We start from the raw sequence: 42,663 nt of genomic DNA, 5'->3' as shown, positions 1-42,663 counted from the left end.
CCCCAGTTGACTGAACTACCAGATGGCCGGGTCAAGGTCACCGGCGGTTTTGACTGCTCGGGTCTGACTCGTGCTGCCTATGCGGCAGCCGGGGTCAACTTGCCCCGAACCGCCCAGCAACAGTACGAAGCGGGACCGCTGGTTCCCGCAAGCTCGGTCCTGCAGCCGGGGGACCTGCTGTTCTTCGGGACCGGGCCTGGTGATGTCACGCACGTCGGGATTGCAATCTCGTCAACTCAAATGATTAATGCTCCTCATCGGGGTGCCGTCGTCCGCATCGACTCGATCTGGCGCAATCTTGTAGGGGTAACACGGCCTGCGGATCGGGGATGAAGGTGACCACGGTGTGGCTGGATAGGAATAGTGATTTTCGCTGTGTGTCCGTCCACCGTCGTAACCGAAGGGCATGGCGACAATCAGACCACTGGATCGCGTGGAGGTTCCGGCGTGGTGAGCGCCCGTTCTCTGCGTCTGTCCGCTGGAGTAGGGCGATGATCGATACTGAGAATGAGTCGCGAGACTTGGCCGCGCTGGTAGTGCCTTGTGTCGGATGCCTGCGAGACACGGGCGAGCTGTTCGAGCCGTACCGTCTGCTGGACGGAACTGGGCGTGTTGTGGAGCCGGTCACGGTCTATTTGAAGGATCTGCAGGCAGCAGGCCGGTCGGCGGCAACGCAACGCTCCTATGGGCTGGACCTTCTTCGCTGGTTCCGTTTCCTGTGGGCGGTTGATGTGTCCTGGGATGCGGCGGGCAGAGTCGAAGCGCGTGACTTCTCCAGCTGGCTGAGAACTATCGACAAGCCGGCGCGGAGCCAGCGAACGAGGAAAGTATCGGGGGCGGGGCGCCCGAACCCAGTCACGGGAAGGCCGGCCCCGGGGGTGAAGTATGCGGCCCGTACAGTCGCGCATAGCGAAACCGTCCTGCGCGCCTTCTATGATTGCCACCGGCGCTGGGGTAGTGGGCCTGTCATAAATCCGTTTCCGCTGGTCCGGCAGCGGGAGGACCAGGGACGGCCCCATGCACACCATAATCCGCTGGAGCCGTTTCGCAACACGAGGGTCGGCTTGTATCGTCCGGGCATCCCGAAGCGGGTACCTCGCGCGATCCCGGACGAGCGCTTCAACGAGTTGTTCGCGGCGTTGCTGAGCCACCGCGACCGTGCACTGGTTGCGTTTTACGTGTCAACCGGTGCTCGCGCGTCCGAGCTGTTGGGGGCTACCCAGGTTGATGCTGACCCAGGCCAGCAATTGATCAGCGTTGTGAGGAAAGGTTCCCGGACAATCCAGCGGCTGCCGGCGTCTCCGGATGCCTTCGTATGGCTTCGTCTGTATCAGCAGGAGGTTCATGATCTGGCGCCGTCCGGACCGGACTGCCCCCTCTGGTGGACATTGCGGCGGCCGGCTCGCCCCTTGACTTATCATGCCGCCAGGGCGGCCCTCAACCGGGCGCAGGCCATGTTGGGGAGTAACTGGACCTTGCATGATTTTCGTCATACGGCCGCCTACCGTATGGCACGGGATCCCCAGGTGGCATTGACCGACGTGCAATGGGTCCTCGGGCACGCCAGCCTGACGACGACGCAGATCTACACGACACCGTTCGAAGACGAGGTCCTCGCCGGAATGCGCGCTCACCATGCCCGCCAGGCCGCGGGCCTTGTCGCGCCACCGCCTCCGCCGGCCGTGGGATACCGGCCTGACAGCCTGCAGGTCCTTTTCCCCGGGAGAACGCCGTGACCGAGGTCTTGGATCGGCCGGATCCATCCATCGGGTCACATTCCATTGTCAGGAAACCCGGGACGATGCGCGGCACCGCTGGCGCTGCCGCGCGTCTGCGGATACAGTTCCCGCCGCGGGCAGTTCCGGGGTCGTGGCCGGAAACCTTCCTTGGCAGTCGTGACATCGTTGAGCTCCTTGTTCCCCCGCCCTACGGGTCTGACAAGCAGGCCGTGCAATGGAAACGACGCAGCGGCATCACCGGCGTCCTGCGGTGGCTGCAGGGCCATTCAGGCGCTACCTGGCAGCAGCGATGGCTCGCCACAGGAGTGCAGGAGATCGACGGGAAGCACTGGCGGGAAATAGCCGTGCAATGGCTGCGGGGAGTCGGCGACGACACCAACGAGCCCTGTCTCTCGACTGGCCTGCTCGCCTTGATCTGCGGGGATGTGATCCGGCCCGGGGTGCGGTGGATGATGACCCGTCATTCCCCGCGTTTCCAAGCGGCCATGGAACGTTCCCGTGACCCCGACGGTTTCGCCCGGCTGCGGGCCTGCGCGCGGGAGAACCCTGCCGCGGCGCCGCTGATGGTCCGTCTCGCTCTCTACCGCACCGCCACGATCATGGCTTGCAAAGGCGGACTCATCGCCGATATCGTCCCCGGCGATTGCGTGGAGTTGCTGGACGTCCAAAGCTCGGTGCAGGCCAAAGGTGGAACCTGCAAGACCTATTTTTACCAGCTCCTGCACGACGCCGGGATCTTCTCTCCCGATGCGCCACCCACGATACGGGCCTTCCGCGGCGCAACCGGACAGCTCACCGTCGAGGCGCTCGTGGATCGGTTCGCTCTACGCTGCCGGCCGGTGCGGAATCTCCTCGTCGAGTATCTGCGTTACCGGCAGCCAGCAGTGGACTACGTCAGCTTGAAGGAACTCGCGGAAAAGCTCGCGGGCCTGTTCTGGGGAGACCTGGAGCGCCACCATCCCGGAATCTACTCCCTCCACCTTCCCGACGAGGTCGCCACGGCTTGGAAGCAACGCATCCAAGTGAGAACTACGAAGGCGGCCGACACTGACGGGGGTTTCGTCGACGTGGAGACCCCGCGGGCGAACGCCAAGAGCTGCATGTTCGCAGTCCGTGCCTTCTATCTTGACATTGCGCAGTGGGCGTTGGAAGACCCAGCCCGTTGGGGCCCTTGGGCCGCGCCCTGCCCCGTCACGCCTGCCGACGTCAATCGGTGGAAAGAGCGGATGCGCCGCAAGGCGCGGATGGACCAGCGCACCCGCGAGCGCCTGCCGCACCTGCCCGCCCTTGTCCGCATTGTCGAGAAGCGTCGCCATGACACCGCGGAGCGTCTCGCCGTCGCTCGCCGCACCGACCCCGGTGAGACCTTCACCATCGCGGACCGCACATTTCTACGGCCACTCATGCCGACCGCTGGCGGCACGAAGGTCTGGGCCGACGACCAGAACAGCGGCGTTCGCCACGACCTGACCTTTGAAGAACACGAAGCGTTCTGGGCATGGGCAACGGTGGAAATCCTGCGACACACCGGAATCCGGGCAGAGGAACTCCTCGAACTCACCCACCACAGCTTCATCCAATACCAGCTTCCCGCCACCGGCGAGCTGGTTCCCCTCCTACAGATAGCGCCGTCAAAAACTGACACCGAACGCCTTCTGCTGATCAGCCCGGAACTCGCCGACGTCCTCAGCGCCGTGGTCTGCCGCGTCCGCGACGCCACTGGAACCGTGCCTCTCGTCCCCTCCTACGACATCCACGAATGCGTCTGGCTTCCGCCGATGCCTCTGCTGTTCCAACGACGCTGGGGCGCCGAAAACCGAGCGATACCACGCCGGTCCATCGAGAAGGCGCTCAGCAACGCCCTCGCACACTCCGGACTGACTGGACCGGACCAAAAGCCCCTCGACTTCACCCCGCACGACTTCCGCCGCATCTTCGTCACCGACGCTGTCATGAGCGGACTCCCACCCCACATCGCCCAGGCCATCTGCGGGCACCGCGACATCAACACCACGATGGGCTACAAGGCGACCTACCCCGAGGAAACGATCGAAGCGCACCGCGCATGGATCTCCCGACGCCGTTCCGTGCGCCCCAGCGAAGAATACCGGACACCGACGGAACAAGAATGGGAAGACTTCTTCGGCCACTTTCAACGGCGCAAAGTATCCCTCGGCACCTGCGGGCGCGCCTACAACACTCCGTGCATCCATGAACATGCCTGCATTCGATGCCCGATGCTGCGGCCTGACCCGGCCCAGCGGCCACGACTCGTCGAGGTTCATGACAACCTGCAAGCACGCATCAGCGAAGCCGAACAGCAAGGATGGCTCGGCGAAATCGAGGGCCTCACCATCAGCCTCGCCGCCGCCGAAGCAAAACTCACCGATCTCGACCGCCTCACCAACCGGCAGACCACCGTCCACCTCGGCATGCCCAGTGTCCATCACCTCGTCGCACGCACCATCACCACCAATGCGCCCGAGAACCGGTCACCCGAGTAGGGCCATCCTCTCACACCCGTCCAGCCAACGACTCAACCGAGACAAATATGATCTGTCCGACTTGCGCAAGTTCAGAGAACCCGATTACGGCGAGAATGGATTCGACTGCAGCGGTCTCACCCGGGCCGCGTACGCCGCCGCCGGGATCACCATTCCCCGGGTCGCGCAGGACCAGTTCGACGCCGGACCGCGTCTCTCTCCAGGAACGCCCCTGGAAATCGGAGACCTCGTGTTCTACGGAACATCCGAATTTGACATCACCCACGTCGGAATTTACATTGGCAGCGGGAACATGGTGAACGCGCCCCGGCGCGGGGCGCCGGTACGGACCGAAACGTATGTCCGGTCCAGCTACCGCGGCGCCACCCGACCCGCCGCCTGACCACACACCCCCGCCCTTTCCGCGGTATGCCTGCCGCAGCCCCGGGTGGGCCGCGGCGAGCATCCCGAACCGGCGGCTCGAAGAGGCAGGGGCCGGCCGGCACCCCCGCCCTCCGTTACGGGCTCCGTTTCTTCGTCCGTTTCTGGTTCCGTTTCGTCGTCCGCTCAAGGCCGGAGGGGGACCCCGCCGGCAAAGACGCAGGTCAGCGGCCTGCGACCCCCTCCGAGGGTGGGCCAGGCTACGCCGCCCGGAGGCTGGAAAACACGTGCGGCGGCCCGGCGCCCGCCCCAGGGGCGGACCCCGGACCACCACCCGGTTTTCCGCCTCCGGGCGGCTATCGGCCCCCTGGGCCCGGCGTCCCGCCGGCCCCAGGGCCCCGCCTCGCCGCCTCGCGCGAGGCCGCGCACGCGCGCGGGCGGAGGCGGCGGAGCGCCGCCGGTCGCGTCCGCGTGCACATCCCCACCACCCCTTCCGTCGTGCGCCGATTCCGTTGCCGCCATTCTATCTCGACCCGCGCGCATTCACACCCGCATTTCCATGACTCTTTTCGTCATTACCTATCCGCGCGCACGCGGATAGCTCGCCATTTCGAAACAGGCAAGCGGTTTTCCATGACTCTTTTCGGAAAACATTCCTAAAGAGTCATGGAAAACCCCTTCCCATTGCCGAATGGACGAGGTTAATGTTGTCCCACACCGAAAACGCACCGCCCGAACGGGAAACACGAAACACGAATCCCGACCGGGAAACCGGTACCGCGACACGCGACCGGGACGCGCATCGGACCCGCCCACATGAAAGGAGGTGACCCGTCATGCCCGCACCACGCATCGCGGTGTTCCCGCACCCGGAAGGCGTCTACTACGCCCACCTGGTCGACCCGATCCTCGGGATCAACGCGGTGGGCCCGACACCCCACAACGTCGAGGACATGAGCGTCGAGGAGGTCGCGTTCCGGCTAAGGAAGCTCCCGGGCAACGAGTACACCGCCGTCCGGCCCTTCCGCACCACCCAGAAGTGGATCACCTACGCCGAGCACGAGGGACACCTCGAGGCGATCACCGAGGCCCTCGGCCGCACCCGCGAAGGAGTCGATCACGATGCCGCGCGATGACACGGCCTTGGCCTACCTCACCGTCGGGAACCTAACGACCTGGGTCTACCAGGAACCCGACGGCGCCATGTCGGTGGAGATCTTCTCCCTAGCGGACTACCGCACCGCGCCGTTCGCCCTGGAGATCGTCTTCGACGGCAAGACGATCCTCAACTGGGCCCCGGAGGTCGACCCGGACGCGGTCGGCCTGGTGCGCACCCTCAACCCGCCCACCGCCGAGCAGACGTCGTGCCCGCACGGGTGCCTGACGACCGTCCGCCGCACCCGAGGCCTGCGCCGCCTCCTGCGCCGCCACCGGTAACACCACCCACCCCCACGCGGGAAAGCCAGCACGCCCCCCTGCGATCGATCCACCACTCGGACGGAGTCCCCATGCGACCCATGCGCACCGCACGCCGGGCCCTCACCAAGGTCACCTCCAGGCGCGGTACCCAGACCTCCTTCGACTCGGTCGAGAGGTTCGACGAGGTGAAGGTGCCCGCACCCATCGGAGGCCGCGTGACGCGATCGTCCTACCGGCCCGGCACCCACTCGCAGCGGTGGACACCGGGGATACCGGGAGCGCCGGTCACCGTCAGCCTCGTCAACGACCACCTCGGGACCTGGGTCCATATCGACGTCGTCGGAGACCTCCCCCCGGGCGACCCGTGGAACCCGGCGAACTTCGACATCGTCGTGGGCACCCAGCAGTTCCGGCCGGCCCCCCGGCGCCGCCGCCCGCTCCGACGCCGCCTGCGCCGCCGGTAGCGCCCCCAGCCTCCGGGGTGGCGTGCGCCCCGCACGCCACCCCGGAGCCACCCCTCGCCCTTTCCTTCACCTGCCTGGAGATCAGGATGACCAGCCCTGCCCCGACCCCCGCCCCCGAGACGCCCCGGCTGTCCCCGTACGCCCTGCATCGCCTTGTCGCCGAGTTCCTCCTCGACAACACGGGCTCCCACAGCCCCACGGCGATCGCGAAAGCCCTCGGAGGGCGTAGCTCGGGTGCGGTCGGCAACGCTCTGGATCGCCTGACCGAGGCGGGGCAGGCCGCCCTGACCAGCCCGGCGCCACGCCGGTACGCCGCCACCCCCACCACCGGGGACGCACTCGCCATCAAGGCCGGGACCCTCCCGCCGAAGGCCCCACCGGCACCTCCCGTCCCCGCTGCGGTCCCGCCGAAGCCGGCGCCCCCGGCGGTACCGGCGACGACGCCGGACGGGGGGATCATCCGCCCCTCCGGGCAGGTCTACCGGCCGAGGAAACTGGCCGATCTGCCCGACGTCGAGGTGTTGCGCAAACTGCGCGCCGCCGAGGTACCGGTCCTGCTCTACGGACCGCCCGGCACCGGCAAGACGAGCGTGATCGAGGCGGCGTTCGGGGAGGATCTGATCACCATCGCGGGTGATGGGGACACCCAGGTCGGGGACCTGATCGGGGAGTACACCCAGACACCGACGGGCCGGTACGAGTTCGTCTACGGGCCGCTCATCTGCGCCATGCAGGAGGGAAAGGTCCTGCTCGTCGACGACGCCACCCTGATCAGCCCGGCGGTCCTCGCGGCCATGTACCCGGCGATGGACGGCCGGAAAAGGATCGTGGTCAAGGCCCACAAAGGCGAAACGATCGAAGCCAAGCCTGGCTTCTACATCATCGCGGGCCACAACCCGGGGGTCCATGGCGCGATCCTCACCGAGGCCCTCTCCAGCAGGTTCAGCGTGCAGATCGAGGTGTCCACCGACTTCGACCTGGCCACCAAACTCGACATCGACAGGCGGGCGGTCACCGTCGCCCGGAACCTGCACCGTCGCCGCGAGTCCGGTGACATCGGCTGGTCACCCCAGCTCCGCGAGTTGATCGCCTTCCAGAAGATCGTCGACGTGTTGGGTGTCCCGGCGGCGGCGGCGAACCTGATCGGGGTCGCCCCGACCGAGGACCGGCCCACGGTCGCGGAGACGGTCGAGAAGGCGTTCGGAGCGAAGCTCACGCCCCTCGCCCTCGGCAAGCAGATCTAGCCTCCGCCCCTTCGCCCTGCCTCACCCGTCCCACGACACGCGGCGGGTGGGCGCCAGCCTGCCCACCCGCCCCGGCCGAGGAGTCCCGGATGCCCGCCGAGCACATCCACACCGACCCGACCATCCCCGCGCCCGCCCCCGAAGGCGAGTGGCTGCGGATCTCCGCCGCGATGACCGCCGAGATCGCCACCATCTCCGGATGTAAGGACCTGGTCGTCACCTGCGCCCCCGGCGCCGGCCGAGGTGCCCCCGGGGTGCACATCCCCTCCCTCGCCGCGATCGAGATCGACGCCGCCATCCTCCCCGCAGGCATGGACCCCACCACCGTGGAAGGCACCGCCACGGACGCACGGCGCTACCCCGCCCTGTGGGGAGTACTCACCCACGAAGGCGCCCACGCCGCCCACACCCACTGGGACTCTCCGACCACCATGAGCAGCCGCGCGGGACGGGCCGCGATGCTCCTCGAGGAGGCGAGGATCGAGGCCGCGCACACCGGCCGGCGCCCCACCCACCGCCGCTGGCTGCGCGCCAGCGCCAAGACCCTCATCCTCCCGACATTCCTGCCCGACCCCGACGACGAGGCGGCGGGGGGAGCACTCCCACCCGTACCGGCACCGCCCGCCAGTACCCCGGTCCCACCCGCGCCCACCCCGGCGCCACCGGTCCCGATGACCCGCGCCGCCGCCGCCCGCGCCGCCGCCCTCCTCCTCGCCCGCGCCGACGCCGGGATCCTCGGCCCCACCGAGACAGCCCCCGTCGAGACGGTGTGCGCGGCGATCCTCGGCGCGGATGACCTCGCCGCACTGCGCCGTATCTGGCAGGCCGCCACCGCCACCGCCGACGACGACACCGCCACGATGCTGCGTCTCGGCGAGCAGTGGGCCGACCTCGTCGGCGACGACGAGGAAGAGACCGACCGCGTGCTCGCCGGCGCCGGCACCGGGACCGGTCCGGCCCTTGACGGCGCGACACCCCTCGGGGAAGCGATCGCCGAGGCGCTCGACGCGATCACCGCCGACACGCACGGGCACTCCCTCGACGGGGAGACCCGCACCGCCGGCACCCGCCCGGCGACCCGCGTCGAACGCACCGCAGCGGGCACCCTGGCCCGTGCCCTGCGCCGCGCCGCCGTCCCCGAACGCGTCCCGGTCACCGTCACCTCCGCGACCCCACCGGGCCGGCTGAGGATGCGCGGCGCGCTCGCCGCCGACGCCCAACGCGCCGCAGGCGCCCTCCCGACCGCAAGGCCGTTCACCCGCACCCGCCACAAGAAGATCCCGAACCCTCCGCTACGGCTGGGTATCGCGGTCGATGTCTCCGGGTCCATGCGCACGTTCGCGAAACCGGCCGCCTCGACCGCGTGGATCACCGCGACGGCCGCCGCCGCCGTGCCCGGCACCCACACCCAGACGGTGATCTTCGGACGGCATGTCCGGGCCCTGAGCCATCCCGGGGCCGCCCCGCAGAAAGTCACCAAGTTCGAGGCGAACGACGGCACCGAGGTCTTCACCGAAGCGGTCGACCTGCTCACCGCCAGCCTCGGCCTCGACCGCCCCGGCGGTGCCATCCGGCTGCTCGTCGTCATCTCCGACGGGAAGTTCCTCACCACCGAGAAGGAGCAGGGCGAGGCCAGGCTGCGCCGGCTCGCCTCCAGCGGCTGCCACCTGCTGTGGATCACCCCCAGCAAGACGAACAGCCCGATCCCACCCGCGCCCGGGATCACCCTCGACACCCCCACGACCACCGCCACCGCGATCGCCGACGCCGCGCTGCGCGCCCTGCGCCCGTCCTGACCCGCCTCCGGGCGCGGCCCCACCCCCCAGGGCCGCGCCCACCCCACCCCATCCCGCGTGTCTCTTCCCCGGAGGTCTCCATGGACCTGATCAGCGGTTTCGTGCGTATCCGCCCCCACGCCCGGCCCGGCGACCCCGCCCCGGTGGCCGACCATGTCGTGCCGTTCCTCCGCGGAGGCTGCCCGGAGGTCTTCCCCGGCTGGCCGGCCTCCGAAGGGGTCTACGACGGTCCCCACTCCGCCACCGTCTGCCCGGCCTGTCTCCCGCAGCGACGCCTCACCGCGGACATCGAGGAGCCGTACCTCTACACCCACCCCCACACTCGCACCCACGCCCCCTACGAACCGCTGACCTACCTGGTCGGCTCCACCCCCGCCCACGGAGTGGACCTCGACCTGGTCACCGTCCTGGACGAGGCGGGTTTCACCCGGGCCGGCTGGCTGCCCCTGCCCGGTCTGGAGGACACCTACGTGTGGGACCACCCGGTTGACCACACGCGGGTGATCCTGCACGCCACCGGCCTGGAGTTCCACCTGCACCACCGGCACACCGGCCAGCGGTTCCACACCCGGCTCGGACCCCGCTTCGGCCCCATGCAGCTCCGTGAGGTGCTCGCCGAAGGCGGCTACCAGACCGGTGAGAAGGACCCCGACAGCACACCAGGCGCCACCGGCACCGGGCCACACCCCGCGCTGCCAGCCGGCGGACGACTCCTGACTCCCACCGAAGCCGCCCATCTGATCACGACCGGCGACCACCCCGGCGCGGCCCAGGGATCCCTCGCCTTCAACGCGGCGCTCATCGAGGCCCTGCACACCGGACGGATCGTCGCCGCGTGCATGCCTGACGGCACCCTCACCTTCACCCACGGCCACCTCGGCTGACTGCCAGCGCCCCGGCCCGGGGCCCGCCGGCATCCGCGCCCCGGGCCACCCACCACCCCCGAGGACGGCAATCCGGTTCCCGCCCAGGCCGTCACCCTCACCAACCCGAGCGACACCGCCACGCCATCGCCAAGGCCGCGCTGCGCGCCCTCACCCCCAGCCACCCCGCCGGGTGCGGCCCCCACCGTGCGGGGCCGCGCCACCCCACCTACCCGCCACCGATCCGTGAGGTGACCAGCCATGACCCACCCGAGCGCCCCCCACGACCCGACCCCGACCGGCCGCCTGAAGGCCTACACAGTGATCGGCCTCATCGACAACGAGGACGACAGCAGGACGTTGTACGTCGCGGCGATCCTCACCGGCGCTCACACACCGGCCGGCACCATCAGCCCCGACAACGACTACACCCGTTGGATCAGCGTGGTCGAGGCCACCGACCCCGACCACGCCAAGGAACTCGCGGCCGCGGCCTGGCGCGTGAAGGCCGAGGAAGAGCTCCAGGCCGAGAGGGAGGCATTCGCCGCCTCCGGGTTCGGCGGTGCCGACGACTGACCAGCACCCCCCACCCACCCACCTGCCGGGCCCGGCCCGGCAGGCACCCCCCGCCCGTCGCAGGACCCGCCTCACCCGCCACCTGCGGGAGACCGGCCCTCACCGCCACGCCAAGCCCTGCGGCCCTTTCCCCACCCAGCCCCACACCAACGCCGCAGGACCCGCACCTCACCCCCGAAGAAGCCGCCCACCTGATCGACCACGGAGCCCACCCGACGCCATACGGGGATCCCTGCTCCTGGACGCGGCCTTCTACCAGGCCCTCTGTGACAGGTGGTCACCGTCCGTCGCAGCCCCGACGGCGGCCTCCTCCTCGCGCTCCACACCCACCTCTGACCAACCCGTCCCCGCCCCGCGCCACCCCTCCACCACGACCCACGCCTTTCAGGGAGCACCGATGAACCAGCCCCCCGCGCACCCCCGCACCGACGACGCGACACCCACCGCCGCGCACACGCCGGCGCCCCCGCAGTCCCCGGACGGCCGGGACCAGCTCGGTCCCGTCGAGGCCATCGCCCTCCACTCCGGTGACCTCTACCGCGACACCGACCCCGACCGGCGAGCCCGTGACCACGCCCGACACGGCACCGACCTGTGGGTCGTCCTGGATCCCCTCGACCTCACCGCCCTCGACCGCGACGAGGAACCCCTCCTGCACGTCCGCGCGGCCGGCGGCCCCCACCGCGCCTCATGGCAGTTCTTCGGCCCCGAGGACACGGTGGACCGCGTCGGCGTCCTCCAACACGAGTCCTCCGGGCGCGTCGGGCGCGGTTACGAACTGACCTGGGTCTACCGGATGCCCCAGCACACGGTCCGGGTCCGGGTCTTCCGGGTCCACGACCGCTACGAGGACCACCAGCACACCTCGTCCGCCACCGCGCAGATCCTCACTCCCACCGGCTGGGCCGAGCTTCTGACCCATCCGGCGGACCACTGGCCACCCGGGGGCGGTTATGTCCTCGACGAGGCCTCCCTCCTCCCGCTGGCCGGACGGCTGATCGCTGACACCCATCGTGTCCTCACCCCCCTCACACCGCCGGCGCCCCGCGACCCGGTGGGCGACGTGGGCCCGGTGTCCGCGTCCGGCGGTGATCGCGCCGAGCGCCGGTCCGGCGCACGTGCCGCCCGTGGCCTGCGCCGGATCCCGCGAGCGCGCTGACCCCCCGCAGGTGACCGGCGTGCGGCGCCTTCCCCGACCGCGCCCGTCGGCCGGCCGCCGGTCACCCCGGAGGGAGCCCGCTGCTCACCGGCCCGGCCGGGCAGTGGGCACCGACCGGGACCCGCCAGCCCCACCGACATTCGTTCCTCGCCCTTGCCAGGAGGCAGACCGTGAGACCGCGACGCAGGCCGCACAGGCACCCCACCACCCGCACGGCCCACCCGGACCCGGCCACGTCGGATACCCCGGAGCCGCGTGAACGCGCACGCGAGGTGTTCCTCGACGCCCGGGACGCGCTACGCGCCGTCCTGGAAGACGAGATCGAGGCCGGGACACGCGCCACCTGCCCCGCCGCGACACACCTCGACGTCGAGACCTACCACGACGAACTCGACGAACCCCGCGGACGCCTTCTCCGCGTCCACACGGACACCGGGCCCGCGGACGACCACCTCGGCACCCTCGCCGAGACCCTCGCCGACCTGCTCGACGAGTGGGCGACCGTCGCCAACGCCGACAGCGAGATCGTGTTCCGTCCGCTCGACGGCCCCCGCTCTCCGTCCTCCTGACAACACCAGACCCGCACCGGCCCGCGAGAATCCACCGGCCATCTTTCCCCCGCCACACCCCCTCGTGCGCGCACCCTTCCTCACCTCCGGCCCATCGGCACCTGCCCGGGCGGCGACCACCGGCCCGCCGTTCTTGACCCCTCCGGTGCACAGAAAACCTGCCGGCTCACAGCCGGAACATCCCAGGGTTTCTCTTTTCGGTCGCGCCACACCCCGAGTTTCCCGTTCCCAGCCGGCGCGACGGCGGAAGCCCCCGACGCGTTCTCCCCTCCTTTCCCTTTTCCCACCTGGGATCACCGTCCCGTTGTGGAGGAGATATCCATGCACACAGCCCGCGCGGAAGACCCGGAGACCGAGACCCTCGTTCTCGGCGGGGTCGCGCTGACCATCGACCGGTCCACGGCCCGCCCGCGCACGAGCGGGGCTTCGAGGTCCTCGCGGACCTCACCACCGCCGACGGCCGCGACGCCGGCACCCTTTTCCGGATCCACCCCGGACGCATACCGGCGCGGCTCGGCGCGGACCTTCGACTGCACCGGCTGTCACCCACCGACCGGGAGCAGGTCCACCTGTTGTTCCCGCTGTCCCGGTTCCGTGTCGAGGTGGAAAGCCTCGGCGCCTACCGGATCCGGGACCACGGCACACCCACCCGGGACCGGGCCTGGACGGACTGCTCCCTCTACACCGGCGACCCGCCGAAGTCCTGGGCAGCGGCCTGGGCCGACTGCGCCCGCCTCAACACCGGCGACCTCGCCGCGGACCCGGACTGGTACCAGCCCGACACCGGCGCACCCTCGGGGCGCCCCACGGAGGAAGAGCACTAAGCACGGCCCTCGCCCCCGGCCGGGACGCGGCTCCCGCGACGCCGTCCGGCCCGCCTGCCACACACCCCGCACCCCGACCACCCGGCACCCCCGCACCGGCCCCGGTTCGGCCGCCGGCTCCGGCTTCGACGCACGGGTGACGCCGGCCGTCACACCGGGGCGCGGGGGCCGCCGTCACCCGCGCCCCCGGCCACACCGGCCACACCGGTTCCGCACGGACGGGCTGCCCCGACACCGGCGGCACGAGCCACCCACCCGCTCCCACACCACGGAGGAAGCCCCATGTACCCGCCCGATCTGCTGGCAGAAGTCCACGGCGACGAAGACCTGGCCGCCGCCGTGGTCGACTACGCCGACGTACGGCAGAACCTGCTGGACCTGGTAAGCACCCGCGCGATCCCCGCGCTGAACACCTGCCTGCAGGGTATCCACGACGACGGCGACAGCTACGTGGACTCCGACGACCTTGCCGTGCTCCTGGGCGAGGTGACGGATCTCCTCCGCCGGCGCGAACAGCTCCTCGACCATCTCCGCACCGAGGGCATCACCATCGCCGACGCCCGGGAAGCCGTGACGGATAACGGCCACCTGCCCGCCCAACGGCTTCCACCAGCGGCCCCCTCGACCGGTGAAGATCGGCGGCCACGCCGCGCGGTACCGGCGGGGACCTGAACCAGCGCCCCTCCGATACATCCTCGACCCGCCTCACGCAGGCGAAGAAAAAGCCGCCGCGGGCAAGGTTAAAGAATCCTCGAACGTGAGCTTTCCCCATTCCCGACGTGTGATGCGGAATTGTTTACCGCGCCGGGATGGCGAGCTACGATTCCACCGCACGCCACGATCCCCGTTTCAATCCGACGAGCGTGGCGCACATCCACCAATGATTCCCGGCGCACGCCGGGCCGGAAAACCCCACCGTGAAACGGAGTTCCCCATGCATGTTTCCGATGTCACCGACCGTGTCCTGACCCACCTACGCGAGGCCGGTGACTACCCGACCAACCCGAACCTGAACGCGGCCTGTGTCGTTGCGTTCTTCCCCGGCGGATGCCCGGACAGCGCCCCCGAGGGCTGGCCGCACGACACCGTCGACTACGAAGACCCCCACGCGACGACGATCTGCCCCGGCTGCCTCGACTCGTGGCGTGAGGACCACCTCGTGTCCGCACCGGTCACGGTGCCCGCCGGCACGCCGCTGACCCTGCGGTTCCCGTGGGTCGCAGCCCAGCTGGCACCCACCACGCCCGGGGACGGATCCCCGGCCGACACCGACCCGGTGCCGGCCGACACGTCCGCCTGACCGCCCCTACCCCCGCCCGATCCGCATCGTCCTGAAAGGCGTTGGAATGCCTGTCCCGCCCGAGGAGCGCCGCGCCCGCGCCGCGCTGACCCTGTTCCCCCTCGACAAGGCCCGTGACGCCGCTGTGCACACCGGCGGCGCCGAGGCCGTATGGGCGTCCCTGTCCGCCGGGTCGGACCTCGACCCCGACGGGCTGATCGCCACCCACACCGCCCGGGGATGGCGGCTGCTGTGCCCTGGGGACGACGAATGGCCGCCGACCCTCACCCCGGCACGGGGTATGCCGATCGGCCTGTGGGCGCGCGGTGACGGCCACCTCGCCGACCTCATGGCCCGATCCGTCGCGGTCGCCGGTACCCGCAGGCCGAGCCCGCACCGAGCCCACCTCACCGGCCAGCTCGCGCAGGGGCTCGTCACGGCCACCCCCACGGTCACCGTGATCGCGACCGTGGGGGTGGGTGTCGGGGTGCAGGCCCTGACCGCCGCCGTGACCCACGGGCCGACCGTGGCCGTCCTGACGGCGACGTCGCTTTCCCGCCATCCCGAGCTGTTGGAGATGGTCACGGTCCACGGCGTCCAGCTGAGCGACGCCCCGCCGTTGGGGCCCTCCGTGCGCGACGCACCGAGCCGTCGCACTGCTCTGCGCACGGCGCTCCTCGCGGCGCTGTCGTCGGCGTTGCTGGTCGTCGAGACGGAAACGTCAGGCCCGCTGATGGAAACCGCGCGGGCCGCCCGCCGTCGGGGCCGCACGGTGCTGGCGGTGCCCCCCGAGACCGACGCCGAGCCCGTCGGCGGCTGTCACCAGCTCCTCCGCGGCGCCGTCGCCGTGCCGGTCATGACGGTCGCCGATATCACCGGCCATCTGCCCGCGGTCTGACGCGGTCGCGTCCGCGCCCGGGGCCGGGGCCGGTGGTCGAGAACCTTGTCGTAGGTCAGCCGCCAGGTCTCTCCTTCCAGGTCCCAGTGGGGGATGGTCAGGGAGCGGGTGTTGACGCGTAGGACCCGGTGCCATCCGCCGAACGCCGCCTTCACCTCATCCCCAGGGTGGAAGTCCTCCGGCCGCCACACCTTCACCTCGGCCGCCTCCTGCTCGGCGACATACCGGGTCCAGTAGTCGATCCGCGCGGCCCGTTGGGTCATGTTCGCCTCGAGACGGGCCTTCCAGCCGGGATGTGGCGCCGGCCCTCCGCCGGCGGCCCGGTTCTCGGCGGCCCGCAGGGCGCGGGTGTCCGCGCGCTGTTCGGCTTCGAGGGTGGTCAGGCGGCGCAGGGCGGCGGGGACGTCGAGGCGGCTGCGCGCGTGGCGGGTCGCGGCGGCGGCCTTGCCGGCGTGGTAGCCGGCGATCGCGGTGGCCTGCGTGGCGGCATCGTCGTGCCGGTCGGCGCGGGCCAGATCACGGCGATGCCCGGGTGCGGAGCGGTGACCGGGCAGGACCGGCCGCCCCAGCGGGATCGCGCCGCGCAGGGCGTCGGCGGCGTCGCGGCGGGCGTCCGCGCGGCCCGCCGCCCGGCCGGCGGCATCGGTGTGGTGGGCGGCACGGTCCAGCGCCCGCCCGATCCGGGCCGCCGCGAGCGCGGCGATCGATCCGGTCCCGGACGGTGATTCATGTCACTGGTGATGGTTGGCGGATTCGGCTGGCCGGGTTCCGTCGGATCGAGGTACAGCTGATTGCGTACCCGGAAAACCGCATCCGCAACAGGGGCGGTGGAAACGCTCGGCGGGAAAAGGTTAGCTACCGATCCGCCGAGCTTGATATGTCCGGCCCCTGGAATGCGGCTATCGATGGCCGCGTCGACGTGATGCGTTTTCCGAAGCCTGCCGTAAATAGCGAGTTCCCCGGGGGCGAAACCTCGCCCTTGGCCTGCGATGGAAGGATTGCTATGGCTATGTTGCCGAAACCGGCTCCTGTCACCGTGCCGGAGGTGCTGCGTCGAGCGACGGGGCCGATGGATCTCGGTGAGTTGGCGTGGTGGACCGGGCTGCGTTCCCCGGAGCTCGTCGAGAGCTTGCTCGCCTACCTGGAGGCCGGTGAGGTGATCGGGGCGGGCGACGGTCCCGAGCCGCGGTGGACCGTGCCGGACCATCCTGCCGCAGTAGCAGGCGGGTCGGTTGTCGTCGCCCATCCCGGATGGGGTACCCCGCCCACGCCCCTGGCAACGGTCCTGTCCGATCGTGGCACGGTCGGCGTGCGACCGGGACCCGACTATGACGGCGCGGCCACGGTGATCCTGACGGTCAACGCGCCGTGGATGGGTGGTCTTGCTTGTCTACGCCTCACGGATGAGGAGGCGCGGCGGTTGGTGAGGATGCTCACCGAGGCCGCGACGCCCGTGGATGGATCCCGCCCGGCCGGTACCGACCCCGTGCCGGCCGACACGTCCGCCTGACCCTGCCCGACCGGCGGTGAGCCCCCCCGGGGATCACCGCCCCCCGGGGGGGGCTCACCTGTTCGGCCCCGCGCCTCGCGGTGAAGATCGGTAGCCACACCGCCCGGTTTCGGAAGGGGACCTGAAGCAGTTCATCTTCCGGAATCGTCCTCGCGCACCTTCACGCAGGTGAAGAAAAAGCTGCCGCAGGCAAGGTTGAAGAACCCTCGAATGCGGACTTTCCATAATTGTCGGCGTGTGATGCGGAATTGTTTACCGCGCCGGGACGGCGAGCTACGATTCCACCGCGCGCCGCGACACCACATTCGTTCGATACACGCGGCCCGCATTCCGATGATTCCGCCTCCGGCGTTCGCCCGGGGCGCCGGAACCCGCCATCACCGTGAAACGGAGTTCCCGATGCATGGTTCCGAGGCCACCGACCGTGTCCTCGTCGTGTTGCGTGAGGCCGCCGAGCATCCCGACAACGAGGCCCTCGATGCCGATCTGATCCCGTACTTCCCCGGCGGCTGCCCGGACACCGCGCCCGACGGCTGGCCGCACGGCACCGTCGACTACGGGGCGCCTCACGCGATCACTGTCTGCCCCCGCTGCGTCGAGTCATGGCGTGTCGACCACCGCGTCTCCCAGCCGTTCCCGGTCCCGGCCGGCACGCCACTGATCCTGCTGTTCCCGTGGGCAGCGGCCCAGCCGGTGGCCGCCACCTCCGACGGCGGATCCCGCCCCGCCAACCCCGGCCCGGCACCGGTCGATACCTCCGCCTGACCGCCTTCACCCGCCCGAGGTGCCCGGTGACACACCGCGCGCCCCTGGGGCGGGCACCGGCCCCGCCCGATCCGCGTTCTCGTGAAAGGTCCCGTGCATGCCTGTCCCGACCGGGGAGCGCCGCGCCCGCGCCGCGCTGACCCAGCTTCCCCCCGACCCCGACCGCACCTCCGCCGTCCACACCGACGGCGCCGAGGCCGTGTGGGCGTCCCTGCACGCCGACGTGGACCTCGACCCCGACGGGCTGCTCGCCACCCACACCGTCCGGGGATGGCGACTGCTGTGTCCCGGGGACGACGAATGGCCGACCACCCTGACGCCGACGGACCGGACACCGATCGGCATGTGGGTGCACGGTGAGGGCCACCTCGGCGACCTGACGGCCCGGTCGGTCACCCTTACCGGCACCCGGAGCCCCAGCCCCCACGGCGCGGACCACGCCGAGCGTCTCGCCGTCGGGCTCGTCACCGCCGCACCGCCGGTCACCGTGACCGGTGTCGTGTCGATGGGGATCGGGCTGCGCGCGGTGACGAGCGCCGCGCCCCACGGTCCCACCATCGCCCTGCTCGCCTCGCCGACACCGGCGGCCCTCACCCGCTACCGCGGCCTGTTCACCACGGTCGCCGCCCGAGGTGTCGTCCTCGCCACCGCCCCGCCGCTCGCCGCCGCCGACCCCGACGCCGGGGGCTACTACCGCCGGTGCGAGGCACGGACGGCCCTGCTGGCGACGATGACCCCGGCGTTGTTCGTCGTCGAGTCCGAGACGGCCGGGCAGGCGATGACGCTGGCCCGGACCGCCCACGACTGGGGCCGGCTCGTCATGGCCCTCCCGCCCGCCCAACGGCTGACCGTCCACGGCCACGGGGGATGCCACCAGCTTCTGCGCGGGGGCCTCGCCGTTCCCGCCGTCACCGTGGACGACATCACCGCCCGGCTCCCCACCGGATAGCCCGGGTCCTGCCCGCCTCCGCGCCACGCGCGATGGCCCGCCACCCCCGAACGCGGGGGGTGTCGGGCCATCGCGCGTCAGGGTGTCAGCGCCGGGGCCGGTGGTCGAGGACCTTGTCGTAGGTCAGCCGCCAGGTCTCGCCTTCCAGGTCCCAGTGGGGGATGGTCAGGGAGCGGGTGTTGACGCGCAGGACCCGGTGCCACCCGCCGAACGCCGCCTTCACCTCGTCCCCGGCCTGGAAGTCAGCGGGCCGCCAGATCTTCACTCCGGCGGCTTCCTGTTCGGCGACGTACCGGGTCCAGTAGTCGATCTCGGCTGCCCGCTGGGTCATGTTCGCCTCGAGACGGGCCTTCCAGCCGGGATGTGGCGCCGGCCCTCCGCCGGCGGCCCGGTTCTCGGCGGCCCGCAGGGCGCGGGTGTCCGCGCGCTGTTCGGCTTCGAGGGTGGTCAGGCGGCGCAGGGCGGCGGGGACGTCGTGGCGGCTGTGCGCGTGGCGGGTCGCGGCGGCGGCCTTGTCGGTGTGGTAGCCGGCGCTGGAGGTGGCCTGCGCGGCGGCGTCGTCGTGGCGGTCGGCGCGGGCCAGGTCACGGCGATGCCCGGGTGCGGAGTGGTGGCCGGGCAGGACCGGCTGGCCCAGCGGGATCGCGCCGCGCAGGGCGTCGGCGGCGTCGCGGCGGGCGTCCGCGCGGCGGGTCGCCCGGCCGGCGGCGTCGGTGTGGTGGGCGGCGCGGTCTTCGGCTCGCTCGATCCGGGCCGTCTCGAGCGCGGCGATGTCGGTGAGGGGGCTGTCGTCGATGCTGATCGTGACGGGGTAGCCGACGGAGCGGAGCGCGTCGGCGAGTTCGTCGATGCGGAAGGTGTCCGCGGCCCGGCCTCGGCTGTGACGCCGGTACCAGGAGCCGTCCTCCCCGATGAGGCCGGACCAGCGGACCCGATGCCGGGTGAAGATCGGCGCGAGGATCGCCCGGTCCGCCCGTGAGGTGCCTTCGATCAAGGTGCCGGTGTCGCGGCTGTGGCGGATCGTGAGCGCCGCGTGGTGGGTGCTCTCCGAGGAAACGGGTGTGGATTGCGTGCTCGGCCTCCGGGTCGTTGCCTGGTGGGTCAGGGACGCGCACGCACGGTCCGCGTGCTGGGATGGGGCGGGCCTGTGCCTGACCCGCGTGGGGGCCGCCGGGACGCGGTGCCCCCACGCGGGTCGGGCATGTTGGTGGCGGTCGTGGCGGGGTGGGCGAGGCCGCCGCGCGGCAGGTCCTGGGCGCTGGTGACGTTCCCGGGGCGCACGGGGTCGGGGAGGGCGACGGCGAGGCGGCCGAGAGTGCCGGCGGCCCGTCGCGGCGGCGCCGCCGGCTGCGCCGGGGGCGGATGCGCACTGACAGCGGGGCCGGCGGAAGGCCGGCCCTGTGGTCAGGTGCGGTCGAGGTGGGCGCGGATGTCGTCGGGGCCGGTCACCATCCGCGCGGTGCCTTCGGCCAGCAAGCGGTGCGGGCCTTCGGAGAGCGCGGCGGTGATCGGGCCGGGTACCGCCATCACCCGGCGCCTGTACCGCCACGCGGTACAGGCGGTCTCCCACGCCCCGCCGTGCGCAGGGGACTCGACCAGGACCGTGCCCCGGGTCAGGACCGCGAGAGTCCGCGCGCGGGCGAGAGCGTGCAGGCCGTGCCGTGCGGTGCCGGGCGCGGTCACGCAGACCACCAGCCCGCCCCGGGTGGTGATCTCCTCGAACAGGTCCTCGTTCTACCCGGTGAGTTCGCTGGTGGTGGCGAGCACGGCGATCGCGGTACCGGTCGCGGCGGCGGCGCGCAACGCGGCGGCATCGGCCCCGTCGCCCGTCCCGGCGGCGGCGATGGTGACCGGCCGGTCCACCCACCGGGGCGCCAGCGCGGCGGCGAGGTCGGCGGCGACCTGGGTCCCGTACCCGGTGCTCGTCCGGTTGCCGGTGATCGTGACGGATCGGTCCGCGAGTACGGAGAGGTCCCCGAAGCCGCGGACCCACAACCCGACCGGTCCCGGTCGCAGATCGCGGGTCAGGGCGGCGGGCCACTGCGGATCGCCGGGAAGGAGGAACCACCAGCCGTCGGTGGCGGCGTCCTCGAGCAGCCGCCGAGGGTCGACTCGCGGATAGGTCGGTGCGAGATCCGCCCACAGATCCACGGGATGTCTCCAGCGCAGGTCCTCGGCCCACAGGTCGACGGGCACAGCGGTGAGCGCGGCGGCGGCGTCCCGGCGTGCGTCCGCGGACGGTGGGGTCTCGATCGTCACGGCGAGCTCCTTCACGGTCGGGAAAGGGGGTGGGATCGGCAGGCGGGCTGACCGCCGAGGGGGCGTGGCCTACGGGCGAGCGCCCCCACGACACGCGGGCTGGCCGGGCCTGCCCCGCGATCGCGGCCAGCGCTGGCGCGGTGCGGGGCCCTCGGGGTCGTGATCTCCCGCGCTCCGCGGGCCTCGGCCAGGTCGAGGCCGGCGTGCACGGGCACCGGGGAGGTCAGGTCTGGGGCAGGTGGGCGGTGATGTCGGCGGCCGTGGTGACGCAACGGGCGGTGCCGTCGCGTAGGAGGACGTGCGGGCCGGCGCTCGCCGGTGCGGTGATCGGCCCGGGGACGGCGAGTACCGGCCTGCGGCGCCGATAGCGGGCCGTGTAGGCGACGGACAGCGCGTCGTCGTCGCCGGGGCCGGCCTCGACGAGGACGACGGCGTGGGCGAGAGTCGCGAGCAGATCGATCCGGGCCGTGACATGGCCGGGGGTGGGGTACGCGCCGGGCGCGGCGGCGCTGACGACCGCACCGGCGGAGGCGACCGCGGTGAGCAGCTCGTACTGGTGGAACAGGTCGGTGTTGGTGTCGAGGACCGCGACCACACCCGCCCCGGGCCGGTGCGCGGCGGCGGTGAGGGCCGCGCCGTCGGCGCCATCACCACCGCCGTGGGCGACGACCGTGACCGGTACCCGCGCCGAAGAGCCGGTCAGGTCGGTGGCCAACGTGGCGGCGACGGCCCGGCCGTAGGCGCTGCCCGCGCGGGCACCGGTGAGCGTCACCGCCCGGACCAGCAGCGCCGCCGGATCCCCGCCGCCCAGGGCCCACAGGCCCAGCGGCCCGCCGGTCCCATCGAGGGTCGCGGGCCAGTCGGGGTCGCCGGGGATGATCAGCCGCCACCCGTCGGCGGTGTCAGGATCCAGCAGCCGTCCGGGGTCGACGCCGGGATACCGGCCGGCGATCATCTCCCATACCGCGACCGGTCCGTGGCGGTGGATCCGCCGGGTGCGGGCACGGTCGGGTGGCAGGTAGGTCAACGCGGCGCGGGCACGACGCTCCGCGTCGCGCGCAGACTCAGCCATGACGAAGCTCCCCTCCTCTGAGGACAGGCCGGATCGGTGAAAGGCCTGGTGCCGCAGGTCCGGGGGCGGGAACGGCACACACCCCCGGGCCTGCGGTGGGAGGTCAGGTCTGGTCGAGGACGGCGCGGACGTCGTCCGCGCCGGTGACCGGCCACGCGGTGCCCTCGGCGAGCAGGGCACGCGGTCCGGCGCCGAGCGCCGGGGCCGGGCCGGCGATGACCAGGACGGGGCGGCCGAGTGTCTGGGCGGCCCGTGCGGTGTCGAACGCGGCGCCCCGCGCCTCGGACTCGACGAGGACCGTCGCGGCGGACAGGGCCGCGAGAAGCCGGACGCGGGCGTGCGCGTGACCGATGGTCGGCAGGACACCGGGCGGGGCCAGGCACAGGACCATCCCGCCGTCGGTGACACGGTCGAGGTGAGCCTGGTGGCGCCGGGTGATCCCTCGGGTGGAGGACAGGACCGCGACGGCGCGGCGGTGCGTGGCGGCGACCCGCAGCGCGGTGACGTCGACGCCGCTCCCAAGCCCGGTGCTGGCCACGGTGACCGGGTCGACGGTCGGGCCGGTCAGGTCCCTGACCAGGTCACCGGTGACACGTTCGGCGTGTGCGGAGGCGATGAGCCCACCGACCACGGTCACGCAGCGGCGGGCCGCCACCGGCGGGCCGGTGCCGCCCCGCGCCCACAGCCCCACCGGCCCGACCGTTGCGTGGTCGAGGGCGGACGGCCATCCGGGATCCCCGGGGATCAGTAGCCGCCAGCCCTGCGCATCCGCCTCGTCGAGCAGACGCGCCGGGTCGACGGTCCGGTGGTGCGGGGCGAGGCACGCCCAGACCTCGGCGAGATCGGTCCGTGCCGGGCTGTCGGTCAAGGGGATGGCCGAGGACAGGGCGGTCAGGGCGGCGCGGGCGAGCCGCTGATTCTCATCGGGCATGGCCAGGACCTTTCGACGAGAGCCGACGGGAAGAGCTGCGGTGGCGGTCATCGGGGGCGCGGGACCCGCCACGGCGGCGGGCCGTCCGGGCCGGGGCGCAGGAGCCGGCCGAGAGCGTCGTGCAACGCCCGGGTCTCGGGACGTCGGGCGAGGTCCGGGAGCTCGAGAGCGGCGGCGGCGAGCAACGTCGTGAGCGCGCCCTCGATCGCGTCGACCTCGACCGCCGCGTCGGCGAGCGGTATCCGGGGCACCCACCCGGCGGCGGCGGGCATGCTGTCCCCGCCGGGGGGTGTGAGGAGCAGGACGGCTGGACGGTGAGGGTGGGCGGGGGTGCCGGCGAAGCCGGTACCGGCCGGGACGGTGAGCAGGCCGTGCACGATCGCGTCGCGTGGCGCGCCCGGCCACACGGTGACGGTGAACGTGCCGTCCGGGTTCAGCCGAGAGCCGACCCGGCCCTCCGAGGAACTGGTCATGGGAATCCCTTCGCGGTGGGAAACGGGAGGACCCGGGGCGGCGGGCGGCGTTCCCGCCGCCCGCCGGGTAGGGGGCTCAGGTACCGGCGCCGGCGGCGAGGGCGAGTCCGGCGGGGGTGATCTGGAAGCGTTTCGGCCGGCCCGGGACGAGGCGGACCTCGCCGCGGCCGGTCATCGCGTCGCAGGAGGCGTTGATCGCCCCGGAGGAGCGGTCCGGGATTTCACGGCTGAGTTCGGTCACGCTCATCGCGACGTCGGCGTTCGTCGCCAGCACCGTCCGGACCATCGCGGTGAGCGCCCCGGCCTGCAGCCGGGGCTGCCCGTCGGCGTTCGTCGTGCGCTTCGCGACCGCGGCCGGGGGCTTCGGGGCGCGGCGCCGTGCCGGCCGGGGCGGGGGTGCCACACCGGCCCGTACCGGGCAGTGCGCCGCCGGGCAGGACCACGCCGCACACCCCGCCCCGCCCGCCTGGACACCCGCCGGAACCGGAACCGGAGCCGGGGTGGGGTCGGGGGCCGGCGCGCTGGGGGTCGGCCCGTCCCCGGGCGCGGTTGCGGTGCCCTCGCCGGATGTCGCCTCGACGAACGGCGAGGGTGGCGTGGTGGGATCCGCGCCGGTCTCTGATCCGCGTGCGGCCTCCGTCGGCGTCGGCGATACGGCGGCGAGATCCTCACCCGCGCCGGCTGGGGGGTTCTGAACCGGCGGGTGCACGCTGGGGACGTCGGGCGGTGTCTCGGTGCCCGCCTCGGCGCTGATGACCCCGTCGATGTCGGTGGGGGGCGTCGCGGGCGGTTCCTGCGAGGGCGGGTCGGCCTCGCCCTCGGCAGCGAGGCCCTCCTGCGTCGTCGCGGTCGCGGTGTCCGCGGCGCCCGCCGAGGCGGCCGGGTCCTCCGCCGTGTCGCCGGCCCGTACCGGGGCGGTTTCCCGCTCGGCTTCTGCCGGGCGCTCCACGATCACCTCGGCGTCGGCGGCCTGGGCATGGCCGGTGGGAGCGGCGGACGGCGCGGAAACGGCGTCCGATGGTGCGACGGTCTCCAGGTCGGGGGCGGTCTCCAGGTCCAGCGAGGTGTCCGGCGCGGCGCCGGTCTCGGTGATCAGCGGCCGGCCACCGTCGTCCTGGGTGTCCCCGTCGGCGGGCGTGTCGGTGTCGGCCGGTGGCCCGGTGGGCGTGGTGACGTCGGGTGCCGGCGCGTCGCCCGGGGTGGGAATCAGGGCCCACTGCGACGGCTGCCCCCGGACCCCGGCCCGTCGCGACGTCATGAGCTGGCCGGTGTCCACCATCCGGTCCAGCACCGGCCGCAACTGCCCGACCATCATTCCGGCCGCGACCCGGATCTCCGCCAGGGTCGCGGGCCCCTGGTGATTCCGCAGGATTTCCAGGACACGCGCGATGTCGGCGTCGGCTGATTCGTTCTCGTCGACCATTGTTCACAACCCCCATTTGTGGGTGCGGTTTGTGGGTACGTGAACAGCTGTATCTCGATTCGATCGCGTTCAGCCAGCCATATCCGCCGGCCATGGCCAGTGACATGGATCACTGCCTGGGGAATGCGCGGAACCGTTGCTGAACCAAATCTGATCAAGTTACGGTTCCTGGCGTTCCGGGATTTCCGCCACACCAGGCGTGTAGGCCACCCGGACGCGTTTCCCCTCATCCCCCCGCGTGACGTGGGCGCCCGCGTGCCCCTTCACGCCCCGCACAGAAACGGCAGCCCATGAACCAGCGTGTGAACACCCGGACGGATCCACCGGTGGATTCGCCTTTCGACCTGGCCGCTTTCCTTATCGGCCACGGATTCTGGCAGGTCAGAACCGGGCCGGACCTGTACCGGCATGGCCGGGTCGAGGTCGAGAACACGGCCGGGCATCTGCATGTACGCCGCCACACCGCACCGGGAGGTGAGCTCGAGTGGGCGTGCACCTTCGGCCCCGGCACACCCGCCGCGCTGATCCGCATGGGAGTCCTCGCCGCGTTCGCACCGCTCCCGGTCACACCAGATGACGGCGGGGACTGGTCCGTCTGGGCCGCCACGCCGATCCGTATCGGCGCCGAGCTGTCGTACGGGACCGCCCGCGCCGCCACCCGCTGGCTGCAGATCCAGGGCTGGCCCTACGTCGCGCACGCCCCCGGCGCCACCCCGCCCACCGGCGAGGCCGCCCCGCCGCCCCACATCCCATGATCACCGCCCTGGTGATCCCGGCGGACTCGACCCTCCCGACGCGCCGGCTCCGACTCGACCCCACCGACATTCCCGGCATGGAAAAGCTCGTCGGAGGGATCCTGCGTCCGGTGAGTGTCACCGACCCGGAAAGCAGCCTGTACCTTCCCGAGGAGAATCCCCGTTTCCCCGGGCCGTGCAATATGCGCGCGACCGCGCTCGCCGCGTTCCACACCCGCCCGCTTCGGATACCACGGCCCATTCTTCGGGGCGATGCTTTCCTCGCCGGCCCCACGACCATCGAGGGACGGGACACCGACGCCCCCGAAGAACTGATCCGCCTTCTCGAACACCGCGAGTTCCTCGTCCAGACGAAACAACCCGGCGCCCGCAGATGGTCTCAGGGCCGTCGCTACGTCGGTTTCGAGCATGCCTACGCCCACACCTGGAACAGGATGCGACGGATACCGGACGAGGACATGCCCCTCATCCGCATCGTCGGCGCTCCACCCGCGACGTCGAACAGAAAGGGAAACCGGTCATGATCCGAGTGTTGACGGTGCCCGCCGACCCTGAGGCCCCGCACGCCCTCATCCAGATGAGTCCGACGGACCTGCGCGGATTCCAAACCCTCGTCGGCGGTTCGATCGAACGCGTCGACCTCGCCGACGTCGGGTCGCTGTGGGCGAACGAAGACGGCCTCAGGCTGTGCCTGGGGCTGAACGAGCGCGCGACCGCGCTCGCCGCGTTCCACGCGCCCCGGTTCGGCTGGGATCTGCAGATCGTCGGTGACACCTACGTCACCGGGCCCGTCGACGCCGACGGACTGGACACTGACGTCCCCGACACTCTCGTCGGCCTCCTCACCGCCGAACAGGTCCGGCTCGAGGTGCGGCGCAGCGGCGGGGACTGGGCGGACAACGGCACCCATCCCGGGCTGCTCGCCGCCTACGCCGCTGTCTGGGAGAAGGTCGGCCTCCTGGCCGACTTCAAGCCCGGGAGCCGCTTCGCGGTCCGCGCGCTCCCCGTCGGCACCGCCGCCGGGGAGCCTACGGCCGGTTCCGTCACCGACGGGGAGGCGGTGTGGACCGTCTGGGGCGACCGCGTCGACCCCTACGCCGTCCGCCAGACCCGCCAGCAGGCACAGGCCGCCGTCGACAAGGCAGCCGCCGAGGGCGATGCCGGGGTGTACGCCGCGCACCCCGACGGCACCACCCTCACACCCACGCCCACCCGCTAATCCAGACCGGCCGGCGGCCCGCTCTCCCCGAGGGCCGCCGGCCCCCACCCCGACCGCACCGCGGACAGAGAAGCCGGGTCATGAAGATGCTCGGCCGTAAGGACTACTTCATCCGCACGTTTGGCGGGCAGTCCTGCTGCCGGCCTGGCTGCTGTTCGGAGACCGCCCGTCAGGGCCGGGACGGGTACAAGCGGCACGTCAAACGGGCGGAGCAGGCCGACGTCGCCAGGGAGGTCGCGCCGGGATCGCAACCGCACCGCCGAGGGCCGTGGCTGCGCGCGCTGCGGGTACTGGCCCGAGCCCGGCCAGTCCCTCGCTGACCTGCACCCTGGCCTCGCCGCCCAGCTCGACCCCACCCTGAACGGGGACCTCACCGGCGCCGAGCTGCGTCCCCGGTCCAACCGGCGGGTCTGGTGGCGCTGCCCCCACGACCACACCTGGCAGGCACCTGTCACCCGCCGCGGCACCGGATATCCCCACTGCCGCCAGACCCGCCCGCGCGAGGACCTTTCACCGGAAACGGTCCCGGCCGGGCGGACGGCTGGCAGCCGACCGCACCCCGCCCTATGATCATCGGTGTGGAGGACGGGTGGGGCGCGGACGTCGCCGCGCTGACGCGCTGGCTCGAGAACAGCGCGGGCACCGCGCCAGCGGAGCGGACGCGGGTGTGCGTGGCGGTGGCCGCCGGGCTGTTCGCCGCGGGTCTGACCCGGCCCCCGTTCCCCGTCGACGCCGGGGAACCGTGGCTGTCGTGCGCCCGCGCGTTCTGGGCGTTGCGGATCCAGGCGGAGCCCGGGGTCGCGACGGCGGTGGCGTGTGCCCGCTGGCTGCGCGACGACTCCGGCCTCCCCGCCGAGCGGAGGTCGGTGATCGCGTGGGAGTGGTCCTTCGGGTTCGGTGTCGAGGCCCGCGCGTCGGTGGAGTCCGACCACGACCTCACCGCGGCAGCTGGCGCCCTGACCGGTAGGGACACCTCCGAGGTGTACGCCTTCGCCGCCGTCTTTCACGCCGCGAAGCTTTACGGGAACCTGCGGTTCGACGAGCTGGGCTGCTTCCTGGAGGGGTCGGCGCTGGTCCTCGGGGCCGGGGAGGGGTTCCAGGGCGGTGCGCTGGTCACCGCTCTGCGGGGCTTCGCCGCCCGCGGAGACCGCCGCCACACCACCGTCTACGCCGACGGTCTGCTCGACCGGGCGTGGGCCGCCGATCCCGGGTCCCGGCTGGTGGTCGAGGTATGTCTGCACGCGCTGGCCCTCGCCGCCCCCGGGCACGGCGTCGGGGAGCGGCTGTGCGCCCGTGCGTGGGAAGCGGTCACCACCTGGCCTGACGATCACGTGCTGTGGGGGCGGCTCGCGGCCGGGCAGCGCCTGTGTGGCCGCGCGGCCGAGGCGCGGGTGAGTATCGACACGGCGCTGCGCTATCTGCTGGACGCCGGGGAGTGGGACAGCCCTGCCAGGACGGTGTACCTGCGGGAACGAGACCTGATCGGGAGCATGCCGCACCCCGACGCCGGGGACGTCGACGTTCCCGAGCCCAGACCGGTGCACACCGATCTGCCAGGCGTGGCGGTGCCACGCCTGGCTTTCCTGGCCATGTTTCTCGTGGGAGGGCTTGTGGTGCTGGTCGCGGCCGGCACCACGGCGGCGGATGCCTCGTGGCGGACCCGGTTGGGCCAGGAGGCGCTGCTCGGCGTGAGCCTTCTCGCGCTGGCCGCCGGAGTCTGCGCCGCCCTGCGCCTGCTCCTGCGCCGGTGGGAGAGGACCGGATAGCACCGGGCTGCCGAGAGGGGGTCATGGCCGGTGCGATGGGGCCGGTGCGCGGGCTGGCAGCGGCTGGTTCCCGGTGCGCGGTGGGACCGCGATGCGGCCGGGGGGCCCGGTGGGCGGGTCGGGTCGGTGTGCCTGTGCTGGGGGCTGTGCGGGTGGTGGGGGTGTGGGGGTGTGGGGCAGGTAGCCGGCGGTCGCGGCGGCGGCGCCGAGCTGGAAGCGGGTGCTGACCCCGAAGCGGTGGCACAGTTCGGCGACGTCGCGCTTCACCGTCCGTTCCGACACCCCGAGTTCCCGGGCGGCGCGCACGTCATCGAGGCCCCGTCCGAGCAGGATGAGCAGTGCGCGTTGCCGCCGCATCGCGGCGGGTTCCTGGGCGCCGGCAGGGTGGCGTTGGACGGGGATCGCGGCCTCGATGCGGGTGACCATGTCGGTGACGGCGCGCACGAGGGTGGGTGCGACGGCGACGAGGCCGCCTTCGTCGAGGTCGTCGTCGCGGACCGGGATGAGGGCTGCGGTGGTGTCCCAGACGATGGTGCGCATCGGTAGGGCCGGGGCGAGGCGTAGGACTCCCATGGGGGGTAGGCGCCGGCCGGGGGTGCGTCGTTGCGCGGCGCTGAGCGCGGGTGGTGTCCAGACGCTGCTGATCTGGACTCCGCGGGCGGCGGCGGGCACGAGCAGGTCGGGCACGTTGCCGCCGAGGCCGGGGGGTGGCGGGCCGGTCTGGAGGAACCGCATCCGGGTGCTGGCCTGGGTGGTGAGCTCGGCCATCTTGTGGAAGATCTCGTCGCGGGCGAGGAACTGGACTCCGGCGGTGGTGCCGGTGCGTCGGCGGCCGGCGATGTAGTCCCCGAACATGCCCGACCGGTAGAGCTGGGCTTTCTGGTCGTCCATGCGGGCGCGTTCGGCGCTGAGTGCGGCCTCGCGTTGTGCGTGGCGGGCCTGCAGGACCTTGATCGGGTCTTGGGGTTCCCACTGGCGGCCGACCTGGCGGAGCAGGCCGGCGTCGACGAGCCGGCCGATTTCCGCCTCGACGATGGGTTCGGGCTTTCGGAGCCATTCGGCGAGCAGGTCGATGTCGCAGTAGGGGTGGCGCGCGACGGTGCGCCATACCTTTTCGGAGAAATCGTCCAGCTTGATCCCGAAATCCAGCTCGGAGATTCTCACACGACCTCTATTCTTGCTTTCAAGCAAAGGTAAGGGCAGGGTTCACGCACCTCCTGGAGGCGAACGTGGGGGTCACGGGCGGGGCAGGCCGTCACCATGCGGGTGCGGCGAGCACGCGCACGGCGACCGTAGCGCATCGGAGGGGTGCCGATCTGTGACATTGAGACCGATACCACCGGTTTCGCGCTCCGTGTATGACCTGGTCGGCGCCGTAGTTGTTACCGCCGGCCTTCTGATACGTGTCTGATCCGAGTCCGATCGTGACCACCACGCCCGGCGCACATCGCCGAAGACGGTGAGGAATCGTTGCTGTCCAACGCCCGGCGCGCCGATGGACAGGACGGGCTACCGCCCGCCGTGTGAGCGGACCGGGCCGGTCGGACGCTTCCGTGGGCTCCTGGTGGGCGACTGCGGCGGGCCTGTGACGTGCGCGGTGACGAGACTCGCTGTACCTGGGGGCAGGGAGGCCGGCCGCCTCGGAGATCGGGTGCCAGGCACCGTGACCCTCCATCGGTGGGCCGCGGGTTCTCGGCCCTGAACCGGCCTCACGCGGATTTCCGAGAGAGGAGAAGACGACCGTGGAACGGTGCGGAAATAAGACATGAAGAAGCCGCTGTCACGTCCGGGAAATGACTCGCGCGACAAGGGAAAATGTTCCACGGAAAGGTGCGGAAACCTCGCGGGAAATCGTCGTGGATGCGCCTTTCGATGGGTGGGCGGCGCGGGCGATGATCTGGCCGGGGCGCCTGTCAGGTGCTGGGGCGGTCGGGGTGGCGGATGGCGGGGCGGACGATGCGCCGGGGCCCGGTCGTGGCAGGGGCTGGGGTGGGGCGTGGGGTGCGGGTGAGGTGGGCGAGCAGGGCCTGGGTCTCGGGGGTGGGGTCGACGTCGAGGCCGTGGGCGTCGAGGGCGTCGCGCAGCCGCTGGTAGGTGCGGCGTACCGCGTCGACGCGTCCCCGGGCGGCGTGCAGGCTCATCACGTGCCGGTAGAGGTCCTCGACCGTCGGGGTGAGGGCGAGGGCCTGCTCGAGGTAGGCCAGGGCCCGGTCGGGGTGGTCGTCGGCGAGCAGGTCGGCGAGGTCGGCGAGCGTGTCGACCGCGCGGTGTTCCAGGTCCGCGACGATCGGGGCGGACCAGTCGTAGGCGGTATCGCCGAGAGGCGTGGCGGTGGCGAGGGCGACGGCCCGGGTGAGCGCGAGGACACGGGCGGGGTCGTCGGGGGCGTGTCCGGCGGCGTGCAGCGCCGCGTCGAACTCCCACACGTCGACGTCGACCACGGCCGGGTTGAGGCGGTAGCCCGCTTTGCTGTTGAGGATCGGGGTGAGGGTCGGGTCGCCGGTGGCGGTGCGCAGGGTGTCGCGCAGCGCGGCGACGGCGCGGTAGGCCTGGTTGCGGGCGCGGGTCGGGTCCTGGTCGGGCAGGAGGTCGGCGGCGAGTCGGTCGCCGGTGACGCCGCTGGGGTGGACGGCGAGATGTGCGGCGATTTCCAGGCTGAGGGTCCGTAGTCCGCCGACCAGCGGCGTGCCGTCGAGGTGGACGGCGGGCCGGCCGAAGAGCATCAGCCGCACCCGCGGGCCCGGCCGGTCCAGGTGGCCGGGCTGGCCCGCGGGTTCGTCGACGGTGCTGGTGGTGGGCGGGTCGTCGGCTGGCGGTTCGGCGGGGACGGGTGGCGGTCCCGGGTCGGGGGGCGGCGGCGTGCCCGTCGGGGGCGCGGGGAGGGCCTCGACCATCGGGTTGGGGGCGGCTGTCTCGGTAGGGGGCGGGGAGTCGGTGGTGGGGGTGGGCTGGTCGGCAGCGTCCGCGAGGAGGCGCAGAAGGTCACGGGTCTGGGCGGGAGTGAGATGCCAGGGCGGTGCCGGCTGACCATCGCCGGCCGGGCCGCCGGTCGGGTCGAGGGTGAGCAGATAGAGGCCGACGCGTGCCCCGGCGTGGGCGAGGGCGCCGAGCCGGCCGTCGTCGGCGCTCGCCACGGTGGCCACGAGCAGGACGGTGGGGATCATCTCGTCGGGCAGGCCGGCGCGTAGCTCCTCCAGGCTCGCCGCGGTGGTGTCCTCGGCGAGCCGGGCGCGGCGCAGTGCCTCACGGTCGGCGAGGTCGAGGGCGTTTTGCGTGGTGGCGGTGATGGTGACCTGTGGGAGAACGTCGAGGACGGCGTGCGGCAGGTCGAGCCGGTCGGCCAGACCGCTCGGGATGATCAGCCGGGAGGGCCAGGCCGTGTGGTCGCTGTGGTGGGCGGCGAGGACGTGCACCAGCAGCGCGCGGGCAGCGGCGGGTGCGCCGGGGCCGTGCAGGTCGAGCCGTCCGGTGCGCACCAGCTCCGCGAGAGGCCCGTCCAGGTCCCCCGCCTCGGCGGGGCCGGGAATCGCGTCGGCTGGGCGGGGCGTCGGCGACGGGCCGGCGGGTACCCGTTGCGGCGGGTCGTGCCGTTCGGATGCCGGTACGGGGTCGGGGTCGCTGCCGGGTTCGGGGTCCTGCGGACCCTGCCCGTCGTCGTTTCCGTCGCCGTCGTCGGGGTTGTCGGTGTCGTCGGTGGGTGGGCGGCTGGCGCGCAGGATCTCGCGGACGACCAGGGGTAGGGGCGGGTCGGTCGGGATGGGCTGGCCGGGTGGGGTCGGGACACGGCGGCGGCGGGAGCGCAGGAGCCGGGCGGCGACCACGGCGGCGGCGAGTGCGGTGATGAGGCTGAGCGGGAGGGCCGCGCCCGAGGGCAGTCGGACCGGCCGGTCCTGACCCGGTGGGGCCGGGTGCGGTGCGGGCGTGTCGGTGCGTGGGGCCGGGCTGGTGTGTGGGGCCGGGCCGGGAGTGGAGGGGGCCGGGTTCGCGGGGATGGTCGGGGTCCACCCGGGAGCGGAAGGGGCGGGCGAGAAGGTGCCCGGTGCGGCAGGTGCGGCAGGTGCGGCGGTCCCGGGTGCCGTCGGTGGCAGCGGTGCCGGGGTGGTCGTGGGTGGGGTGGCGGGACCGGAGGCGTGGGGCGCGGCGGTGGTGTCGGGCCCCTCCGGAGCCATCGGGGGCGTCGGGGGTTGGGCGTCGGGCGGAAGGCGCAGGATCCAGCCGGGGCGCAGCAGGTCGGGGTTGGTGAGCGCGGTCCCGTCGGCCTGGACGCGGCCCTGGTTCAGGGTCCAGATCTCGCGCCAGCGCAGCCCGTCGCCGTGCAGCCAGTCCTCGGCCAGTGACCACAGGGTGTCGTAGGGGGCGACGGTGCACTCCAGCCCGGCCGGCACCATGGCGTTCGCCGCCGCAGGGGGCCGCGCGGCGTCAGCGGTGGGATCGGCCGGGGCGGTGACGGCCGCGGGCCGCGCGTAGGCGGTGAGGACCGCGGCCGTCGGCGGGCCGGTGCTGGCACGGGCGGTGGCGGTGAGAAGGCCGGCGAGGACCGTGCCGACGAGGACCGCGGCCAACGCCTGCGCGGGGCCGGCGGTAGGCAACCGGGGCCGGGTCCAGCCACCGGCCGTGGCCACGACCTCCACAGCCACCGACAGCACGAGCAGCGCGTAGGTGTACCAGAACAGGGCGCCGATCAGACCGAGGATCAGGTCCTGCGTCAGCGGTCCGGTCAGGCCGGCCACGACGTCATCCCAGGCGGGGACGCGGTCGGGCAGCGGCCAGCCGACCAGCCGCCACATCACGGCGGGCGCGGCGATCAGCAGCACCCCGGAGGCGGTGAGGGCGCCGAGGGCACGTGCCAGCCCGGCGAGACGGTGCAGCGGCCCGACACGGCGGGGTCTGTGTCGGCGGCTCATGGGGCACCGGCCGGGGCGGTGACGCCGTGGACGGGGGCGGCGCTGGCCTGTCCGGTGACGGTGAGCGTGTCGATCCCGACTATCCCGAGGAGCTGGGTGGGGACACGTACTGTCACCGTCACCGTCACCGTGGCGGCGGTCGCGGTGACGGTCCCTTCCGTGCCGGCGGTGGCCAGGTACTGCTCGGCCCGCCGCTCTGCGGCGGTCGGGTCGAGCTGGATGACGCCGCTGGCCCGGTAGGTGGCCAGGTCCAGGCCCTGCGCGCCGGCGCGGGCGGCCTCGGCGGCGAGGCTGACCGCGGCGGACTTCCGGTCCAACGCGAGCCCGCCGTCCACGACGAGACCGGTCACCGCGAGTAGCGCCACGGTGAGGACGACGAAGAACGCGGTCACCGTCCCCGCGTCCTTCCGGGTGGGGTCAGGCACGGCGGAACCGATCCCACCCGGCCGCGGTCACCGCGGCCGGGCTGTCCGTCTCCGGTACCCGTAGCCCGGCGGAGGGCAGGGTGGGGTGGAGGTCGGCGAGGCGCCAGTCGTCCCCGTCCCAGACCAGTTCCCAGGTCACGGAGCCGACGAGCACCGTGGGCCGTCTGGTGCCCGAGACGCGGCTGGCGTGCAGGACGGCAATGACCGGCTGGTCGGGGTCGGTGGCCAGGAGGTGGGTGCCGAGCGGGCGGAAGAACAACGCGCTTCCCGGAGCGAGATCGGGTGGGGCGTAGACATGATCGAGGAGGGTTCCCGCGGTGCGTTGCAGCAGGTAGCTCGGGGTCGCGATGGTGGTGAGAATCTCGGCCTGGTCGGCTTCTGTGCGTGGCAGGAGCAGCGAGGTCCAGCGGACCGCCGCCGAGACCGCTCCGGAGGTGCTGTGCGGGAATCCCAGCGGGACACCGTTGTCGGTGATCGTGTTCCCTGGCGGCAGGACAGGCAATGCTGCCTCTGGGTCATCACTGAGTGCCGGCGTCGAGGTCGGGGTGCGCGGCTGCTCCTGGCCGGCCCGGGTGGGAGCCGTGCAGGCCGCGAGGACAGCGAGGAGGAGCAGTGCGGCCACACAGGGCCGCGGTGCGACGGTCAGGCCCGGGTGCCGCCGGTCGGCGGTGTGCGGCGGTCGTCTCACACCTGCTCCCGTGAGGAAGAGTCTGTGCCGGCCGGCGGCCAGGCCGCCGCGGTCGCGGTGACACCGCGGTAGAGGTCGATTGGCACGGCTGCGGCGGCGGTGACCGTGCGCCCGCCGGGGACGGGAAGGCCGGCGGCGAGGTCGGACTGGTCCAGCCGGCAGGCCACTGTCGCGCGGACCACACCTCCGGGCCGGAACTGGCTGGTGTCCACCTCCACCGTCAGGGCGGTGCAGGGACCTGTGTTCCCGGTGAGGTCCGGGGCGACGGCCGCCTGGGCGGCGGCGATGGCCAGGGTGGGTGTGCGGGCGAGGCTCGCGGCACGGGCGGCGGTGTGCGCGGCGGTGTCGACCTGCCCGCGGGCGTTCACCGCCCGCCCCGCGTAGACGATCAGCAGCAGCATCAGAATGATCAGCGGTGCGAGCAGGGTCAGTTCGACCGCGGCCGACCCCGCGTCTTGGTCTGTGCCCGGCCGGGCCGGTGCGCCGTGGCGCCCTCGGCGGGACAGCCCGATGATGCTGATCATGGTGTTGGCCGTTCGAGGGTTCCGGTGGCGTGGCCGGTCACCGGCAGGGAGATTCCGGGCAGCAGGCTGACCGCGTTTCCCGTGACGGTGACGGTGACCGTCTCGGGCCGGCGGTCGAGCTGGACGCCCGTGCCGGTGAGAACGGTGCCGCCGAGCTGGGCGAGGATGAGCCGCGCGGCGTCGTCTCCGGCGGTGGGTGCGGCGCCGTAGACGCGGGCTGCGTCCGCACCGCCACGGGCGGCGCTGGCCGCCACATGGCTCGCGTGCGCCCACAACGCGAACTGGATCACGACCAGGAGCATGGTGATCAGCAGCGGGGTGGCGATGACCAGCTCGACGCTGGCCGCCCCGGCATCCCTCGAGCCGCGCCCCGCCGCCCCGCCTCGGCCCGGGGCGGGGGGTGCCGCCTGCCGAGCGCGGCGGCGGGCGAGTCGCCGTGGCAGCGGGCCGTGGGGAGGCCGGGGATGACGTCCGCTCGGACGGCACGTCGCGCGGTGAAGGTGTCCCCGGAAGGCGCGTCGCGGCCTTGTGGCACCTCTGCGCGCTGCGGAGTTGTCAGCTGTAGGGAGGCCGGCGAAGATGTCCATTCGGGTGCCGTGATCGTGTCCACTGGGGGTTTCCCGTGCTTTCTTGGGGGCCGGGGTGGTTGTCCATTTCTTCGCTGTGCCTGTTCGTGTCGTCATGGGTGGCTGGTGGTGTCGTGGAGGATGTGGGCTTCTATCTGGAGGTGTAGTGCCTGTCCGAGTTCTGTGGGGCTGTCGAGGCGTCTGGGGTGGTGGCGGCGCATGAGGGTGCCGCCGCAGACGCGTTCGAGGTAGGTGAGCTGTTCGGAGAGGGAGGCGGGGGTGACGCCGGCTTCTTCGGCGGCTCTGGTGAGGTTGGAATGTCGGACGATCATCGTGAAGCGTTCGAGGCGGAGATGGGCTTGGTGGCCGGTGAGGGCGCTGCGTAGTGGTTCGGGTAGTTGGGAGGGGTGGGTTCCTGTGAGGGTGTGGATGTGGTGTGAGCCGCCGGATGGACGTAGCGGGATTCCGTGTTTCTCCGCGAAAGCCCGGAGGGTGCTGTAAACGCAGCCGATTTCGTCGGCGATGTCTGCGAGGGTGCGTTTCCAGGTGACGTATTGTTCGTGGAGCCAGGTGGGGTCGACGTAATGGATTCCGGGTTTGTGCTGCTGGCTGGTGTCGGGGTGGAGCGGGAGGATCGCTCCGGCGCGGTGGGTGGGATAGAGCGGGCGTGGCAGCGGGTGTAGCCGCACGGCTTGGCGGACGTGCTCTGTCGACATGTGGAGGGTTTCGGCGACCTGCTGCGGGGATCGGTGCTGGCGGGTGAGCAGGTCGTGGATGGGGGCGGGGTCGGTGTGTTCGAGATCGGCGCCGGGCCAGTCGTGGGTGTGGACCCAGTGCGCTGGCGGGGCCCAGCGCAGCGGCTCGTCGGTGACGCCGGCGTGGAGAAGCAGGGCGTGGGCGTGGCTGGTGAGATCGTCGGCGAGCGGCGCGGGCATCCCGAGGACGAACTCGTGGTAGGCGGGGCGTCGCGCGGGGTCGACGATCCGGTAGGGCGGTGAGGCGATGGCGAGGTTGCCGTCGGTGAGGAGTTCGTAGAGGTAGGAGCGGGCGAAATCGAGGCGGCGTCGGTGCCCGCGGCGCAGCTCCCCGGGGCCGAGGAAGCTTCTCCAGGTCGCGCGGTCGATCAGCTCGGTCGTGGCGGCGAGGTGACGGCGGCGCGTGTAGTCGATCGGGATGGGGTGGGTGTCGCAGGCCAGGGCGAGTTCGGTGAGGATGCGCAGCGTGGTGCTGCCGGCGGGGCCGCGGGTCAGTTTGCCGAGCTGGTGGGCGACGGTGCCGCCGGTGATCTGGTCGCTGACGAGGGCGGTGATCTGGTTGAGCCGCAGAGCGCTGTGGGGAAGCAGAAGCGCCGCGATCGCCGCGGGGCGGAAGGTCACCGGTTCGAGGGAGTCGTCGTCGAGGAGACGGATCGTCCAGACGGGCCAGAGCTGGTCGGGTAGGCGTGCGGCTCGCAGGACGGCCGGGTCCGGTTCGCCGCTGGTGGGGTCGGTGGTCGGGGGATGCAAGGTGGGCAGGGTGGTGGCGTGCCGGAGGCGTTCGATGGGACGCAGGAATCCGTCGCGGCTGTGCGCGATGCGGGTTGTCAGGCTGGGGCTGGCGGATTTCCAGGACTCGGGCACTGCCAGGGGCCGGGGCCCGGCCGAGTGGTGGGCGACCAGGGGCGCGAGGGGGTCGTCCGGGCGGCCAGCGGTGGGGGCGGTGAGCAGCTGGTAGGCGGTGAGCAGGGTGTCGGCCCGCAGGTCGCCCGCGACGGGTGTTCGCTGGCGGCGGGGGCGGTCGTTCGTCGCGATGTGGGCGGCGAGGATGGTCAGGTCGGTGAGCGTGGCGAGGGCTTCGTGCCGGGCGGTGGCGTCGGGTGGGAGGCGTAGCCGCGCGAGGCTGCGGTCGATCAGCTGCTGGGCGGTGTGGGCGGCGGCGGGATCGGCGCAGGTGGGGTGGGGGGGCTCGGTGAGGTCGAAGCCGCAGCGGGTGGTGGTCGCCGCGGCGGTGACGTGGCGGGTGCAATGACCGGGTGGTGTCCGTCCGGACGGGTGCCGGACGGGTTGGGTGGACCCGCAGCGCGGGCATCGGTCCGCGAGTGGCTGGCCGTGATCGAGGCAGAAGAACGTCCAGCGCAGCTGCCAGGCCAGGGCGAACCGGCCGGGATGTTCGGCCAGGCAAGTCGGGCAGAACCGGCTGGTGCGTCCCGCGGTCGCCGCGGTGCGCAGGGCGTCGGGGGTGCGCGGGGGCAGATCCGGGAGCGGAGGGTGGAACATCGCGGCGAAGGTCCGGGGGGTCAGACCGGTCGCGTCGGCGACCGTGAGCGGCGTGGTGACGGCCGGGGGCGGGTCGGCGGTGAGGCCGAGGGCGCGGGTGAGTTCGCTGGTGGTGACGCGCAGGCGCCGCGCGTAGGCGGTCGTCCAGCTCTCGAACGATTCCCCGGGCAGCGGTGTCAGGGTGAACGGGAGCCGGCGGGTCATGCCGCGCCCTCCCCGCCCAGGCGCGTGGTGGTCTGGCGGGCGGGCCGGCTGGTCAGCCGGCCCGCGCCGAGCGCGGCGTGCAGGTCACGGCGGGCTTTCTCCGCGGCCTCGTCGATGCGGACCGCGTCGAGCAGACCGGCGGTGAGGGTTTCCGCGCCGGTCCTGACGGCCCGGTAGCAGCCCCGGGCGATCAGGGACATCAGCGAGGCGAAGTGCCCGGAGCTGCGGGCGAACAGGTAGTCCGACAGGTCCTCGGCGACCGTTCCCCGGCCGAGTTCGGCGAGAACCAGGTCGCGTTCGATACCGAGGAGCAGGTTGCGCCAGGTGCGCCGCCCGGCCTCGCTGTGGATCTCGAACGGGGTCAGGGTGAGGACGTTCCACCGTCGCGCGGTCTGGGAGAACGCGGCGTCGGCGCCGGTCAGGCCCTCGGTGAGCAGCCCGCGGGCGCGTAGCCCCACCCCGACGAAGAAGAACGTCACCGGGAACGTGTTGGCGAGCCACTTGAAATGGTTGGCGACCTCCCGGCCATCGCGACGGTGGACGTCGAGGAAGTGCACGTCGTCGACGACGACGAGACGGGTCTTGCACCCGGCGACGCATTCGGCGGCGCGGTTCGCCAGGCGTGTCGCGGTGCCGCGGTCAGGGGCGGGCAGCGCGTAGAAGCGGCAGAGCATCGCGTTCAGGCTGCGGATCGTCGTGTTCGAGGTCAGCCCGAGGTAAACGACCGGCACCCGCTGCCACTGGCCGCCCGTGGCGGGAACCGTCGGCCCGTAGAGGTCGACCTGTTCGCGGTGGAAGGCGCGGGCGAACGCCAGCGCGGCGGTCGTCTTGCCCAGCCCGGGAAGCGCGTCGAGGACCGCGGCGGGTTTGACCTTCTCCCCGTCCTGCCGGTTCGATCCGCAGATCTCGTCGAGCTGCTCGAAGACGGTGTCCATGCCCGGGGTCGCGACGGGGCCGAGGTTGGCGTGCCAACGGGCACGGGTCTCGTTGTAACGCAGCCGGACGGTCCGCGACATCCCCGCGATCTCGCAGGCGCTGTGCCGCGGCGGGCGGGTCCTCGGCGGGGTGTCGACCATCGCGAACCAGCCGTCCTTGCATGACAGGTTCCAGTCCCGCTCGTCACGGTCGGACAGCACCGCGTCCGGGCGGTTCATGGCACGACCCTCAGCGCGTCGGCGTAGAACTCCTCGTCGGCGATCCTGGCCGGTTCGTCGGCGGCGGCGCCGTCCAGCTCACCGTCGCAGTCGTCGTCACCGGCCCGCCACGAACCCGCCGGTGTCCCGGCGGGTTCCAGCCCGGCGCTGACCGCCGGCAGCTCGCAGGCCGCCGCGAGGTCGCCGCCGACGGCGGCCTGCAACCGGGCCTGGCGCTGCTCGCTCGCGCGGATCGCCATCCGACGTTCGGCGGGATGACGCACGAGCCCCGCGTCCCACCGGTCCAGCAGGTCCGCCAGGGCGAGCCGGTCATCGACGTGACGGCCCTCGGCGAGCGCGAGGCGGCGGGCGTAGGCGAGCGTGTCCGCGGAGAACGGCATCCCGACACCGCCGGCGTGCTCCCAGACCAGCGTGTGCCAGCGCTGGTCGGCCGGGTCCTGGAAGTAGACCCGTGAGATGTCGTCAGTGTCGTAGCGCACCGGCCACTTGCCGGCGTGCCGACCGGTGAACGGGCTGAGCCGGTTGCGGTAGCCGCCCAGCACGGGGCCGTTGTAACGAAGCCCGTTGACCTCGATCCCGTAATGCTGGATGGTCCGCCAGGCGACCGGCAGAAGATCGAACACCAGATCCGTCCGCGCGGGCACCCGCAGCCGACCGGCCCGGACCAGACCGTGAGCGAACATCTCCGCCGGACACAGATCCAACCCCGGCACCGCCGGGTCCACCAGCCCGCCGTGCGGACGCCGGTGGTAGATCCCGACGATCCACTGGCGGATCACGGTCTCCAGCTCGTCGACGAAGAAGTAGGCGCAGCCCTGCGGATCCTTCCCACGGCTGTGGACATCCGGCCCCTTGTAGCCGGGCAACGCCGCCAGCAATCCTTCTCGCAGGGTCCGGAAGAACCGCTCCACCGGCGCCTTGTCAGTGGGGGTCAGCGGCCGGGCCGGCTGCACCGACACCCCGAGGCGCTGACACACCGACAGCAGATGCTCCGACAGGAAGATCTTGCCGTGGTCGACGACGATGCTCTCCGCGGCCACCCCCGGCAGCCCCGGCTCCGCCTCGACGACGACGGTGTCCGGCAGCCCCGCGTAGGGCAGCAGACCGCCGCCGCTGCCCCGGGCCGTGTCCACCACCAGCGACTCGTAGAGCACGACCGCCGCGTCGACGGACTTCGTCGACACCGGGGAGAGCCGCAGGCCGGTCACGCACCGCGAATACAGATCGAGCGCGACGGTCAGCTCGACCCGGACCCAGCGCAAGGTCAGCGGTTCCATCGCGAACACGTCCAACCCGGTGGTGTCCACCAGCACGTACTCACCCGGCCGGGTCGCGCGCAGCCGCCCGTAAGGCTGTGTCGGCCGGTTCGCGATCGACCGTTTCGCCGCCGTCGCGCCGGTGAACGCGTGGGTGGCCCGGGACAACTCCTCCAGCACCAGCCGGGCCCGCCGCCGCCCCGGCGCCCGCACCGATCCGGCGCCGTGCTCGGCGTCGAGCCGTGCCGCCACCCGTTCCAGCAGCAGCTGCCGGGTCGGCCGGCTGGCGTCGGTGTGTTCGTCGAGCACCAGCCGACACATCGCCAACCACCGCTCATCGACCCCGGTGAACGGATCGGCCAGCCGCACCATGCGCTGATCGACCAGCCCCGCGGCGCCCGCTGTCTGGACCGCGCGGACCCAGCGGCGCACCGTCCGGACGTCCACCCCCACCTCCGCGGCCTTCGCCGCGTAGCGGTCCATCAACGGCACCGCCATCTCGTAGGCCGCCCGCGGCTCACCGGCAGCCGCCAGCGTCACCGTTCCTGAGACGTAGCCGGTCAGCACCTCACGCACATGCCCGAGCCGCGCCAGCACCTCGGCGCGTCGCGGCCCGTCCAGGCTGTCCAGTACCGGCCCCAACGCCTCCATCGGCGCCACCGGCTCCCCGTCCGCCCCGAGCACCGAGGTCGCGGGATTCGCCAGCACCGTCGCCGTGTGCACCAGCTCCTCGCGGCCCTGCCCGTCACGCAGCCGCAGCCGCTGCGCTTCGATACCGACGACCGTGCGCATCTCGCCGTCGTGGACCAGCCTCGTCCCGATCGTCACCGTCACCGTCGCGCTCACACCACACGCTCCAGCACCGACACCGGCGACAACGGCCTGTCCAGATCGACGCGGAACACGCCCCGCCACACCAGATGCAGCAACGCCGGCCGGCACACCTCGACCGCGAACCGGCCCGCCAACCCGGCCTCCACCTCACCGAGAGCCACCCTCCCCGTGACCGTCCGATCGATCTCCTCGACGGCCTCGGCGTCGACCCGATCAGCACGCCGATAGGCCGCCAGGAACCGCACATTTCCCAGCACCGCCGCCGGCGCCCCCGACCAGACCTCATGGCACCAGCCGGCCCGCGTGAAAACCTGGCCCGCCCAGGCCAACGCTTCCGCGACCTTCTCCCTGGCCAGCTGCTCCGCCGGCTTCACATTGACCACGGTCACCAGCCCGCCCGGGTCCACCAGCAGAAAGTCCGGAACATGCCGCCGGAGCCGCCCATCCACCTCCGCGGTCAGGCAGAAAGGCTGCGCCGCGATTCCCACCACCGAACAATCGAAATCGGCGAGCAGGAGCCGGGCAAGCTCCAGCCGGCTTTCATAAACCACATGGCCCGCCATCGTCACCGACCAATACCAGCCCGAGTAGTGCGCCTGTCCCTGCCGCCATCGAAAAACCCGCCACGGACACCCAGCCACCGTCGCGGCAAGGTCAACCAGCGACAGATCCTCGTACGTCGACACCGCGCCAGTGGAATCCCTGACGCTCAATTGAGCATCAGTCACCATCGCTACCATCTCCCCAGATAGAAGACATGATCCCAACTGGCACGGTAGATCACTGGACATCAGTCCGGTCGCTGGACACGCTGCGGACAAACAGGACGCCAGTGCACAACGTCTCCGGTATCACGCAACCTAAATCCGCATAGAAATCTCCTTCCCTGCCCTGTTTCACGGGCTCGTCGAGGGCTTCCGTCGCCTTTGCCCCGGCTTGCCGTAGCCCCGGTAGTCCGCTGTGGACAGAACACCGGTCGTTGGACATCGACTGGACATATATCGCGGCCATTGGACATCTAGACCGGCGTCCCTACA

The 42,663-nt window shown here is 72.2% G+C and carries 42 protein-coding genes and 3 pseudogenes; 26 read left to right on the top strand and 19 right to left on the bottom strand.

What is annotated here, in order from left to right; all coding sequences use genetic code 11:
• From AWX74_RS36825 to AWX74_RS36765, 13 genes and pseudogenes are all read left to right on the top strand, one after another.
• A partial coding sequence (locus AWX74_RS36825; protein ID WP_131799643.1) for a C40 family peptidase occupies positions 1 to 333 on the top strand: 333 nt, incomplete at its 5' end.
• Between the two features lie 158 nt (positions 334 to 491).
• A complete protein-coding gene (locus tag AWX74_RS36820; protein WP_054571614.1) occupies positions 492 to 1,736 on the top strand; it encodes a tyrosine-type recombinase/integrase in 1,245 nt (414 codons plus the stop codon).
• Complete coding sequence (locus AWX74_RS36815) at positions 1,733 to 4,243, top strand: tyrosine-type recombinase/integrase (protein WP_200931263.1); 2,511 nt, start codon at positions 1,733 to 1,735, stop codon at positions 4,241 to 4,243. Before AWX74_RS36820 ends, AWX74_RS36815 begins: the two co-directional genes overlap by 4 nt.
• A 79-nt stretch (positions 4,244 to 4,322) precedes the next feature.
• Positions 4,323 to 4,625 (top strand): annotated as a pseudogene (locus tag AWX74_RS36810) (C40 family peptidase); the annotation flags it as partial.
• Positions 4,626 to 5,439: 814 nt separating this feature from the next.
• A complete protein-coding gene (locus AWX74_RS36805) occupies positions 5,440 to 5,739 on the top strand; it encodes a hypothetical protein (RefSeq protein WP_054571602.1) in 300 nt (99 codons plus the stop codon).
• A complete protein-coding gene (locus AWX74_RS36800; RefSeq protein ID WP_054571601.1) occupies positions 5,726 to 6,040 on the top strand; it encodes a hypothetical protein in 315 nt (104 codons plus the stop codon). The genes AWX74_RS36805 and AWX74_RS36800 overlap by 14 nt, the downstream gene beginning before the upstream one ends.
• 71 nt (positions 6,041 to 6,111) lie before the next feature.
• Positions 6,112 to 6,486: a hypothetical protein gene (locus AWX74_RS36795; protein ID WP_131799642.1), complete on the top strand. Its 375-nt coding sequence runs from the start codon at positions 6,112 to 6,114 to the stop codon at positions 6,484 to 6,486.
• 86 nt (positions 6,487 to 6,572) lie between these two features.
• The gene (locus AWX74_RS36790) at positions 6,573 to 7,730 is read left to right on the top strand and encodes an AAA family ATPase (protein WP_054571599.1); all 1,158 of its coding nucleotides are present in this window, start codon (positions 6,573 to 6,575) and stop codon (positions 7,728 to 7,730) included.
• A gap of 89 nt (positions 7,731 to 7,819) precedes the next feature.
• Positions 7,820 to 9,526: a VWA domain-containing protein gene (locus tag AWX74_RS42215; RefSeq protein WP_054571598.1), complete on the top strand. Its 1,707-nt coding sequence runs from the start codon at positions 7,820 to 7,822 to the stop codon at positions 9,524 to 9,526.
• A gap of 80 nt (positions 9,527 to 9,606) precedes the next feature.
• Positions 9,607 to 10,410: a hypothetical protein gene (locus tag AWX74_RS36780; protein WP_091286502.1), complete on the top strand. Its 804-nt coding sequence runs from the start codon at positions 9,607 to 9,609 to the stop codon at positions 10,408 to 10,410.
• A 240-nt stretch (positions 10,411 to 10,650) separates the two neighbouring features.
• A complete protein-coding gene (locus tag AWX74_RS36775; protein WP_054571596.1) occupies positions 10,651 to 10,965 on the top strand; it encodes a hypothetical protein in 315 nt (104 codons plus the stop codon).
• 397 nt (positions 10,966 to 11,362) lie between these two features.
• Complete coding sequence (locus AWX74_RS36770; RefSeq protein ID WP_054571595.1) at positions 11,363 to 12,124, top strand: hypothetical protein; 762 nt, start codon at positions 11,363 to 11,365, stop codon at positions 12,122 to 12,124.
• Positions 12,125 to 12,294: 170 nt separating this feature from the next.
• A complete protein-coding gene (locus AWX74_RS36765) occupies positions 12,295 to 12,693 on the top strand; it encodes a hypothetical protein (protein ID WP_193209795.1) in 399 nt (132 codons plus the stop codon).
• A gap of 293 nt (positions 12,694 to 12,986) precedes the next feature.
• Here the strand turns inward: AWX74_RS36765 and AWX74_RS36760 are convergent, their stop codons facing one another.
• The gene (locus AWX74_RS36760) at positions 12,987 to 13,229 is read right to left on the bottom strand and encodes a hypothetical protein (RefSeq protein WP_054571594.1); all 243 of its coding nucleotides are present in this window, start codon (positions 13,227 to 13,229) and stop codon (positions 12,987 to 12,989) included.
• 36 nt (positions 13,230 to 13,265) lie between these two features.
• Here AWX74_RS36760 and AWX74_RS36755 point away from each other — a divergent pair, with 36 nt between their 5' ends.
• The 4 genes from AWX74_RS36755 to AWX74_RS36740 all read left to right on the top strand — a co-directional run bounded on the left by AWX74_RS36755 (position 13,266) and on the right by AWX74_RS36740 (position 15,694).
• A complete protein-coding gene (locus AWX74_RS36755) occupies positions 13,266 to 13,517 on the top strand; it encodes a hypothetical protein (protein ID WP_054571593.1) in 252 nt (83 codons plus the stop codon).
• 282 nt (positions 13,518 to 13,799) lie between these two features.
• Entirely contained in the window at positions 13,800 to 14,189 is a 390-nt protein-coding gene (locus tag AWX74_RS36750) for a hypothetical protein (protein WP_054571592.1), read from the top strand.
• 262 nt (positions 14,190 to 14,451) lie between these two features.
• Positions 14,452 to 14,817, top strand: a complete 366-nt coding sequence (locus AWX74_RS36745; protein ID WP_054571591.1) for a hypothetical protein — start codon at positions 14,452 to 14,454, stop codon at positions 14,815 to 14,817.
• A gap of 46 nt (positions 14,818 to 14,863) precedes the next feature.
• Complete coding sequence (locus AWX74_RS36740; RefSeq protein WP_091286498.1) at positions 14,864 to 15,694, top strand: DNA-processing protein DprA; 831 nt, start codon at positions 14,864 to 14,866, stop codon at positions 15,692 to 15,694.
• On the opposite strand, the gene AWX74_RS41860 is transcribed toward AWX74_RS36740, so the two are convergent.
• Positions 15,616 to 15,957: a hypothetical protein gene (locus tag AWX74_RS41860; protein WP_063793380.1), complete on the bottom strand. Its 342-nt coding sequence runs from the start codon at positions 15,955 to 15,957 to the stop codon at positions 15,616 to 15,618. The genes AWX74_RS36740 and AWX74_RS41860 overlap by 79 nt on opposite strands.
• 126 nt (positions 15,958 to 16,083) lie before the next feature.
• Positions 16,084 to 16,362 (bottom strand): annotated as a pseudogene (locus tag AWX74_RS41855) (DUF3560 domain-containing protein); the annotation flags it as partial.
• Between the two features lie 53 nt (positions 16,363 to 16,415).
• On the opposite strand from AWX74_RS41855, the gene AWX74_RS41030 reads away from it, so the two are divergent.
• From AWX74_RS41030 to AWX74_RS36720, 3 genes are all read left to right on the top strand, one after another.
• The gene (locus tag AWX74_RS41030; protein WP_131799641.1) at positions 16,416 to 17,204 is read left to right on the top strand and encodes a winged helix DNA-binding domain-containing protein; all 789 of its coding nucleotides are present in this window, start codon (positions 16,416 to 16,418) and stop codon (positions 17,202 to 17,204) included.
• 399 nt (positions 17,205 to 17,603) lie between these two features.
• Positions 17,604 to 17,969: a hypothetical protein gene (locus AWX74_RS36725; RefSeq protein WP_054571587.1), complete on the top strand. Its 366-nt coding sequence runs from the start codon at positions 17,604 to 17,606 to the stop codon at positions 17,967 to 17,969.
• Positions 17,970 to 18,066: 97 nt separating this feature from the next.
• Positions 18,067 to 18,918 (top strand): DNA-processing protein DprA, encoded by an 852-nt coding sequence (locus AWX74_RS36720; RefSeq protein ID WP_054571586.1) that lies wholly within the window; start codon positions 18,067 to 18,069, stop codon positions 18,916 to 18,918.
• Positions 18,919 to 19,003: 85 nt separating this feature from the next.
• On the opposite strand, the gene AWX74_RS36715 is transcribed toward AWX74_RS36720, so the two are convergent.
• The 6 genes and pseudogenes from AWX74_RS36715 to AWX74_RS36685 form a co-directional block, all read right to left on the bottom strand.
• Positions 19,004 to 19,912, bottom strand: coding sequence for a DUF3560 domain-containing protein (locus AWX74_RS36715; RefSeq protein ID WP_226931192.1), 909 nt, complete (start codon positions 19,910 to 19,912; stop codon positions 19,004 to 19,006).
• A 410-nt stretch (positions 19,913 to 20,322) separates the two neighbouring features.
• A pseudogene (locus tag AWX74_RS41850) lies at positions 20,323 to 21,069 on the bottom strand (DNA-processing protein DprA).
• Positions 21,070 to 21,400: 331 nt separating this feature from the next.
• Positions 21,401 to 22,249, bottom strand: a complete 849-nt coding sequence (locus tag AWX74_RS36700; RefSeq protein ID WP_054571584.1) for a DNA-processing protein DprA — start codon at positions 22,247 to 22,249, stop codon at positions 21,401 to 21,403.
• A gap of 103 nt (positions 22,250 to 22,352) precedes the next feature.
• Positions 22,353 to 23,180 carry a DNA-processing protein DprA gene (locus AWX74_RS36695; protein ID WP_054571583.1) on the bottom strand — a complete coding sequence of 276 codons (828 nt, stop codon included), beginning with the start codon at positions 23,178 to 23,180 and terminating at the stop codon, positions 22,353 to 22,355.
• A gap of 47 nt (positions 23,181 to 23,227) precedes the next feature.
• Positions 23,228 to 23,653 carry a hypothetical protein gene (locus AWX74_RS36690; RefSeq protein ID WP_054571582.1) on the bottom strand — a complete coding sequence of 142 codons (426 nt, stop codon included), beginning with the start codon at positions 23,651 to 23,653 and terminating at the stop codon, positions 23,228 to 23,230.
• A gap of 76 nt (positions 23,654 to 23,729) precedes the next feature.
• A complete protein-coding gene (locus AWX74_RS36685) occupies positions 23,730 to 25,076 on the bottom strand; it encodes a hypothetical protein (RefSeq protein ID WP_054571581.1) in 1,347 nt (448 codons plus the stop codon).
• Positions 25,077 to 25,402: 326 nt separating this feature from the next.
• On the opposite strand from AWX74_RS36685, the gene AWX74_RS36680 reads away from it, so the two are divergent.
• From AWX74_RS36680 to AWX74_RS36660, 6 genes are all read left to right on the top strand, one after another.
• Entirely contained in the window at positions 25,403 to 25,831 is a 429-nt protein-coding gene (locus AWX74_RS36680; protein WP_242666586.1) for a hypothetical protein, read from the top strand.
• A complete protein-coding gene (locus AWX74_RS36675) occupies positions 25,828 to 26,355 on the top strand; it encodes a hypothetical protein (protein WP_091286491.1) in 528 nt (175 codons plus the stop codon). The genes AWX74_RS36680 and AWX74_RS36675 overlap by 4 nt, the downstream gene beginning before the upstream one ends.
• A complete protein-coding gene (locus tag AWX74_RS36670) occupies positions 26,352 to 27,050 on the top strand; it encodes a DUF3846 domain-containing protein (protein ID WP_054571579.1) in 699 nt (232 codons plus the stop codon). Before AWX74_RS36675 ends, AWX74_RS36670 begins: the two co-directional genes overlap by 4 nt.
• An 80-nt stretch (positions 27,051 to 27,130) precedes the next feature.
• Positions 27,131 to 27,370: a hypothetical protein gene (locus tag AWX74_RS41845; protein ID WP_226931193.1), complete on the top strand. Its 240-nt coding sequence runs from the start codon at positions 27,131 to 27,133 to the stop codon at positions 27,368 to 27,370.
• A 1-nt stretch (position 27,371) separates the two neighbouring features.
• Entirely contained in the window at positions 27,372 to 27,620 is a 249-nt protein-coding gene (locus AWX74_RS42740; protein ID WP_226932681.1) for a zinc-ribbon domain-containing protein, read from the top strand.
• Positions 27,617 to 28,816 carry a hypothetical protein gene (locus AWX74_RS36660; RefSeq protein ID WP_091286487.1) on the top strand — a complete coding sequence of 400 codons (1,200 nt, stop codon included), beginning with the start codon at positions 27,617 to 27,619 and terminating at the stop codon, positions 28,814 to 28,816. The genes AWX74_RS42740 and AWX74_RS36660 overlap by 4 nt, the downstream gene beginning before the upstream one ends.
• A gap of 21 nt (positions 28,817 to 28,837) precedes the next feature.
• On the opposite strand, the gene AWX74_RS36655 is transcribed toward AWX74_RS36660, so the two are convergent.
• The 10 genes from AWX74_RS36655 to AWX74_RS36610 form a co-directional block, all read right to left on the bottom strand.
• Positions 28,838 to 29,980, bottom strand: a complete 1,143-nt coding sequence (locus AWX74_RS36655; protein WP_235498519.1) for a helix-turn-helix transcriptional regulator — start codon at positions 29,978 to 29,980, stop codon at positions 28,838 to 28,840.
• Positions 29,981 to 30,729: 749 nt separating this feature from the next.
• On the bottom strand, positions 30,730 to 33,720 hold the full coding sequence (locus AWX74_RS36650) for a BTAD domain-containing putative transcriptional regulator (RefSeq protein WP_091286479.1): 2,991 nt from the start codon (positions 33,718 to 33,720) through the stop codon (positions 30,730 to 30,732).
• On the bottom strand, positions 33,717 to 34,145 hold the full coding sequence (locus tag AWX74_RS36645) for a pilus assembly protein TadG-related protein (RefSeq protein WP_083473928.1): 429 nt from the start codon (positions 34,143 to 34,145) through the stop codon (positions 33,717 to 33,719). The genes AWX74_RS36650 and AWX74_RS36645 overlap by 4 nt, the downstream gene beginning before the upstream one ends.
• Complete coding sequence (locus AWX74_RS36640; RefSeq protein WP_054571256.1) at positions 34,138 to 34,833, bottom strand: DUF8175 domain-containg protein; 696 nt, start codon at positions 34,831 to 34,833, stop codon at positions 34,138 to 34,140. Before AWX74_RS36640 ends, AWX74_RS36645 begins: the two co-directional genes overlap by 8 nt.
• Positions 34,830 to 35,357, bottom strand: a complete 528-nt coding sequence (locus AWX74_RS36635) for a TadE/TadG family type IV pilus assembly protein (RefSeq protein WP_091286473.1) — start codon at positions 35,355 to 35,357, stop codon at positions 34,830 to 34,832. The genes AWX74_RS36640 and AWX74_RS36635 overlap by 4 nt, the downstream gene beginning before the upstream one ends.
• Positions 35,354 to 35,944: a TadE family protein gene (locus AWX74_RS42210; RefSeq protein ID WP_091286468.1), complete on the bottom strand. Its 591-nt coding sequence runs from the start codon at positions 35,942 to 35,944 to the stop codon at positions 35,354 to 35,356. The genes AWX74_RS36635 and AWX74_RS42210 overlap by 4 nt, the downstream gene beginning before the upstream one ends.
• Positions 35,945 to 36,036: 92 nt before the next feature.
• On the bottom strand, positions 36,037 to 38,382 hold the full coding sequence (locus AWX74_RS36625) for a TniQ family protein (RefSeq protein WP_054571259.1): 2,346 nt from the start codon (positions 38,380 to 38,382) through the stop codon (positions 36,037 to 36,039).
• Positions 38,379 to 39,536: an ATP-binding protein gene (locus AWX74_RS36620; RefSeq protein WP_054571260.1), complete on the bottom strand. Its 1,158-nt coding sequence runs from the start codon at positions 39,534 to 39,536 to the stop codon at positions 38,379 to 38,381. The genes AWX74_RS36625 and AWX74_RS36620 overlap by 4 nt, the downstream gene beginning before the upstream one ends.
• Positions 39,533 to 41,638, bottom strand: a complete 2,106-nt coding sequence (locus AWX74_RS36615; RefSeq protein WP_200931456.1) for a Mu transposase C-terminal domain-containing protein — start codon at positions 41,636 to 41,638, stop codon at positions 39,533 to 39,535. The genes AWX74_RS36620 and AWX74_RS36615 overlap by 4 nt, the downstream gene beginning before the upstream one ends.
• Entirely contained in the window at positions 41,635 to 42,417 is a 783-nt protein-coding gene (locus tag AWX74_RS36610) for a TnsA-like heteromeric transposase endonuclease subunit (protein WP_200931457.1), read from the bottom strand. The genes AWX74_RS36615 and AWX74_RS36610 overlap by 4 nt, the downstream gene beginning before the upstream one ends.
• Between the last annotated feature and the right edge of the window lie 246 nt (positions 42,418 to 42,663).

Origin of the sequence: Parafrankia irregularis, assembly GCF_001536285.1 — a bacterium.
In the GTDB taxonomy this organism is placed as follows: Bacteria; Actinomycetota; Actinomycetes; order Frankiales; family Frankiaceae; genus Parafrankia; species Parafrankia irregularis.
The sequence above is the reverse complement of the archived record's forward strand: the minus strand, read 5'-3'. Positions and strand labels throughout refer to the sequence as shown.

Bases quoted from the DNA above. Each gene is read 5' to 3' on its own strand.
- AWX74_RS36610 (WP_200931457.1), bottom strand. From the start codon at position 42,417: ATGTCCAGTGATCTACCGTGCCAGTTGGGATCATGTCTTCTATCTGGG.
- AWX74_RS36800 (WP_054571601.1), top strand. From the start codon at position 5,726: ATGCCGCGCGATGACACGGCCTTGGCCTACCTCACCGTCGGGAACCTA.
- AWX74_RS36725 (WP_054571587.1), top strand. From the start codon at position 17,604: ATGCATGGTTCCGAGGCCACCGACCGTGTCCTCGTCGTGTTGCGTGAG.
- AWX74_RS36745 (WP_054571591.1), top strand. From the start codon at position 14,452: ATGCATGTTTCCGATGTCACCGACCGTGTCCTGACCCACCTACGCGAG.
- AWX74_RS36805 (WP_054571602.1), top strand. From the start codon at position 5,440: ATGCCCGCACCACGCATCGCGGTGTTCCCGCACCCGGAAGGCGTCTAC.
- AWX74_RS36695 (WP_054571583.1), bottom strand. From the start codon at position 23,180: ATGCCCGATGAGAATCAGCGGCTCGCCCGCGCCGCCCTGACCGCCCTG.
- AWX74_RS36780 (WP_091286502.1), top strand. From the start codon at position 9,607: ATGGACCTGATCAGCGGTTTCGTGCGTATCCGCCCCCACGCCCGGCCC.
- AWX74_RS36820 (WP_054571614.1), top strand. From the start codon at position 492: ATGATCGATACTGAGAATGAGTCGCGAGACTTGGCCGCGCTGGTAGTG.
- AWX74_RS36620 (WP_054571260.1), bottom strand. From the start codon at position 39,536: ATGAACCGCCCGGACGCGGTGCTGTCCGACCGTGACGAGCGGGACTGG.
- AWX74_RS36740 (WP_091286498.1), top strand. From the start codon at position 14,864: ATGCCTGTCCCGCCCGAGGAGCGCCGCGCCCGCGCCGCGCTGACCCTG.
- AWX74_RS36625 (WP_054571259.1), bottom strand. From the start codon at position 38,382: ATGACCCGCCGGCTCCCGTTCACCCTGACACCGCTGCCCGGGGAATCG.
- AWX74_RS36775 (WP_054571596.1), top strand. From the start codon at position 10,651: ATGACCCACCCGAGCGCCCCCCACGACCCGACCCCGACCGGCCGCCTG.
- AWX74_RS36690 (WP_054571582.1), bottom strand. From the start codon at position 23,653: ATGACCAGTTCCTCGGAGGGCCGGGTCGGCTCTCGGCTGAACCCGGAC.
- AWX74_RS36635 (WP_091286473.1), bottom strand. From the start codon at position 35,357: ATGATCAGCATCATCGGGCTGTCCCGCCGAGGGCGCCACGGCGCACCG.
- AWX74_RS36790 (WP_054571599.1), top strand. From the start codon at position 6,573: ATGACCAGCCCTGCCCCGACCCCCGCCCCCGAGACGCCCCGGCTGTCC.
- AWX74_RS36675 (WP_091286491.1), top strand. From the start codon at position 25,828: ATGATCACCGCCCTGGTGATCCCGGCGGACTCGACCCTCCCGACGCGC.
- AWX74_RS36720 (WP_054571586.1), top strand. From the start codon at position 18,067: ATGCCTGTCCCGACCGGGGAGCGCCGCGCCCGCGCCGCGCTGACCCAG.
- AWX74_RS42210 (WP_091286468.1), bottom strand. From the start codon at position 35,944: ATGGACATCTTCGCCGGCCTCCCTACAGCTGACAACTCCGCAGCGCGC.
- AWX74_RS36685 (WP_054571581.1), bottom strand. From the start codon at position 25,076: ATGGTCGACGAGAACGAATCAGCCGACGCCGACATCGCGCGTGTCCTG.
- AWX74_RS42215 (WP_054571598.1), top strand. From the start codon at position 7,820: ATGCCCGCCGAGCACATCCACACCGACCCGACCATCCCCGCGCCCGCC.
- AWX74_RS36700 (WP_054571584.1), bottom strand. From the start codon at position 22,249: ATGGCTGAGTCTGCGCGCGACGCGGAGCGTCGTGCCCGCGCCGCGTTG.
- AWX74_RS36650 (WP_091286479.1), bottom strand. From the start codon at position 33,720: ATGAGCCGCCGACACAGACCCCGCCGTGTCGGGCCGCTGCACCGTCTC.
- AWX74_RS36795 (WP_131799642.1), top strand. From the start codon at position 6,112: ATGCGACCCATGCGCACCGCACGCCGGGCCCTCACCAAGGTCACCTCC.
- AWX74_RS41860 (WP_063793380.1), bottom strand. From the start codon at position 15,957: ATGACCCAACGGGCCGCGCGGATCGACTACTGGACCCGGTATGTCGCC.
- AWX74_RS36770 (WP_054571595.1), top strand. From the start codon at position 11,363: ATGAACCAGCCCCCCGCGCACCCCCGCACCGACGACGCGACACCCACC.
- AWX74_RS36660 (WP_091286487.1), top strand. From the start codon at position 27,617: ATGATCATCGGTGTGGAGGACGGGTGGGGCGCGGACGTCGCCGCGCTG.
- AWX74_RS41845 (WP_226931193.1), top strand. From the start codon at position 27,131: ATGAAGATGCTCGGCCGTAAGGACTACTTCATCCGCACGTTTGGCGGG.
- AWX74_RS36670 (WP_054571579.1), top strand. From the start codon at position 26,352: ATGATCCGAGTGTTGACGGTGCCCGCCGACCCTGAGGCCCCGCACGCC.
- AWX74_RS36750 (WP_054571592.1), top strand. From the start codon at position 13,800: ATGTACCCGCCCGATCTGCTGGCAGAAGTCCACGGCGACGAAGACCTG.